35 protein-coding genes and 2 rRNA genes (1 of these 37 only partly in view) are annotated in these 53348 nt (G+C 71.6%); 17 read left to right on the top strand and 20 right to left on the bottom strand.

From position 1 onward, the window contains the following. Positions 1–2750: ribosomal RNA gene (locus S1361_RS16275) — 23S ribosomal RNA — on the top strand; it begins 371 nt to the left of the window's first position. 70 nt (positions 2751–2820) lie between these two features. After that, positions 2821–2937, top strand: a 5S ribosomal RNA gene (gene rrf, locus S1361_RS16270). A 91-nt stretch (positions 2938–3028) separates the two neighbouring features. Here the strand turns inward: rrf and S1361_RS16265 are convergent. From S1361_RS16265 to S1361_RS16245, 5 genes are read right to left on the bottom strand one after another with little or no spacing between them, the layout of a single operon-like run. Further along, a complete protein-coding gene (locus S1361_RS16265; RefSeq protein ID WP_208032563.1) occupies positions 3029–4339 on the bottom strand; it encodes a DUF58 domain-containing protein in 1311 nt (436 codons plus the stop codon). Further along, on the bottom strand, positions 4339–5328 hold the full coding sequence (locus tag S1361_RS16260; protein ID WP_208032562.1) for an AAA family ATPase: 990 nt from the start codon (positions 5326–5328) through the stop codon (positions 4339–4341). The genes S1361_RS16265 and S1361_RS16260 overlap by 1 nt, the downstream gene beginning before the upstream one ends. Next, a complete protein-coding gene (locus S1361_RS16255; RefSeq protein WP_208032561.1) occupies positions 5328–6524 on the bottom strand; it encodes a DUF4350 domain-containing protein in 1197 nt (398 codons plus the stop codon). The genes S1361_RS16260 and S1361_RS16255 overlap by 1 nt, the downstream gene beginning before the upstream one ends. Continuing rightward, positions 6521–7309: a DUF4129 domain-containing protein gene (locus S1361_RS16250; RefSeq protein ID WP_425086671.1), complete on the bottom strand. Its 789-nt coding sequence runs from the start codon at positions 7307–7309 to the stop codon at positions 6521–6523. Before S1361_RS16250 ends, S1361_RS16255 begins: the two co-directional genes overlap by 4 nt. 4 nt (positions 7310–7313) lie before the next feature. Then, a complete protein-coding gene (locus S1361_RS16245) occupies positions 7314–8729 on the bottom strand; it encodes a proline-rich domain-containing protein (RefSeq protein WP_208032560.1) in 1416 nt (471 codons plus the stop codon). 140 nt (positions 8730–8869) lie between these two features. Between S1361_RS16245 and mtnA the strand changes: the two genes are divergently transcribed. The 7 genes from mtnA (at position 8870) to S1361_RS16210 (ending at position 17698) form a co-directional block, all read left to right on the top strand. Then, positions 8870–10030 (top strand): S-methyl-5-thioribose-1-phosphate isomerase, encoded by a 1161-nt coding sequence (mtnA, locus tag S1361_RS16240; protein WP_208032559.1) that lies wholly within the window; start codon positions 8870–8872, stop codon positions 10028–10030. 108 nt (positions 10031–10138) lie between these two features. Then, positions 10139–10828, top strand: coding sequence for a two-component system response regulator MtrA (gene mtrA, locus S1361_RS16235; RefSeq protein ID WP_187279108.1), 690 nt, complete (start codon positions 10139–10141; stop codon positions 10826–10828). Between the two features lies 1 nt (position 10829). Next, positions 10830–12926 (top strand): MtrAB system histidine kinase MtrB, encoded by a 2097-nt coding sequence (gene mtrB, locus S1361_RS16230; RefSeq protein WP_208032558.1) that lies wholly within the window; start codon positions 10830–10832, stop codon positions 12924–12926. Positions 12927–13011: 85 nt separating this feature from the next. Then, on the top strand, positions 13012–14748 hold the full coding sequence (locus S1361_RS16225) for an LpqB family beta-propeller domain-containing protein (RefSeq protein ID WP_243769525.1): 1737 nt from the start codon (positions 13012–13014) through the stop codon (positions 14746–14748). Between the two features lie 124 nt (positions 14749–14872). Then, on the top strand, positions 14873–15742 hold the full coding sequence (locus S1361_RS16220) for a ComF family protein (RefSeq protein ID WP_208032557.1): 870 nt from the start codon (positions 14873–14875) through the stop codon (positions 15740–15742). A gap of 313 nt (positions 15743–16055) precedes the next feature. After that, positions 16056–16748, top strand: a complete 693-nt coding sequence (hpf, locus tag S1361_RS16215) for a ribosome hibernation-promoting factor, HPF/YfiA family (RefSeq protein WP_425088022.1) — start codon at positions 16056–16058, stop codon at positions 16746–16748. Positions 16749–16951: 203 nt separating this feature from the next. Next, positions 16952–17698 carry a response regulator gene (locus S1361_RS16210; RefSeq protein WP_059249857.1) on the top strand — a complete coding sequence of 249 codons (747 nt, stop codon included), beginning with the start codon at positions 16952–16954 and terminating at the stop codon, positions 17696–17698. Positions 17699–17735: 37 nt separating this feature from the next. Here S1361_RS16210 and S1361_RS16205 read toward each other — a convergent pair whose 3' ends face one another. After that, the gene (locus S1361_RS16205) at positions 17736–18911 is read right to left on the bottom strand and encodes a winged helix-turn-helix domain-containing protein (RefSeq protein WP_208032555.1); all 1176 of its coding nucleotides are present in this window, start codon (positions 18909–18911) and stop codon (positions 17736–17738) included. Positions 18912–18979: 68 nt separating this feature from the next. Further along, positions 18980–19549 carry a GNAT family N-acetyltransferase gene (locus tag S1361_RS16200; RefSeq protein ID WP_208032554.1) on the bottom strand — a complete coding sequence of 190 codons (570 nt, stop codon included), beginning with the start codon at positions 19547–19549 and terminating at the stop codon, positions 18980–18982. Between the two features lie 249 nt (positions 19550–19798). Between S1361_RS16200 and secA the strand changes: the two genes are divergently transcribed. Beyond that, on the top strand, positions 19799–22609 hold the full coding sequence (secA, locus tag S1361_RS16195) for a preprotein translocase subunit SecA (protein ID WP_208032553.1): 2811 nt from the start codon (positions 19799–19801) through the stop codon (positions 22607–22609). 209 nt (positions 22610–22818) lie between these two features. Here secA and S1361_RS16190 read toward each other — a convergent pair whose 3' ends face one another. After that, on the bottom strand, positions 22819–23298 hold the full coding sequence (locus tag S1361_RS16190) for an Rv3235 family protein (RefSeq protein WP_208032552.1): 480 nt from the start codon (positions 23296–23298) through the stop codon (positions 22819–22821). 334 nt (positions 23299–23632) lie between these two features. Between S1361_RS16190 and S1361_RS16185 the strand changes: the two genes are divergently transcribed. Both S1361_RS16185 and S1361_RS16180 read left to right on the top strand, forming a co-directional pair. Further along, complete coding sequence (locus tag S1361_RS16185; RefSeq protein WP_208032551.1) at positions 23633–24145, top strand: DUF6912 family protein; 513 nt, start codon at positions 23633–23635, stop codon at positions 24143–24145. Positions 24146–24204: 59 nt separating this feature from the next. Then, positions 24205–24873: an HAD family hydrolase gene (locus tag S1361_RS16180; RefSeq protein WP_208032550.1), complete on the top strand. Its 669-nt coding sequence runs from the start codon at positions 24205–24207 to the stop codon at positions 24871–24873. Positions 24874–24907: 34 nt separating this feature from the next. Here the strand turns inward: S1361_RS16180 and S1361_RS16175 are convergent, their stop codons facing one another. After that, the gene (locus S1361_RS16175) at positions 24908–25474 is read right to left on the bottom strand and encodes a DJ-1/PfpI family protein (RefSeq protein WP_208032549.1); all 567 of its coding nucleotides are present in this window, start codon (positions 25472–25474) and stop codon (positions 24908–24910) included. 651 nt (positions 25475–26125) lie between these two features. On the opposite strand from S1361_RS16175, the gene S1361_RS16170 reads away from it, so the two are divergent. Both S1361_RS16170 and S1361_RS16165 read left to right on the top strand, forming a co-directional pair. Further along, positions 26126–31069 carry an NAD-glutamate dehydrogenase gene (locus tag S1361_RS16170; protein WP_208032548.1) on the top strand — a complete coding sequence of 1648 codons (4944 nt, stop codon included), beginning with the start codon at positions 26126–26128 and terminating at the stop codon, positions 31067–31069. Positions 31070–31312: 243 nt separating this feature from the next. After that, positions 31313–32794 carry a hypothetical protein gene (locus S1361_RS16165; protein WP_425086666.1) on the top strand — a complete coding sequence of 494 codons (1482 nt, stop codon included), beginning with the start codon at positions 31313–31315 and terminating at the stop codon, positions 32792–32794. A 138-nt stretch (positions 32795–32932) separates the two neighbouring features. On the opposite strand, the gene S1361_RS16160 is transcribed toward S1361_RS16165, so the two are convergent. The 4 genes from S1361_RS16160 to S1361_RS16145 form a co-directional block, all read right to left on the bottom strand. Beyond that, the gene (locus tag S1361_RS16160) at positions 32933–34597 is read right to left on the bottom strand and encodes a glycosyltransferase family 2 protein (protein ID WP_208032547.1); all 1665 of its coding nucleotides are present in this window, start codon (positions 34595–34597) and stop codon (positions 32933–32935) included. Further along, positions 34594–36810 (bottom strand): CDP-glycerol glycerophosphotransferase family protein, encoded by a 2217-nt coding sequence (locus tag S1361_RS16155; RefSeq protein ID WP_208032546.1) that lies wholly within the window; start codon positions 36808–36810, stop codon positions 34594–34596. The genes S1361_RS16160 and S1361_RS16155 overlap by 4 nt, the downstream gene beginning before the upstream one ends. A gap of 102 nt (positions 36811–36912) precedes the next feature. Beyond that, on the bottom strand, positions 36913–37854 hold the full coding sequence (locus S1361_RS16150) for an ABC transporter ATP-binding protein (RefSeq protein ID WP_208032545.1): 942 nt from the start codon (positions 37852–37854) through the stop codon (positions 36913–36915). Next, positions 37847–38761, bottom strand: a complete 915-nt coding sequence (locus tag S1361_RS16145) for an ABC transporter permease (RefSeq protein WP_208032544.1) — start codon at positions 38759–38761, stop codon at positions 37847–37849. The genes S1361_RS16150 and S1361_RS16145 overlap by 8 nt, the downstream gene beginning before the upstream one ends. A 203-nt stretch (positions 38762–38964) precedes the next feature. On the opposite strand from S1361_RS16145, the gene S1361_RS16140 reads away from it, so the two are divergent. Next, complete coding sequence (locus S1361_RS16140; protein WP_208032543.1) at positions 38965–39603, top strand: TetR/AcrR family transcriptional regulator; 639 nt, start codon at positions 38965–38967, stop codon at positions 39601–39603. Positions 39604–39697: 94 nt separating this feature from the next. Here the strand turns inward: S1361_RS16140 and galE are convergent, their stop codons facing one another. From galE to S1361_RS16125, 3 genes are read right to left on the bottom strand one after another with little or no spacing between them, the layout of a single operon-like run. After that, positions 39698–40678, bottom strand: a complete 981-nt coding sequence (gene galE / locus S1361_RS16135) for a UDP-glucose 4-epimerase GalE (protein WP_208032542.1) — start codon at positions 40676–40678, stop codon at positions 39698–39700. A 39-nt stretch (positions 40679–40717) separates the two neighbouring features. Next, entirely contained in the window at positions 40718–42373 is a 1656-nt protein-coding gene (locus S1361_RS16130; RefSeq protein WP_208036621.1) for a glycosyltransferase family 2 protein, read from the bottom strand. Positions 42374–42417: 44 nt separating this feature from the next. After that, a complete protein-coding gene (locus S1361_RS16125; RefSeq protein WP_208032541.1) occupies positions 42418–43689 on the bottom strand; it encodes a glycosyltransferase 87 family protein in 1272 nt (423 codons plus the stop codon). Positions 43690–43880: 191 nt separating this feature from the next. Here S1361_RS16125 and S1361_RS16120 point away from each other — a divergent pair, with 191 nt between their 5' ends. Next, positions 43881–45491, top strand: a complete 1611-nt coding sequence (locus tag S1361_RS16120; RefSeq protein ID WP_243769186.1) for a glycosyltransferase family 39 protein — start codon at positions 43881–43883, stop codon at positions 45489–45491. Here the strand turns inward: S1361_RS16120 and S1361_RS16115 are convergent. Further along, positions 45439–45930: a MarR family winged helix-turn-helix transcriptional regulator gene (locus S1361_RS16115; protein ID WP_208032540.1), complete on the bottom strand. Its 492-nt coding sequence runs from the start codon at positions 45928–45930 to the stop codon at positions 45439–45441. The two genes, S1361_RS16120 and S1361_RS16115, sit on opposite strands and share 53 nt — an antisense overlap. 75 nt (positions 45931–46005) lie before the next feature. On the opposite strand from S1361_RS16115, the gene S1361_RS16110 reads away from it, so the two are divergent. Then, complete coding sequence (locus S1361_RS16110; RefSeq protein WP_208032539.1) at positions 46006–46419, top strand: organic hydroperoxide resistance protein; 414 nt, start codon at positions 46006–46008, stop codon at positions 46417–46419. A gap of 57 nt (positions 46420–46476) precedes the next feature. Here S1361_RS16110 and S1361_RS16105 read toward each other — a convergent pair whose 3' ends face one another. From S1361_RS16105 to S1361_RS16095, 3 genes are all read right to left on the bottom strand, one after another. Then, positions 46477–48681: a bifunctional glycosyltransferase/CDP-glycerol:glycerophosphate glycerophosphotransferase gene (locus S1361_RS16105; RefSeq protein ID WP_208032538.1), complete on the bottom strand. Its 2205-nt coding sequence runs from the start codon at positions 48679–48681 to the stop codon at positions 46477–46479. 7 nt (positions 48682–48688) lie between these two features. Next, positions 48689–50890, bottom strand: a complete 2202-nt coding sequence (locus tag S1361_RS16100; protein ID WP_208032537.1) for a bifunctional glycosyltransferase/CDP-glycerol:glycerophosphate glycerophosphotransferase — start codon at positions 50888–50890, stop codon at positions 48689–48691. A gap of 125 nt (positions 50891–51015) precedes the next feature. After that, on the bottom strand, positions 51016–53229 hold the full coding sequence (locus S1361_RS16095) for a bifunctional glycosyltransferase/CDP-glycerol:glycerophosphate glycerophosphotransferase (protein WP_208032536.1): 2214 nt from the start codon (positions 53227–53229) through the stop codon (positions 51016–51018). Between the last annotated feature and the right edge of the window lie 119 nt (positions 53230–53348).

Here is a 53348-nt window from a genome sequence, read left to right as displayed (position 1 = left end):
ATGTAGGCGAAGGACATGCGAAAGGTCCGGCGTAGAGGGTAAGACCCCCGTAGTCGAAACGTCAGCGGCTCGTTTGAGAGACACCCAAGTAGCACGGGGCCCGAGAAATCCCGTGTGAATCTGGCGGGACCACCCGCTAAGCCTAAATATTCCCTGGTGACCGATAGCGGATAGTACCGTGAGGGAATGGTGAAAAGTACCGCGGGAGCGGAGTGAAATAGTACCTGAAACCGTGTGCCTACAAGCCGTGGGAGCGTCGGACATCAGCTTGCTGGTGTCTCGTGACTGCGTGCCTTTTGAAGAATGAGCCTGCGAGTTTGCGGTGTGTTGCGAGGTTAACCCGGGTGGGGAAGCCGTAGCGAAAGCGAGTCCGAATAGGGCGATTTTAGTAGCACGCTCAAGACCCGAAGCGGAGTGATCTAGCCATGGGCAGGTTGAAGCGGAGGTAAGACTTCGTGGAGGACCGAACCCACCAGGGTTGAAAACCTGGGGGATGACCTGTGGTTAGGGGTGAAAGGCCAATCAAACTCCGTGATAGCTGGTTCTCCCCGAAATGCATTTAGGTGCAGCGTCGTGTGTTTCTTGCCGGAGGTAGAGCACTGGATAGGCGATGGGCCCTACCGGGTTACTGACCTTAGCCAAACTCCGAATGCCGGTAAGTGAGAGCGCGGCAGTGAGACTGTGGGGGATAAGCTCCATGGTCGAGAGGGAAACAGCCCAGAGCATCGACTAAGGCCCCTAAGCGTACGCTAAGTGGGAAAGGATGTGGAGTCGCACAGACAACCAGGAGGTTGGCTTAGAAGCAGCCACCCTTGAAAGAGTGCGTAATAGCTCACTGGTCTAGTGATTCCGCGCCGACAATGTAGCGGGGCTCAAGCGTACCGCCGAAGTCGTGTCATTGCAGCATAAGCCCCAACGGGTGTTGTGATGGGTAGGGGAGCGTCGTCTGCCGGGTGAAGCGGCACTGGAAGGTAGTCGTGGACGGTTGACGAGTGAGAATGCAGGCATGAGTAGCGATACAAACGTGAGAAACGTTTGCGCCGATTGACTAAGGGTTCCTGGGTCAAGCTGATCTGCCCAGGGTAAGTCGGGACCTAAGGCGAGGCCGACAGGCGTAGTCGATGGATAACCGGTTGATATTCCGGTACCCGCTGTGAAGCGTCAAACATCGAGCATCGTGATGCTAAGGCCGTGAAGCCGTTCCGGACCCTTCGGGGAAAGGAAAGTGGTGGAGCCGCCGAACCAAGCGGTTAGTAGGTGAGTGATGGGGTGACGCAGGAAGGTAGTCCATCCCGGGCGGTGGTTGTCCCGGGGTAAGGGTGTAGGACGTCAGGTAGGTAAATCCGCCTGGCAATAGTCTGAGACCTGATGCCGAGCCGATTGTGGTGAAGTGGATGATCCTATGCTGTCGAGAAAAGCCTCTAGCGAGTTTCATGGCGGCCCGTACCCTAAACCGACTCAGGTGGTCAGGTAGAGAATACCGAGGCGTTCGGGTGAACTATGGTTAAGGAACTCGGCAAAATGCCCCCGTAACTTCGGGAGAAGGGGGGCCACGCCTGGTGATCGGATTTACTCCGTGAGCTGGGGGTGGCCGCAGAGACCAGCGAGAAGCGACTGTTTACTAAAAACACAGGTCCGTGCGAAGCCGTAAGGCGATGTATACGGACTGACGCCTGCCCGGTGCTGGAACGTTAAGGGGACCGGTTAGCTCACTTTCGGGTGGGCGAAGCTGAGAACTTAAGCGCCAGTAAACGGCGGTGGTAACTATAACCATCCTAAGGTAGCGAAATTCCTTGTCGGGTAAGTTCCGACCTGCACGAATGGCGTAACGACTTCTCGACTGTCTCAACCATAGGCCCGGTGAAATTGCACTACGAGTAAAGATGCTCGTTTCGCGCAGCAGGACGGAAAGACCCCGGGACCTTTACTACAGTTTGATATTGGTGTTCGGTTCGGCTTGTGTAGGATAGCTGGGAGACTGTGAAGCAGGCACGCCAGTGTTTGTGGAGTCGTCGTTGAAATACCAGTCTGGTCGTGCTGGATGTCTAACCTGGGTCCGTGATCCGGATCAGGGACAGTGTCTGATGGGTAGTTTAACTGGGGCGGTTGCCTCCTAAAGGGTAACGGAGGCGCCCAAAGGTTCCCTCAGCCTGGTTGGCAATCAGGTGTTGAGTGTAAGTGCACAAGGGAGCTTGACTGTGAGACCGACGGGTCGAGCAGGGACGAAAGTCGGGACTAGTGATCCGGCGGTGGCTTGTGGAAGCGCCGTCGCTCAACGGATAAAAGGTACCCCGGGGATAACAGGCTGATCTTCCCCAAGAGTCCATATCGACGGGATGGTTTGGCACCTCGATGTCGGCTCGTCGCATCCTGGGGCTGGAGTCGGTCCCAAGGGTTGGGCTGTTCGCCCATTAAAGCGGTACGCGAGCTGGGTTTAGAACGTCGTGAGACAGTTCGGTCCCTATCCGCTGTGCGCGTAGGAGTCTTGAGAAGGGCTGTCCCTAGTACGAGAGGACCGGGACGGACGAACCTCTGGTGTGCCAGTTGTTCTGCCAAGGGCATGGCTGGTTGGCTACGTTCGGGAGGGATAACCGCTGAAAGCATCTAAGCGGGAAGCCTGCTTCGAGATGAGGACTCCCACCCACTTGATGGGGTAAGGCTCCCAGTAGACGACTGGGTTGATAGGCCGGATCTGGAAGCACGGTAACGTGTGGAGGTGACCGGTACTAATAGGCCGAGGGCTTGTCCTCAGTTGCTCGCGTCCACTGTGTTGGTTCTGAAACCACGAACAGCCAACGGTTGTTGATTGTTTCATAGTGTTTCGGTGGTCATAGCGTGAGGGAAACGCCCGGTTACATACCGAACCCGGAAGCTAAGCCTCACAGCGCCGATGGTACTGCAGGGGGGACCCTGTGGGAGAGTAGGACGCCGCCGAACAATTTTTGAGAAAACCCCCGCACTTCGGTGCGGGGGTTTTCTGCGTTCTGGAGGCTTTGGCGTCCCCGAAGGGACGCGGCAGGAAAGCCGTTCAGAGCCGACCCGCCGCCTTCAGAGCCAGATAGGCGTCCGCCAGCGCAGGCGCCAGATCCTCCGGAGTCGCGTCCACCACCGTCACTCCATGACGACGGAGCTGTTCCGCCGTACGCCGACGCTCGCTCTGCGCCTGAGCCGCTGCCGCCGCCTCGTACACGGCCTCCGTGTTGCCCCTGCCCTGAGCCATGCGGGCAATGTGGGGGTCTGCTACCGACGCGACCAGAACGGTGTGGCGTTGAGTGAGCTGCGGGAGCACAGGCAGCAGACCCTGTTCCACCGGTGCCGCGTCCAGCGTCGTGAGGAGCACGATCAGGGAACGCCGGGGGGCGGTGCGCAGCGCGCTGGCGGTGAGGCCACGGGCGTCGGTCTCGACGAGTTCCGGTTCGAGCGTTGCCATCGCATTGACCAGGGAAGGAAGCACGTCGCCTGCCGAGCGGCCCTGGACCAGGGCGCGCACCCGGCGGTCGTAGGCGAGCAGGGCGACGCGGTCGCCGGCCCGGGAGGCGAGGGCCGCGAGCAGCAGGGCCGCGTCCATGGAGGCGTCCAGGCGTGGGGCGTCGCCCACGCGGCCGGCCGACGTACGGCCGGTGTCCAGGACCAGGAGGATGTGTCGGTCGCGTTCGGGTCGCCAGGTGCGGACGGCGACGGCGGACTGGCGGGCCGTGGCTCGCCAGTCGATCGAGCGGGTGTCGTCTCCGGGAACGTACTCGCGCAGGCTGTCGAACTCCGTGCCCTCTCCACGGGTCAGCAGGCTGGTGCGGCCGTCGAGTTCGCGCAGGCGGGCGAGTTTCGAGGGCAGGTGCCTGCGGCTGGTGAACGGGGGCAGGACTCGTACTGTCCAGGGCACCTTGTGGGCGCTCTGGCGGGAGAACAGACCGAGGGGGCCGTAGGAGCGGATCGTGACGCGGTCGGCCCGGCGGTCGCCGCGGCGGGTGGGGCGCAGCCGGGTCGTCATGCGCCGGCGTTCGCCCGGCGGCACGGTGAGCCGGTGCCGGGAGGCTTCGGCCTCCGTGCCCGACAGCCAGCTGCTCGGCGGCCAGGCGTCCCGCACCTGGGCCCGCAGCGGGCGGCGGGACGGATTGGTGATCGTGAGTGTGACGTCTGCGGTGTCCCCGAGACGGGTGGAGGTGTCGCCGGAGCGGTCCAGCAGGAGACGCCGTACCGGTGCGGCCAGCGCGTAGTCGCAGGCACAGGCCAGGGCCAGGGGGCCGTTGACCGCGAGGATGCCCGTCCAGCCCGGTTCCAGGATGCCGACGGGGATCGAGCCGAGGGCCGCGAGGAGGGCGGCGCGTCCGGTGAGTGCCATCAGCGGGGGACCGGGACGTGGGCGAGGATGGCGTTGATGACCGAGTCGGCGGTCACGCCCTCCATCTCTGCCTCGGGGCGCAGCTGGACGCGGTGGCGCAGGGTGGGCAGCGCGAGGGCCTTCACGTCGTCGGGGATGACGTAGTCGCGGCCGGTCAGCCAGGCCCAGGCGCGTGAGGTGGCGAGCAGGGCGGTGGCGCCGCGCGGGGAGACGCCCAGGGCGAGCGAGGGCGACTCGCGGGTGGCGCGGCAGATGTCCACGACGTACGCGGTGATCTCCGGGGACACGGTCGTCTTGGCGACGGCGGCGCGGGCCGCTTCCAGGTCGGCGGGGCCGGCGACCGGGCGTACCCCGGCGGCGCGCAGGTCGCGCGGGTTGAAGCCGGAGGCGTGCCGGGTGAGCACGTCGATCTCGTCCTGGCGGGACGGCAGAGGGATCGTCAGTTTGAGCAGAAACCGGTCGAGTTGGGCTTCGGGGAGGGGATAGGTGCCCTCGTACTCGACCGGGTTCTGGGTGGCGGCGACGAGGAACGGCTCGGGAAGCGGGCGCGGGGTGCCGTCGACGGTGACCTGGCGTTCCTCCATGGCCTCCAGGAGAGAGGACTGGGTCTTGGGCGGGGTGCGGTTGATCTCGTCCGCCAGGAGGAGGTTGGTGAAGACCGGGCCCGGCTGGAAGGAGAACTCGGCGGTGCGGGTGTCGTAGACGAGGGAGCCGGTGATGTCGCTCGGCATCAGGTCCGGGGTGAACTGGACGCGCTTGGTGTCGAGTTCGAGAGCGGATGCGAGAGCGCGGACGAGCAACGTTTTGGCGACCCCGGGGACTCCTTCCAGTAGGACGTGTCCGCGGCAGAGGAGGGCGACGACGAGGCCGGTCACGGCGGGGTCCTGGCCGACCACGGCTTTGGCGATCTCGGCGCGCAGGGATTCCAGGGAGGCGCGTGCGGTGCCCGCGTCTCCGCTCTGCCCGGCGTTGTCAGTGGTCGGGTCCATCATGAACGGCGTACCTCTCTTTCGAGGGCGTCGAGTTGGTCGGTGAGTGCGATGAGGGCCGCGTCGTCGCCGGGCGGCGGTCCGAAGAGGAGGGAGTGCAGGGTCTGTCCGTCGCCGGAGAGGTGGGCGGACAGGGCGGGGAGCAGGGCCTCGGGCGCGTGCGCCTGTGCGGCGGGGACGCCCACGAGGGGGGCGAGGCGGGTGCGGGTGGCGGCGCGCAGAGCGGCGGCCGCGCGGTCGCGGGCGTTGGCCTTGCGGTAGAGGCGGGCGCGGCCTTCGGCGGTCTCCGAGGCGCGGATCGCGACGGGGAGTTTCTCGGGCACGAGCGGGCCGAAGCGGCGGGCCCGCCAGAAGGCGGCGAGGGCCGCGGCGATGAAGAGCTGCAGGGTGGCCCAGAGCCATCCCGAGGGGAGCAGGTCGAGGAGGTTCTTCCGCTCACCGCTGTCGGTGGTGGCGGTGTCGGACAGCGCGGGGAGGTACCAGACCAGATGGGGGCGGGAGCCGAGGAGTTGAAGGGCGAGCGAGGCGTTGCCCTGCTCGTCGAGACGGTCGTTGTAGAGGATGTCGGGCGCGCCGAGTACGACGGTGTCGCCCCCTCCGGAGGCCGCGGGGACGCGCAGCAGGGTGGCGAGGCGTTCGCCGGGGTAGCAGGAGTCGGCGTCGAGGTGGGTGGTGGTGTAGCGGATGCCGCCGGTGTCGGCGGTGCCCGCGCGCCTGGCTTCGGGCAGGGCGCAGTCCGGGGCGAGCGTGTCCTCACCGCTGGTGGCGGGGTCCGCGGTGACTCCGGGGGCGAGCCGTTCGACGGACCAGCTGCCGGCCGCGACCAGGATGGTCCGCCCGCCGGAGGGTGCCGTCGCCGCGTGGAGCTCGCTCTGTTGGCGGTGGGTCAACCGGTCGGGTACGGCGACCAGCAGGGTGGTGTCCGGGCCGGCGGCGGCACGGGCCGCACCGAGCGAGGTGACCACGCGGGTGGAGACGCCTCGCTCGGCGAGGAGTTGTGCGACGGCGCGGCTGCCGTAGGGGTCGGCGGAGCGCGGGTCGAGTTCCCCGTGCCGTGCGGTGGAGCGTACGGCGGCCATGGCGACGGCGGCGACCAGGATCACGACGACGGCGAGCGCGATGCCGCGTGCCCGGGTCCACACCTGACGGCCGGTCGGTGCGATGGAGGTGTTCGCCGGGGTTGCCTCGGTGGTCACTCGGCTGCCCCCTGCCGGGCATTCTGCGCCGGACCGGTGGCGCCGGCGGGGCTGTCGGCGAGGGTCGGCCTGGCGCGTTCCAGGTCGCGGTCGAGTTCGGCGAGTCGGTGGTACGACTGCTCTCCGGCCCTGCGTCCGCCGTATGTGACGTCGTCGAACTCGTGGGCGGCGGCGCGCAGTCGGTCCGTGTGTGCGGGGAGGACACGGCCGGCCTCGGCGGCTGCTTCGTCGGCGGTGCGGCCGGGGCGTACGTCGAGCAGGGCCCGTTCCTCCAGGGAGCGGACGATGGCCCGCATACGCTCCTGGACGGCCTGGTTCCAGTGGCCCTGGGCCGCGTGTGCCTCGCTGGCCGCGCGGTGTTCGGCGGCGCTGCGGGCGCGCTCGTCGAACAGTACGGCGGTGGAGACGGGCTGGCGGCGGGGGATGCCCAGGCGCCACCACAGGGCGGCCAGGACGGCGACGACGAACAGGATCACGACGAGCAGGCCGACCGTGCCGCCAGGGGTCGCCGAGGCGGCTGCGCCGAACAGCCGGTCGACCCAGTCCCAGAACGCGTTCAGGGCGCGCTGGAGCAGGCTGGGATCGTTCTCGTGGTACATCCGCTTGGACAGCTCACGCCGGGCTGCCTCGCGGGCGGGATCACGTGGGATGGTCACCGGGGGCTCGTCTCCCGAGCCGCCGGCCGCGAGCACGGCCCGGTCCGGCACGCCCAGCAGCCGCCGTACGACCGAGGCGGCGGCGCCCGATGGGGTCGCCGCCGTGAGAACTGCCCCCGTGACGCTCACCGCATCAGCTCCCGGGGACGGGGCCGGGGGCGCCGGGGCCGTACCCGTGGACACCGGCGGCGCGGGCCAGTTCGAGGTCGAGGGCCTCGCGGCGGATGCGCAGGTCGATGTAGAGGAGCACGGTGACGCCGGCGCTGATCGGAAGGGTGAGCGTGGTGCCGATCACGGAGCCGATCCCCCTGATGATCAGGAACGCCCAGCCGACGTGTTCGCCGCTGGTGCCGAGGAAGTTCGCCATGCCGTCGCCGCTCACGGCGGCTCCGATGAGGGCGAACGGGATGGTGACGATCGCGGAGACGATGTTGGCGATGAGCCAGGCCAGCAGCTGGATGCCGAGGACGCGCCACCAGGAGCCGCGTACGAGCTTGGCGGAGCGGCTCATGGACTTGGTGATGCTCTGGCGTTCCAGCATCAGGGCGGGGGCGGCCAGGTAGTAGCGGATGGCCAGCCACACCGCGACCACGGCGCCGCCGAGGATGCCGAGGGCGAACAGTGCGGCTCCGCCGGCGCCGCTGCCGCCGGCGACCAGGACCAGGAAGCCGGGCAGGGAGCCGGCGACGATCACACCGACGGTGATCAGGCCGAGCAGGATGAGCAGCCCGGCCAGCTTCGGGATCTGCGGGCGGGCCTCACGCCAGGCCTCGCCGGTGCTGACCGGTCTGCCGAGCACGGCGCGGCTGGTGATGGTCGTGAGCAGGGCGGTCGCGACGATGACGGCGGCCGCGGAGATCACCGTGACGATACCGGCGCCGATCATGGACGCGCGCAGGGCGCGGAGCACGTCGTCGGGGGTGGCGGTCCGGCTGTCGAGCTGTGTGCCGGCGAGGGCGTCGTTGAGGAAGAAGCCCTGCACGAGGATGAGGCAGGTGTCCGTGACCGCGGCGACGGCCAGCGCGATGCCGAGGACCGTGCGCCAGTAGGTGCGCATGGTGGACACCGCGCCGTCGAGGATCTCGCCGACGCCGAGCGGGCGCAGCGGGATGACACCGGGCTTGGCCGCGGGCGGGGGGCCGCCCCAGCCGCCGCCCCAGGCGGGGTAGCCGCCGGGGGTGCCGTAACCGCCGTGGCCGGGTGGCGGGCCTCCGTAGCCGGCGGGAGGGCCGCCGTAGCCACCGCCGTGGCCGCCGTAGCCGCCGGGGCCCGGGCTGCCGGGCTGCCGGCCGCCCCAGCCCGGGCCGGGCGGTGGGGGCGGCGGCGCGTGGCCGGGGCTGGGGGCACCGGTGGGGGCCGGCCACTGGCCGGGTGGCGGCTGCTCCTTGGACCATTTCCCGCCTGGGCCCTGCGCGTCCGTGCCCGGCTGGGGCGCGGGTCCGGTGGCGCCGGGGCGGTCGGCGGGCTCGGCGGGGCCGGACGCACCGGGTTCCCGACCCTCGGACGACGGGGCGGATCCGGGCGAGGCCCAGCCCGGAGTGTCTGTCATCGAAGCTCCTTCTCGGTGCCCGTCCGCGGTCGCGGCGGCAGGTTGGCAGCCATCGTGCCATGGGCTGGTCACCGGGGGATCGGCCGCGGTGGGGGCTGGACTCCTTCAATTGTCCGCCGTATCCGGGGCAGACTGACGGCATGGCTGATCAGCAGGAGCGAACCAGCGGGGACAGGCGGCCGACCGAGATACCTGCGATCCGATGGGAGGAACCACCAGAAGGTCCCGTACTGGTCCTTCTCGATCAGACGAGGCTCCCGGCCGAAGAGGTCGAGCTGGTGTGCACGGACGCGGCGGCGCTGGTGGAGGCGATCCGTTCGCTCGCCGTGCGCGGGGCGCCGCTGCTCGGGATCGCGGGGGCGTACGGCGTCGCGCTCGCCGCCGCGCGCGGCTTCGACGTGGCCGAGGCGGCCCGGGCGCTGGAGGGAGCCAGGCCCACCGCGGTGAACCTGTCCGTCGGGGTGCGCCGGGCCGAGGCCGCGCACCGGGCGGAGCTGGCCCGGACCGGCGACCCCACCGCCGCCGCGGTGGCGGCGCTGGCCGCGGCGCGGGCGCTGCACCAGGAGGACGCCGAGGCCAGCGCCCGGATGGCTGCCCATGGGCTGGCGCTGCTGGACGAGCTGCTGCCCGGCGGCGGGCACCGGATCCTGACCCACTGCAACAGCGGTTCCCTGGTGTCGGGCGGGGAGGGCACGGCCTTCGCGGTGGCCCTGGCGGCGCACCGGGAGGGGCGGCTGCGGCGGCTGTGGGTGGACGAGACGCGTCCGCTGCTGCAGGGCGCTCGTCTGACGGCGTACGAGGCGGCCCGCAGCGGCATGGCGTACACACTGCTCACCGACAACGCGGCGGGTTCCCTGTTCGCGGCGGGCGAGGTGGACGCGGTGCTGATCGGGGCGGACCGGATCGCGGCCGACGGTTCGGTGGCGAACAAGGTGGGGAGCTATCCGCTCGCGGTGCTCGCCCGGTACCACCATGTGCCGTTCATCGTGGTGGCGCCGGTGACGACGGTCGACCTGGACACGCCCGACGGGGCGTCCATCGAGGTCGAGCAGCGCCCCGGCTTCGAGGTGACCGAGGTCGCGGCGCCGCAGGTACCGGTGACGGGGGCCGGGGGCGGGGTTCCGGTGGCCCCTCTGGGGACCCAGGCCTACAACCCGGCGTTCGATGTGACGCCGCCCGAGCTGGTCACGGCGGTCGTGACCGAGGAGGGCGCGGTCTCGCCGGTGACGGCCGAGGCCCTGGCGGAGATGTGTGCCAGGTCTTCGGCGGGAGCGCCGCCGACGGCGCGTCGAGAGCCGTAGCGCCATCGTCGTCGATGGACAGGGGCAGACAGTGACGGCCCCGTACGACTATCGTCACCGGCCAGTGACCTCGCTCACCAGCGCCTCTGTCACTGTTACGAGAATGGGATGATGTCGTTTATGAAGGGACGAGTCCTTGTCGTCGACGACGACACAGCACTGGCCGAGATGCTCGGGATCGTGCTGCGTGGTGAAGGTTTTGAGCCGTCTTTCGTAGCCGACGGCGACAAGGCGCTGGCCGCTTTCCGTGAGAGCAAGCCCGACTTGGTGCTGCTCGACCTGATGCTGCCCGGACGGGACGGCATCGAGGTCTGCCGGCTGATCCGGGCGGAGTCCGGGGTGCCGATCGTGATGCTCACGGCCAAGAGCGACACCGTCGACGTCGTCGTGGGCCTGGAGTCGGGTGCCGACGACTACATCGTCAAGCCGTTCAAGCCCAAGGAGCTGGTGGCCCGGATCCGGGCGCGGCTGCGCAGGTCGGAGGAGCCGGCGCCGGAGCAGCTCACCATCGGTGACCTGGTCATCGATGTCGCCGGGCACTCGGTGAAGCGGGACGGACAGTCGATAGCGCTGACCCCGCTGGAGTTCGACCTGCTGGTCGCGCTCGCGCGCAAGCCGTGGCAGGTGTTCACCCGCGAGGTGCTGCTCGAGCAGGTGTGGGGCTACCGGCACGCGGCCGACACGCGGCTCGTCAACGTGCACGTCCAGCGGCTGCGCTCCAAGGTCGAGAAGGACCCGGAGCGGCCGGAGATCGTGGTGACCGTCCGTGGTGTCGGTTACAAGGCCGGGCCGAGCTGACATGTCCGGGGACAGTGCCGCTTCGGCCCCCGGCGGTTCCGGGGCCCGGCCGGGGCGGCCTGTCGGCCGGCCGGCGGCGGGTGCGCGCTTCCGGGGCCTGTTCCCCGGCGGGCTGCTGAACGGCGGGGTCCAGGGCAGCCCGGTGCTGCGGCTGTTCCTGCGCTGGGTGCGCCGTCCGCTGCTGCCGGTGATGCGGCTGTGGCGGCGCAACATCCAGCTCAGGGTCGTCGCCACCACCCTGCTGATGTCGCTGGGTGTCGTTCTGCTGCTGGGCTTCGTCGTGATCGGGCAGGTGCGCAACGGCCTGCTGGACGCGAAGGTGAAGGCGTCGCAGAGCCAGGCCACGGGCGGGTTCGCGGTGGCCAAGCAGAAGGCCGACGAGGCGGCCAGTGGCGCCGGTGCCGGTACCGACGACCGGACGCCGACCGCGGACGGGCGGCAGTCGCAGAACGTCATCCCGTGGATGAGCGACCTCGTGGAGTCGCTGTCCAGCGGTGGCGCGGGCGCCTTCGAGGTGGTGACGCTGCCCGTGGGCGACGACAGCGGCGGCGGGCGCAGCCCGCGCGGTTCCGCGAACGTCAACCCGACCTCCAGCGTGCCCGAGGCCCTGCGCGAGCGGGTCAACAGCGGTACGACGGCTGTCCAGAGCAACACGCGGATCGTCTACGACGGCGGCAAGGAATCGCAGCCGGGCCTCGCCATCGGCAAGCAGCTCAACGACCCCAACGGCCGCCCGTACGAGCTGTACTACCTCTTTCCGCTCACGCAGGAGGAGAAGTCCCTGAGCCTGGTCAAGGGCACCCTCGCCACGGCCGGGCTGTTCGTCGTCGTCCTGCTCGGCGCCATCGCCTGGCTGGTGGTGCGGCAGGTCGTCACGCCGGTGCGGATGGCGGCCGGTATCGCGGAGCGGCTGTCCGCCGGGCGGCTGCAGGAACGGATGAAGGTCACCGGCGAGGACGACATCGCCCGTCTGGGCGAGGCCTTCAACAAGATGGCGCAGAACCTGCAGGTCAAGATCCAGCAGCTGGAGGACCTGTCGCGGATGCAGCGGCGGTTCGTCTCCGACGTCTCGCACGAGCTGCGCACTCCGCTGACCACCGTGCGGATGGCCGCCGACGTCATCCACGAGGCGCGGGAGGACTTCGACCCGGTGACCGCGCGCTCGGCCGAGCTGCTCGCCGACCAGCTGGACCGGTTCGAGTCGCTGCTCGCGGACCTGCTGGAGATCAGCCGTTTCGACGCGGGCGCGGCGGCGCTGGAGGCCGAGCCGATCGACCTCAGGGAGGTCGTCCGGCGGGTGGTGAGCGGTGCCGAACCGCTCGCCGAGCGCAAGGGCACGCACATACGGGTGGTCGGCGACCAGCAGCCCGTCGTCGCCGAGGCGGATGCCCGGCGCGTGGAGCGCGTCCTGCGCAACCTGGTCGTCAACGCCGTCGAGCACGGCGAGGGCAAGGACGTCGTGGTCAAGCTCGCCGCGGCGGGCGGGGCCGTGGCCGTCGCGGTGCGGGACTACGGCGTCGGACTGAAGCCGGGTGAGGCGACCCGGGTCTTCAGCCGCTTCTGGCGGGCCGACCCGGCACGCGCGCGTACCACCGGCGGCACCGGCCTCGGGCTGTCGATCGCCCTGGAGGACGCGCGGCTGCACGGCGGCTGGCTGCAGGCCTGGGGCGAGCCGGGCGGCGGCTCCCAGTTCCGGCTGACGCTGCCCAGGACCGCGGACGAGCCGCTGCGGGGTTCGCCGATACCGCTGGAGCCCAAGGACTCGCGCCGCAACCGCGGCTTGGCCGAAGCCGGCGGGCACCGCGAGGGCGAGGAGAAGCGGGCGACCGTCCCGGTGCAGCAGGCCGGCGCCCAGGCGCCCGCGCTGCCGCCCAGGACGCCGATCGCGCCGCGGCTGACCGCCGCGACGCCCGCCGCCGACCCGACCGCCCTGCCCGGCAACGGCAACGGCGCGCGCGTGGTGCCCCGGCCCACCGGCGGCGCCCGGCGCCCGGGTGACGGGCCCGCCGCGCGTCCGGCGCCCGGGGCGAGCGCGGACCGGCCGGAGACCGCTCCGCCGAAGGACTCGACCGAGCCAGGGGAGGCATTTCGTGGCTGACCGCACGGGGGGCGCACGGCGGCGGCCGGTGCGCGCGGTGGCGTACGCCGCCCTGGGTGTCGTACTGCTGGCCGGATGTGCCTCGATGCCCGACAGCGGGGACCTGCGGGACGTGGAGTCCACGCCGCGGCAGGACACCGGCGTCCGGGTGTTCGCCATGCCGCCGGCCGACGGCGCCGGTCCGGGCGAGATCATGCAGGGCTTCCTGGAGGCCCTGACCAGCGACGACCCGGGGTACGACACGGCGCGCAAGTACCTGACGGCCGATGCGGCGGGCAAGTGGCGGCCGGAGCGGTCGACCACGGTCCTCGCGAACGGGCCGACCATCGAGACCGACTGCCGCCCGGGCGGCCGGGAGGAGACCAACAGCGTCACCTGTGTGCTGGCCGGTACCCGGGTCGCCACGGTCGACGCGCAGCAGGCCTACCAGCCCGCCGACGGCCCCTACCGCAAGAAACTGCACCTCACGAAGAACCCCAAGAGCGGGCAGTGGCGCATCGACGGGCTGCCCGACGGCGTCGTCATGGGCAAGTCGGACTTCCAGCGGAACTACACGTCCGTCGACAAGTTCTACTTCGCCTCCCACACGGCGGTCGGGGTGAGCGGACAGCCGGTGGCGGTCGCCGATCCGGTGTTCGTGCGCAGCAAGGTCGACCCGATGACCCAGATGGTCCGCTCGCTGCTGAACGGGCCCACCGCCTGGCTGGAGCCGGTGGTGAGGTCCAGCTTCCCGACCGGTACGGCGCTGCAGAAGGACGCGTCCGGGCTGGCACCGGACGACCAGAACAAGCTGACGGTGCCGCTGAACCTCAAGCCGTCGCAGGTCACCGCGGGCAAGTGCACCGAGATGGCGACGCAGGTGCTGTTCACCCTGCGGAACCTGGCGCCGACGCTGGATTCCGTCGAGCTGCGGGGGGCCGGCGACGACCGGCTGTGCGAACTGACCGAGGAGCGCGCCGAGTCGGCCGCCTGGCACGGTTCGTCCAAGCGGCCCGAATACCTGTACTTCCTCGACGGCAAGCACCGCGCCGTACGGATGCAGGCCGGCAGCACCGGCACCGGGTCGGTTCCGGTACCTGGTCCGCTCGGCGAGGGCGGCAAGAGGCTGCAGTCCGTCGCGGTGTCGCGGGACGAGCACACCGCGGCCGGGGTCGGCGACGAGGGCAGGTCGCTGTACGTGACGTCGCTGGCGTCGGACGGTTCGCTCGGTGAGCCACCGGTGACCAGTGCCGGTCCGACCCCCGCCGAGCGGCTGACCACCCCAAGTTGGGACGCCCGCGGGGATCTGTGGGTGGCCGACCGGGATCCGCACCGGCCGGGGCTGTTCGTACTGGAACAGGGCGTCGCCAAGTCGGAGCAGGTGGCCGTGCCGGACCTGCCCGGTCGGATCGAGGACGTCCGGGTGGCCGCGGACGGGGCGCGGATCGCGCTGGTCGTGGCGAAGGACGGCAAGCAGTCCCTGTTCATCGGCCGGATCCAGCGCGACGACGGCACCGGGCAGGGCATCTCGGTCGACGGACTGCGGTCGGCGGCGCCGGACCTGGAGCAGGTCAGCGCCATCTCCTGGGCCGGGGACAGCAGGCTGCTCGTCGTCGGGCAGGAACAGGGCGGCGTGCAGCAGCTGCGGTACGTGCAGGTCGACGGCTCCACGCTCGACGGTCCGGCGCCGGGCGCCCTCACCAGTGTCAAGGCGATCGCCGCGGCCGAGGACGAGCGGGTGCCGCTGGTGGCCTACTCGGAGGACGGGATCGTACGGCTGCCGTCCGGGGCGCAGTGGCAGAAGGTCGACAAGGACGGGACCGCGCCGGTCTATCCGGGCTGACCGTCGAAGCCGTCCTGGGTGACCGCCGTGCCGCCGCCGTGCCCGGTGGTGGTGCTCCGGGTTTTCCACAGGGCGTTGTCCACAGGGGTGGCCGGTCGGCGGCGGCGTTGGCACAGTGGTGGTCATGCGGGGGTGGTGGCAGGACCTCACCGACCTGGTGCTGCCGGCGGACTGCGCGGGTTGCGGTGCACCTCGTACGGTGCTCTGCGCGCGGTGCCGGGCCAAGCTCGACGCGGGCGTGTCCCGGCGGGTGCGGCCGGTGCCGGAGCCGGCCGGGCTGCCGGTGGTGCACGCGGTGGCTCCCTACGCGGCGGAGGTGCGCGCGCTGCTGCTCGCGCACAAGGAGCGCGGCGCGCTGGTCCTCGCGGGAGTGCTGGGCAGGGCACTGGCGAGGGCCGTTCGGGCAGGCCTCGGCGAGCACGGCGCCGGCGGCGGGGCGGCCGGTTCGCCGGAGTGCGGGTCCGTGCTGCTGGTTCCCGTGCCCTCCGCGCGGTGGGCCGTGCGGGCGCGCGGGCACGATCCGGTGCGGCGGATGGCGCTCGCGGCGGCCGGGGAGCTGCGGCGCACCGGGACACCCGCCCGGGTGGCGGCCGTGCTGCGTCAGCGGCGGGCCGTGGCGGACCAGGCGGGGCTGGACGCCCGGCAGCGCCTGGCGAACCTCGCCGGGGCGCTGGAGGTGAGCCCGGGCGGCGGCCGGCTGCTCGGCGCGGGCCGCGTGGTGCTCGTCGACGACCTGATGACGACGGGCGCCAGTCTCGCGGAGGCGGCGCGGGCCCTGCGGGAGGCGGATGTGTCCCGGCCTGCTCGCGGCACGGTCGTGTATGCGGCGATAACTCGGGAAGGTAGGGAGGAACGACGGACCGGTGCACGACAGGAGAGGAGCGAGTGGGTGCACAGTGCACAGGAAAAGACCGTCCCGAACGCTCTTGGCCGGAAGCTCCGTGCCGCAGTGATCGCCGCCCCTCGCGATTCATTCGAAATAAGCAGGAACTGAACGTCAACTTGCATCGTTGCAGGTGGTGACAGGCGCAATTCACCTGAACGGAGGTACGCCGCAGTAGAGGGTGACGACATCCGTCCGGGCGAGATATGTTCGGGTGTGAGGAAAGGTGCAGGCCAGGCCTCGCATATCCGAATGCCGTGCTGCGGGTTTTTCGGCAATCACCCGCACCGGTGGGGTGCAGATCTCGCCCATGGGGGAGGAGGAGGTGGAAGTCACCGAGTCCGAGGTCCGGTGATCACCGGACCTGGTGCGAAAGGGAGATGCTCCGCCGATGCAGCGGAGCGATCCGGGAACGGAGTTCTGCGTGGACATCGTCGTCAAAGGCCGCAAGACCGAGGTGCCCGAGCGGTTCCGCAAGCACGTGGCCGAGAAGCTGAAGCTGGAGAAGATCCAGAGGCTCGATGCCAAGGTGATCAGCCTCGACGTCGAGGTGTCCAAGGAGCCGAACCCCCGACAGGCCGACCGCTGTGACCGAGTGGAGATCACGCTCCGCTCCCGCGGTCCGGTGATCCGGGCGGAGGCAGCGGCCAGCGATCCGTACGCGGCACTCGACCTGGCGGCGGAGAAGCTGGATGCCCGGCTGCGCAAGCAGCACGACAAGCGGTTCTCGCGCCGGGGCTCTCGCCGGATCTCGGCGGCGGAGGTCCCCGACCACGTCCCGGACGCGGCGACACTGAACGGCAACGGCCTCCCCGTCCACGAGGAGGAGACGGACGGAGTGCCGACCAAGAAGATCGGCTCGCTGGAGGTCAAGGGAGAAGGCCCCCTCATCGTCCGCGAGAAGACCCACGTCGCCGCCCCGATGAGCCTCGACCAGGCCCTCTACGAGATGGAACTGGTCGGCCACGACTTCTACTTGTTCGTCGACTCCGAGACGAAGGAACCGAGCGTCGTCTACCGGCGGCACGCCTACGACTACGGCGTGATCCACCTCAGCACGGACCCGATGGTCACCGAGGCGCATGCCCCCGAGGCGGGTGGCACGCTGGGCGGCTGACCCACCCGGCGGAAGCTGAGCCGGTGCCCCTGGAGCGTGTGTGCGCCCCCAGGGGCACCGGTGTGCGTCCACTTCGCGCCCCGCACGTCACCTCGGTGTCGTCCGGGCATGAAATCATGGCCGCACCGGCCCAACCGGTGGGCCGCTGCCTTGGGTTGGCGATGGCACAGGACCACAGGCCACAGCCTTCAGGGGGAGGAACGATGGCGGACACCTTCGGACCGATGCGGGACGGGGATGCCGACGACGATGTCATCGGCATGGGCCCGGACGCGGGCCCGTCGCGCAAGGAGCCGATCAGGGTCCTGGTCGTGGACGACCACGCCCTCTTCCGGCGCGGCCTGGAGATCGTGCTCGCGGCCGAGGAGGACATCCAGGTCGTCGGCGAGGCGGGCGACGGCGCCGAGGCCGTCGACAAGGCCGCCGACCTGCTGCCCGACATCGTTCTGATGGACGTCCGCATGCCCAAGCGCGGGGGGATCGAGGCCTGCACCTCCATCAAGGAGGTCGCCCCCAGCGCCAAGATCATCATGCTGACGATCAGCGACGAGGAGGCCGACCTCTACGACGCGATCAAGGCGGGTGCGACCGGATACCTCCTCAAGGAGATCTCGACCGACGAGGTGGCCACCGCCATTCGCGCGGTGGCCGACGGACAGTCGCAGATCAGCCCCTCGATGGCGTCGAAACTCCTCACCGAGTTCAAGTCGATGATCCAGCGCACCGACGAGCGCCGGCTGGTGCCCGCACCCCGGTTGACCGACCGGGAGCTGGAGGTGCTCAAACTCGTCGCCACCGGCATGAACAACCGGGACATCGCCAAGGAGTTGTTCATCTCCGAGAACACCGTGAAGAACCACGTCCGCAACATCCTGGAGAAGCTGCAGCTGCACTCCCGGATGGAGGCCGTGGTCTACGCGATGCGGGAGAAGATCCTCGAGATCCGCTAGCGCGAGATCCGCCGGCGCCCGACCGGTCCGGCGGCTCCTATCCGAGGAGACCGGCGAGTTCCCGGGCGAGGGGCTCGCGCAGCTCGGGTGCGTCCACGCGCTCGACACGGACGTCCGTGCAGTTCACCCAGGTCGCCGCCTCGACCAGGGCCTGGGCGACCGCCCGGACCGTCTTCGGGCCGTCCAGGGTGACCTGCTTGGCCACCAGAGTGCGGCCCTCCCGGGCCGGGTCGACACGCCCGACCAGCCGGCCGCCGGCGAGCACGGGCATCGCGAAGTAGCCGTGGACCCGCTTGGGCTTGGGAACGTACGCCTCCAGCCGGTGGGTGAAGCCGAAGATCCGCTCCGTGCGCGCCCGCTCCCAGACCAGCGAGTCGAACGGTGACAGCAGCGTGGTGCGGTGCCGGCCGCGCGGCGGCGTCGCCAGGGCCGCCGGGTCAGCCCAGGCCGGCCTGCCCCAGCCCTCGACCTCGACCGGTACCAGGCCCGAGTCCGCGATCACCGCGTCGACCTGCTCGCCCTTGAGACGGTGGTAGTCGGCGATGTCCGCGCGCGTGCCGACGCCCAGCGACTCGCCCGCCAGCCGGACCAGGCGGCGCAGGCACTCGGTGTCGTCCAGCTCGTCGTGCAGCAGCGCGTCCGGGACCGCGCGTTCGGCGAGGTCGTACACCCGCTTCCAGCCGCGCCGCTCCACACACACCACCTCGCCGTACATCAGCGCACGCTCCACGGCGACCTTCGTGCCCGACCAGTCCCACCAGTCGTTCGTCTTCTTGGCGCCGCCCAGCTCCGTGGCGGTCAGCGGGCCTTCCGCGCGGAGCTGCTTGATGACCTGGTCGTAGGCGCCGTCGGGGAGTTCGTGGTGCCAGTGGGGGCGGTCGCGGTAGGCGCGGCGGCGGAAGGCGAAGTGCGGCCACTCCTCGATGGGCAGGAGGCAGGCGGCGTGCGACCAGTACTCGAAGGCGTGGGCGTCCGACCAGTACGCGGCCTCCACGGCCTTGCGGCCGACCGCGCCCAGCCGGGCGTACGGCACGAGCTCGTGGGAGCGGGCCAGCACGGAGATCGTGTCGAGCTGGACCGCGCCGAGGTGGCGCAGCACCCCGCGGACGCCCGCGCGGCGGTCCGGCGCGCCGAGCAGGCCCTGGGCCCGCAGGGCGATCCGGCGGGCGTCGTCCGCGGTGAGGGTGGTGGTGGGGCGCGGAAGGGTCGTCATGCGTCGGACGATAGAGGGTGCCACTGACAGCCCGCGGCGAGCTGGGCATTCACCGAAGCGGGCCGGCCTCAGGCACGCGCGGGCAGGTACGGGGCCGTGGAGGGCAGGCCCAGGTCCGAGGGGAGCAGGGAGCCGATCCAGCAGTCCCGGCGCACCCCCTTGTTGTTGATGCCGGAGCGCAGGGTGCCCTCGATGGTGAAGCCCACGCGTTCCGCCACCGCGCGGGAGGCGTGGTTGCCGACCTCGGCCCGCCATTCGACACGGTCGACACCGACCTTGGTGAAGATCCACCGGCAGGCGGCGAGCGTGGCCTCCACGACGTACCCGTGGCCGCGGTGCTCCTCGGCAGCCCAGAAGCCGACCTCGGCCGTGCCCAGCGAGCGCATGGTCAGGGCGAGCATGCCGGCCAGCTCCCCGCCGGCGAGGAAGACGCCGAAGGTGAAGACCGACCCCTGGGTCCAGCCGTCGGGGACGATCTGCTCCGTGAAGCCGATGGCGTGTTCCGGGAGGTAGGGCGAGGGGATCGTCGTCCAGCGCTGGATCTCGGGGTCCTGCGCGGCCTTGTACACGGCGTCGGTGTCGGCGGGGCCGACCGCGCGCAGCAGGAGGCGGTCCGTGGTGAGCGTGACGGGTTCCATCGCCCGATTCTGCTAGGGAGACCCTTCCCGGGCCACGGATTTTCGCGAAGGGTGACCACGTGATCACAAATCGCGTAATTCCTTGCGTCGATGCGGCACTATCCGGATGGCCCGTCCGTTGTCCCGGGTGAAGCAGCCGTCGGGCCGCCAGGCCTCCCGGCGCAGCCGGGTCCTCGCATACGATGGCCGTTGCTCAGTACGTCAGAAAACCGACCGTCCCAGGCCCGACCGGCAAGGAGACCAGCCCCCGTGTCCGTCCTCTCGAAGATCATGCGTGCAGGCGAAGGCAAGATCCTGCGCAAGCTGCACCGCATCGCGGACCAGGTCAACTCCATCGAAGAGGACTTCGTCGACCTCTCCGACGCCGAGCTGCGGGCCCTCACCGAGGAGTACAGGCAGCGCTACGCCGATGGTGAGAGCCTGGACGACCTGCTCCCCGAGGCGTTCGCCACCGTGCGCGAGGCCGCCAAGCGCGTCCTCGGCCAGCGGCACTACGACGTGCAGCTGATGGGTGGTGCCGCCCTCCACCTCGGCTATGTGGCCGAGATGAAGACCGGTGAGGGCAAGACCCTCGTCGGCACGTTGCCCGCGTATCTGAACGCCCTGTCCGGGGACGGCGTCCACCTCATCACGGTCAACGACTACCTGGCCGAGCGCGACTCCGAGATGATGGGCCGCGTCCACAAGTTCCTCGGCCTGAGCGTCGGCTGCATCCTCGCCAACATGACGCCGGCCCAGCGCCGCGAGCAGTACGCGTGCGACATCACGTACGGCACGAACAACGAGTTCGGCTTCGACTACCTGCGCGACAACATGGCGTGGTCGAAGGACGAACTGGTGCAGCGCGGCCACAACTTCGCCATCGTGGACGAGGTCGACTCGATCCTCATCGACGAGGCCCGTACGCCGCTGATCATCTCCGGTCCGGCCGACCAGGCCACCAAGTGGTACGGCGACTTCGCCAAGCTGGTCACCCGCCTCAAGCGCGGCGAGGCCGGCAACCCGCTCAAGGGCATCGAGGAGACCGGCGACTACGACGTCGACGAGAAGAAGCGCACCGTCGCCATCCACGAGTCCGGCGTGAGCAAGGTCGAGGACTGGCTGGGCATCGACAACCTCTACGAGTCGGTGAACACCCCCCTCGTCGGTTACCTGAACAACGCCATCAAGGCCAAGGAACTGTTCAAGCGCGACAAGGACTACGTCGTCATCGACGGCGAGGTCATGATCGTCGACGAGCACACCGGCCGTATCCTCGCCGGCCGCCGCTACAACGAGGGCATGCACCAGGCGATCGAGGCGAAGGAAGGGGTGGACATCAAGGACGAGAACCAGACACTCGCCACGATCACCCTGCAGAACTTCTTCCGCCTCTACGACAAGCTCTCCGGCATGACCGGTACGGCGATGACCGAGGCCGCCGAGTTCCACCAGATCTACAAGCTCGGCGTGGTCCCGATCCCGACCAACAAGCCGATGATCCGCAAGGACCAGTCGGACCTCATCTACCGCACCGAGGTGGCCAAGTTCGAGGCGGTCGTCGACGACATCGCCGAGAAGCACGAGAAGGGCCAGCCGATCCTCGTCGGCACCACCTCCGTCGAGAAGTCGGAGTACCTCTCGCAGCAGCTCAGCAAGCGCGGCATCCAGCACGAGGTGCTGAACGCCAAGCACCACGAGCGCGAGGCGCAGATCGTCGCCCAGGCCGGCCGCAAGGGCGCCGTGACGGTGGCCACCAACATGGCCGGCCGTGGTACGGACATCAAGCTCGGCGGCAACCCCGAGGACCTCGCCGAGGCGGAGCTGCGCCAGCGCGGCCTCGACCCCGAGGAGCACATCGAGGAGTGGGCCGCGGCCCTGCCCGCCGCCCTGGAGAAGGCCCAGCAGGCCGTCAAGGCGGAGAAGGAGGAAGTGGAGCAGCTCGGCGGGCTCTACGTCCTCGGTACCGAGCGGCACGAGTCGCGGCGGATCGACAACCAGCTGCGCGGTCGTTCCGGCCGTCAGGGCGACCCGGGCGAGTCCCGCTTCTACCTCTCCCTCGGCGACGACCTGATGCGCCTCTTCAAGGCCCAGATGGTCGAGCGCGTGATGTCGATGGCCAACGTGCCCGACGACGTGCCGATCGAGAACAAGATGGTCACGCGCGCGATCGCGTCCGCGCAGGCCCAGGTCGAGACGCAGAACTTCGAGACCCGCAAGAACGTCCTGAAGTACGACGAGGTGCTCAACCGGCAGCGCGAGGTCATCTACGGCGAGCGCCGGCGCGTGCTGGAGGGTGAGGACCTGCACGAGCAGATCCGGCACTTCATGGACGACACGATCGAGGCGTACGTCCGCGCCGAGACCTCCGAGGGCTTCCCCGAGGACTGGGACCTGGACCGGCTGTGGGGCGCCTTCCGGCAGCTGTACCCGGTGAAGGTCACCATCGAGGAGCTGGAGGAGGCGGCCGGCGACCGGGCCGGTCTGACCGCCGAGTTCATCGAGGAGTCCATCAAGGAGGACATCCACGAGCAGTACGAGGCCCGCGAGGCGCAGCTCGGCTCCGAGATCATGCGTGAGCTGGAGCGCCGGGTCGTGCTGTCGGTCCTGGACCGCAAGTGGCGCGAGCACCTCTACGAGATGGACTACCTCCAGGAGGGCATCGGCCTGCGCGCGATGGCGCAGAAGGACCCGCTGGTCGAGTACCAGCGCGAGGGCTTCGACATGTTCACCGCGATGATGGACGGCATCAAGGAGGAGTCCGTCGGCTACCTGTTCAACCTGGAGGTCCAGGTCGAGCAGCAGGTCGAGGAGGTCCCGGTCGAGGAAGCCCAGCCGGTGGGCGAGAGCCTGCAGGACACGGTGCCGGCCCAGTCGGGTGCGCGTCCCGAGATCCGCGCGAAGGGCCTGGACGTTCCGCAGCGGCGGGACCTGCACTTCTCCGCGCCGACGGTGGACGGCGAGGGCGGCATCGTCGAGCGTGACCTGGAGGACGAGGAGCCGGTGCGGTCCGAGTCCGACGGGCTGACTCGCGCGGAGCGGCGTCGACAGGCCAAGGGCGGGCGTCGCCGTAAGAAGTAACGTCGGCGGCGCTCAGTGGCGGCGCCGCTTGGGAAGGGCCGGGTTTCCTTGGGAGCCCGGCCCTTCCGCGTAGCCGCGCGGGTACTCCTCGGCCGACGGCCGGAGCAGTCCCCCGGCGCGCGGGAAACTCCACGACCAGCCACGACGCGCCCCCACCCGTACGGCGTCCGCAGTGCGGGTTCGCGCCCGCACCCGTACGGCGGCCCCCGCTACGACGGGCCCGTTTCCACCGCTGTGCAGCGCCAGCGGAGGTCCTTGCCGCGTTCCAGGCGGAAGGCCATGGCGCGGAGTCGGTCGCCGGCGGCGATGCGGGCGAAGACCTCCAGGGCGCCTTCGCTGGGGACGTAGTAGCCGATGTCCTGGACGACGGGGCGGGGGCCGAGCGTGCTCAGGGGGCTGCGTTCGGCGAGGCGGGCCAGGTCGTCGTAGGCGCGGCCCGCTGTGTGGCGGAGCATCCAGTGCACGGGGCGCTGGCCGCTCAGGACGGCCAGCAGACGCTCGGCGAAGAGGTCGGTGGGCCGGGGCTGCCGTGCGGCCGCTCCGGGCGGCGTGCGGGCCGCCTCCGGCCGGGCGGCCGTCGGCCGGCTGGGCATGCGGGGCGGGGCGCCGCCGGGGCGGCGGGAGTCGCGGCGGGTCGGCGGGCGGTGCCGCGGGCGGGGCTTTGCGGTACGGCTCATGACCTTGTTCATGGGGGTCCCCGTTCGGCGGGCCCGGGGGATACCGGGCGGTAACTCGCTGGTGGGGATCTTGTACGGGGTGCGGGAGGCGTCGGCAAGGAAGGCGCGGCCGGCGGGAGGAGCCCGGAATGTTCACCTATCCGAGGGGTGCGAGGCGTCCGGAACCCCACGGGCAAGGGGTGGGAGAGGGTGAATTCCGGGCCCGGAGTCGACGCTTCCGCGGGTGTGGGCAGGGGCTCGAAGGGGGACGGCCGCACGTATCCTGAAGGCCCTTCGGGAGACGCGCCAGCCGCCCTCCCCGGGGCCCAGCGGAGCCTTCGACCAGGAACAGGAAAGAGCGGCCAGCATGCGCGTCTACGTCCCCCTGACCCTTCCCGCTCTCGCCGAGGCGTACAGGACGGGAGAGCTGGGGAGCGGCCCCCTCGTCGCGTACGCCGTCACGCCCGCGCTCCGCGAGTGGTACCTCTCCGAGGACGTCGAGGAGCTGGAGTACGCGGCGCTCAGCCGGGCCGCGCTGGCCTCGCTGCGGCTGCTGGCGGCGGACCCGGACGCGGTACGGCGCCGGGTCGTGGTCGCCGTGGACGTGCCCGACCGCGCCGCCGGCGTCGACCCGGACCGCGGGCTCGAACCGTCCGCCCTCGGCGAGGTCACCGTGACGGCGGCGGTGCCGCTCGCGAAGGCGGCCGCCGTGCACGTCGACGCCGAGGACGCGGAGCCGGACGTGGCCGCGGCGGCGGACGCGCTGGAGGCGGCGGACGGCGGGGACGACGACGCGCAGTTCGTCGTGGACGGCGCGGACGACCACGAGCTGCTGTGGTACGCCACGCAGGAGATCCCCAACCTGGTCGGGCTGGGCTGACCCGGGCGCCGGTCCGGGCGGCGCCTTGACTGTCAGTGGGGGCGGGTACCGTCTTTGACATGGGGATGCACGAAAGCGCGCACATCGTCTGGGACTGGAACGGGACGCTGTTCCACGACAATGACGCGATCATCGGGGCGACGAACGCGGCCTTCGCGGAGCTGGGCCTGGCGCCGATCACGCTGGAGCAGTACCGGACGCTGTACTGCGTGCCGGTGCCGAAGTTCTACGAGCGGCTGCTCGGCCGGCTGCCGACCGACTCCGAGTGGGAGCTGATGGACGGCGTCTTCCACCGGTACTACGCCGAGCACCGGGTGCGGTGCGGGCTGACCGAGGGGGCGGAGGAGCTGCTCCTGGGGTGGCGGTCGGCGGGGCACAGCCAGTCGCTGCTCAGCATGTACGGGCACGAGGAGCTGGTGCCGCTGGTGCGGGGGTTCGGGATCGAGGCGCACTTCATACGGGTCGACGGGCGTACGGGGCCGTCCGGGGGCAGCAAGGCCGAGCACATGGTGCGGCACCTGGAGGCGCTGGCGGGGACGGTGGCGCCGGAGCGGACCGTGGTGATCGGGGACGCGGCGGACGACGCGGTCGCCGCGCGGTACGTGGGGGCGCGGGCCGTGCTGTACAGCGGGGGGTCGCACAGCCGGGAGAGTCTGGAGGGAGTGGGGGCGCCCGTGGTGGACACGTTGGCGGACGCGGTGGCCGAGGCGGGGAGGATGGCGGCGTAACCCGGGGCCCTAACCCGGGGCCCTGCGGGATACCTCAGCTCGCCGGTGCCTTGGAGCGCAGCACCTTCAGGAACTCCCGCATCCAGGCAGGGTGGTCCGGCCAGGCGCGGGAGGAGACGAGGGTGCCGTCGACGACCGCCTCGGTGTCCTGGAAGCCCGCTCCGGCCGACTGCATGTCCGGCTCCAGCGCGGGGTAGGCCGTGACCCGGCGGCCCCGCAGGGAGTCGATCGCGGCGGTGAGCAGCGGGCCGTGGCAGATCTGGGCGACCGGCTTGTCCGCGTCGAAGAACGCCTTGAGGATCTTGCGGAGTTCGGCGTCGTTGCGCAGGTACTCGGGGGCCCGGCCGCCGGGGATGACGAGGGCCGCGTAGTCCCCCGGGTCGACCTCGGAGAAGGCCAGGTCGGCGGGCCAGGTGTAGCCGGGCTTCTCGGTGTAGGTGTCGTAGCCGGGTTCGAAGTCGTGGACGACGAAGCGGAGGGTCTTGCGGGTGGGGGCCGCGATGTGGACCTCGTAGCCCTCCTCCAGCAGCCGCTGGTAGGGGTAGAGGACCTCCAGGGACTCCGCTGCGTCGCCGGTGACGATGAGGATCTTGGTGGGCATGTCGGTTCCTCCGGTCGTACTCCGGGCGGCGGTGGGACTCCGGGCACCGTGCCCCCGCCGGGCGCGCTTGCCAAGAGGGCCCGGTTGTTTTTCAGAGTGCCGCCGCGGGCGCGGGGACGCGACCGGATGACCGAGGACCTGCCCCACCGACGAGCCCGACGGCACCGCACCTGACACCGGCACCCGGCCCCCGCTCGGATACGTCACCCACCCCCCACCCCGCCCCTGTGCAGAACGTCAAACTTCACCCCTCGGTTTTGTACACATACGGCTCATGACGGGCCCCCGGTAAGTGGCGATAGCCTTGTGGCGTGATCAGCGCGATAGCTCGCGGGGGCGATCCTGCTCCTGCCCTGCGCCCGGGTTGCACGGAACACCTCCGTGACCGGGCGGCGGTCGCTGGTCCTCGCGGGCGGGACGGGAGCACGGACGCTCCCAGGACGCCGAGGACGCTCCGGGACACGGCGGTGCCGAGAGCAGCGTCACAGTCGACGGGCGTGCCGAGAATGGCCGAATACCCCCCGCTCATCTCACCTCTCGGCATAGCGTCGGATCGGACCGGACACCCCGGGCCGTGGCGTCGGGCCGGAGGGGAAGAGACCGTACTTCCTTCTACGTCACGCAACGGCGCGCGACAGGAGCCAGAGGACAATGCAGACCAAGCTGGACGAAGCCAAGGCCGAGCTGCTCGAAAGGGCCGCCCGGGTAGCTGAGAACAGCCCGGTCGGGGGGCACCTACCGACCGGGACGACGAGCGAGGGCACCCCCGGCACCCCGGACAGCGAATCCATGCTCGCGTTCCTCCAGCGCTACTACCTGCACACCGCCCCGGAAGACCTCGCCGACCGCGACCCGGTCGACATCTTCGGCGCCGCGGTCTCGCACCACCGGCTCGCCGAGACCCGCCCGCAGGGCACCGCCAACGTCCGGGTGCACACCCCGACCGTGGAGGAGAACGGGTGGACCTGCAGTCACACCGTGGTGGAGGTCGTCACCGACGACATGCCCTTCCTCGTGGACTCGGTCACCAATGAGCTGACCCGGCAGGGGCGCGGCATCCACGTCGTCATCCACCCGCAGTTCGTGGTCCGGCGGGATCTGACCGGCAAGCTGATCGAGGTGCTGCCGACCCCGCCCGTCGGCGACCTCCCGCACGACGCGCACGTCGAGTCCTGGATCCACGTCGAGATCGACCGGGAGACCGACCGCGCCGACCTGAAGCAGATCTCCGTAGACCTGCTGCGCATCCTGTCCGACGTCCGCGAGGCCGTCGAGGACTGGGAGAAGATGCGGAGCACGGCGACCCGGCTCGCCGACGGCCTGGAGAGCGAGCCGGCCCCCGGCGACCTGCCCGGGGCCGAGGTCGAGGAGGCCCGCGAGCTGCTGCGCTGGCTGGCCGACGACCACTTCACCTTCCTCGGCTACCGCGAGTACCAGCTGCGCGAGGACGACACGCTCGCCGCGGTGCCCGGTACCGGGCTCGGCATACTGCGCTCGGACCCGCACCACGCCCGGGAGGACCAGCACCCGGTCAGCCCCTCCTTCGAGCGGCTCCCGGCCGACGCCCGCGCCAAGGCCCGCGAGCACAAGCTGCTGGTGCTGACCAAGGCCAACAGCCGGGCCACCGTGCACCGGCCGTCGTACCTGGACTACATCGGCGTCAAGAAGTTCGACGCGGACGGCAACGTCGTCGGCGAGCGCCGCTTCCTCGGACTGTTCTCCTCCGCCGCCTACACCGAGTCCGTGCGCCGGGTCCCGGTGATCCGCCGCAAGGTCGACGAGGTGCTGAGCCGCGCCGGCTTCTCGCCCCACAGCCACGACGGCCGGGACCTGCTCCAGATCATGGAGACCTACCCGCGCGACGAGCTGTTCCAGACCCCGGTCGCCGAGCTGCAGTCCATCGTCACCAGCGTGCTCTACCTGCAGGAGCGCCGCCGGCTGCGGCTGTACCTGCGCCAGGACGAGTACGGCCGCTACTACTCGGCGCTCGTCTACCTGCCGCGCGACCGCTACACCACCGGCGTGCGCCTGCGGATCATCGACATCCTGAAGGAGGAGCTGGGCGGCACCAGCGTCGACTTCACCGCCTGGAACACCGAGTCGATCCTGTCCCGGCTGCACTTCGTCGTCCGGGTCCCGCAGGGCACCGAGCTGCCCGAGCTGTCGGACGCGGACAAGGAGCGCATCGAGGCCCGCCTGGTCGAGGCGGCCCGTTCCTGGGCCGACGCGTTCGCCGAGGCGCTGACCGCCGAGTGCGGCGAGGAGCGCGCGGCCGAGGTGCTGCGCCGCTACAACCACGCCTTCCCCGAGGGCTACAAGGCCGACCACAGCCCGCGTGCCGCGGTCGCCGACCTGGTCCACCTGGAGCAGCTGAGCGAGGACAAGGCCTTCTCGCTCAGCCTGTACGAGCCGGTGGGCGCCGCGCCCGACGAGCGCCGCTTCAAGATCTACCAGAAGGGCGGCACGGTCTCCCTCTCCAAGGTGCTCCCGGTGCTGAGCCGGCTCGGCGTCGAGGTGACGGACGAGCGGCCGTACGAGCTGCGCTGCGCCGACCGCACCACCGCCTGGATCTACGACTTCGGTCTGCGCATGCCGAGGACGCTCGGCGGCGGCAACGGCGACTACCTGGGCGACGACGCCCGCGAGCGGTTCCAGGACGCGTTCGCCGCGACCTGGACGGGCAAGGCCGAGAACGACGGCTTCAACGCCCTCGTGCTGAGCGCCGGGCTGACCTGGCGGCAGGCGATGGTGCTGCGCGCCTACGCCAAGTACCTGCGGCAGGCCGGCTCGACGTTCTCGCAGGACTACATGGAGGACACCCTCCGCAACAACGTCCACACCACCCGGCTCCTCGTCTCCCTGTTCGAGGCGCGGATGTCCCCGGAGCGGCAGAAGGCCGGGCTGGAGATCACCGACGCCCTGCTGGAGGAGCTGGACGCGGCCCTGGAGCAGGTGGCCAGCCTGGACGAGGACCGCATCCTGCGCTCCTTCCTGACCGTCATCAAGGCGACCCTGCGCACGAACTTCTTCCAGGAGGCGCTCGGCGGCAAGCCGCACGACTACGTCTCCATGAAGTTCGACCCGCAGGCCATCCCGGACCTGCCCGCGCCGCGCCCGGCGTACGAGATCTGGGTGTACTCGCCGCGGGTGGAGGGCGTGCACCTGCGCTTCGGCAAGGTCGCGCGCGGCGGTCTGCGCTGGTCCGACCGGCGTGAGGACTTCCGTACCGAGATCCTCGGCCTGGTCAAGGCGCAGATGGTGAAGAACACCGTCATCGTGCCGGTCGGCGCCAAGGGCGGCTTCGTCGCCAAGCAGCTGCCCGACCCGAGCGTGGACCGCGACGCCTGGCTGGCCGAGGGCATCGCCAGCTACAGGACGTTCATCTCGGCGCTGCTGGACATCACCGACAACATGGTGGCCGGCGAGGTCGTGCCGCCGCAGGACGTGGTCCGGCACGACGGGGACGACACCTACCTGGTGGTGGCCGCCGACAAGGGCACCGCGACCTTCTCGGACATCGCCAACGAGGTCGCGAACACCTACAACTTCTGGCTCGGCGACGCCTTCGCCTCCGGCGGCTCGGCCGGCTACGACCACAAGGGCATGGGCATCACCGCGCGCGGCGCCTGGGAGTCCGTGAAGCGGCACTTCCGTGAGCTGGGCGTGGACACGCAGACCGAGGACTTCACGGTCGTCGGCATCGGTGACATGTCCGGTGACGTGTTCGGCAACGGCATGCTGCTGTCCGAGCACATCCGCCTGGTCGCCGCCTTCGACCACCGGCACATCTTCATCGACCCGAACCCGGACGCGGCCACCTCCTACGCCGAGCGCCGCCGCCTGTTCGAGCTGCCCCGCTCCAGCTGGGCCGACTACGACACCGAGCTGCTGTCCGCGGGCGGCGGGATCTTCCCGCGCACCGCCAAGGCGATCCCGCTCAACAGCCACATCCGCGAGGCCCTCGGCATCGAGGACAAGGTCGCCAAGATGACCCCGGCGGACCTGATGAAGGCGATCCTCAAGGCGCCGGTGGACCTGCTGTGGAACGGCGGCATCGGCACGTACGTGAAGTCGTCGGTGGAGTCGAACGCCGACGTCGGCGACAAGGCCAACGACGCGATCCGCGTCGACGGCAGGGACCTGCGGGTGAAGGTCGTCGGCGAGGGCGGCAACCTCGGCCTGACCCAGCTCGGCCGGATCGAGTTCGCCATGCTCGGCGGCAAGATCAACACGGACGCGATCGACAACAGCGCCGGCGTGGACACCTCCGACCACGAGGTGAACATCAAGATCCTGCTGAACGGCCTGGTCGCGGACGGCGACATGACCGTCAAGCAGCGCAACAAGCTGCTCGCCGAGATGACCGACGAGGTCGGCGCCCTGGTCCTGCGCAACAACTACGCGCAGAACACCGCCCTGGCCAACGCCCTGTTCCAGGCCAAGGACATGCTCCACGCCCAGCAGCGGTTCATCCGCCACCTGGTGCGCGAGGGCCACCTGGACCGGGCGCTGGAGTTCCTGCCCACCGACCGGCAGATCCGCGAGCGCCTCGCCGGCGGCCAGGGGCTGACCGGCCCGGAGACGGCCGTCGTGCTGGCGTACACGAAGATCACGGTGGCCGAGGAGCTGCTGCACACCTCGCTGCCGGACGACCCGTACCTGCGCGGTCTGCTGCACGCCTACTTCCCGACGGCGCTGCGCGAGCGGTTCGCCGAGGCGATCGACAACCACCCGCTGCGCCGCGAGATCACCACGACCGTGCTGGTCAACGACACGGTCAACACGGGTGGTACGACCTATCTGCACCGGCTGCGCGAGGAGACCGGGGCCTCCCTGGAGGAGATCGTCCGCGCCCAGACCGCGGCCCGCGCGATCTTCTGCTCCGCGCCGGTGTGGGACGCGGTGGAGGCGCTGGACAACAAGGTCGACGCGGTCGTCCAGACGCGGATCCGGCTGCACTCGCGCCGCCTGGTCGAGCGCGGCACCCGCTGGCTGCTCAACAACCGGCCGCAGCCGCTGCAGCTCGCCGAGACGGTCGAGTTCTTCGCCGACCGGGTGGAGCGGGTCTGGCAGGAGCTGCCGAAGCTGCTGCGCGGCGCGGACCTGGAGTGGTACCAGCACGTGTACGACGAGCTGTCCGCGGCCGGCGTCCCGGACGAACTCGCCACCCGCGTGGCCGGGTTCTCCTCCGCCTTCCCGGCGCTCGACATCGTGTCGGTGGCCGACCGCACGGGCAAGGAGCCGCTGGACGTCGCCGAGATCTACTACGACCTCGCCGACCGGCTGAACATCACCCAGCTGATGGACCGCATCATCGAGCTGCCCCGTGCCGACCGCTGGCAGTCCATGGCCCGCGCCTCCATCCGCGAGGACCTGTACGCGGCCCACGCGGCGCTCACCGCGGACGTCCTGGCCGTCGGGAACGGCACCTCGACGCCCGAGCAGCGCTTCAAGGCCTGGGAGCAGAAGAACGCCGCGATCCTGAGCCGGGCCCGCACCACGCTGGACGAGATCCGCAGCTCCGACTCCTTCGACCTCGCCAACCTGTCGGTGGCGATGCGGACGATGCGGACGCTGCTGCGCACGCACTCGTAGGCGTACGACACGACGGGCGCCCCCGGCAGTGTGCCGGGGGCGCCCGTCGTTCCGACGGGTTCGCCGACCGGTTCGCCGACCGGTTCTGCGGCCGGTCTTCTGTCCGGTTCTCCGTCCGGCCTTCTGGCCGGTTTCTTGCCGACATCCCGCCGGAAACCCGCGGTGAATTTACCCTTTCCTGCTATTCGCGGGGCTTCGGATAGGGTCGGCGGTGTGCACACCGCGCCGTCAGACACCGAACCGGTGAGCCCCACGGCATCGCCGAGCGGCTCCGCCTCGCGCGCCGGCCGGACGCTGCCGCAGCTCGCCGCCGCGCTGGTCCTGGTCCTGCTGCTCCTGGTCGTCGTCCGCCTGCCGTGGGCGGGCGACCTGGGCATGCACGCGGCCACCGTCCAGCGCCTGCGGCACAGCCTGCTGCACCCCGGCAACCCGCTGGTCGACGCCGACACGTCGAGCCCGTACTACTCGCCGTGGATGCTGCTGCTCGGAGTCGTCGCCAAGCTGACGGGCCTCTCCGTCTTCGTGGTGCTGCGGCTGGCCGCGCTCGCCGGGCTGGCGGTGCTGGTGACCGGGGTCTTCCGGTACGTGCGCACGTTCAGCGCCCATCGCGCCGCTCCCGCCCTGGCCCTGCTGAGCCTGCTGCTGCTCTGGGGGCCGGTGCTGTTCAACTGGAGCGGCTTCCTGGGGCTGAACTCCCTTGCGCTGACGATGGCGTACCCCAGCGCGTTCGCGCTCGGGCTCAGCTTCCACTTCTGGGCCTGGCTGACCCGGGCGCTGCGCTCGGAGGCCGGGTGGGGGATGTGGCCGGGGCTGGGGGTGCTGTGGGCGCTGATCCTGCTGTGCCATCAGTTCACCGGGGTCGTGGCGTCCTTGGGCGGACTGGCCACGGTGCTCGCGGCGAAGCCGGCGCGCGGGGTGCTGCTCCGGCTCGGTGCCGGGCTGGCTCCGGGCCTGCTGGTGCTGTGGCTCTGGCCGTACTACGACTTCTTCGCCCTGTTCTCCGTCGGTGCGGACCTGGAGGCCATCCACCAGCCGCTCTACCAGGACCTGGCCGGGCGGTTCGGGCTCGTGCTGCTCGGGGTGGTGGCGCTGGGCCTGCGCTGGCGGCGGGACCACCGGGACCCGCTGGTCCTGTTCTTCCTCCTCGGCGCGCTGATGTTCGCGGCGGGGGGCCTGACCGGGCACTACTCCTGGGGCCGCGCCCTGCCGGCCGCCCTCGTCCCGGCGCAGCTCGCGGCCGCGCTGGAGGCGGTGTCGGCGGGGCGGCGGGCGGTGCGCCGCGGGTGGGCCTGTGTGCTGCTCGCCGCGCTGGCGGTGGGGGCGTGGACGCAGGCCGGGACGCTCGGGTACGTGGTGGACCAGGAGGCGCTGCCCCGGGCGGTCGCCGAGAAGTACCGGACGCCGTGGGTGGGTTACCAGTGGATCATGCGGGCCGGAGTGAAGTACGGGGACGTGGTGATGGCCCGTACGTTCCCGGCCCGGCAGATCCCCGCGTACGGGCCGTACACCGTGGCGCCGGGGTACCCGGACGTGTTCCTCCCGGACGCGGGGCGGCGGGAGACGGCGGTCGAGCGGTACTTCTCGGCGGGGACGGGGGTCGCGGAACGGCGGCGGATTCTGCGGGAGTACGGCGTGAAGTGGGTCGTCGGAGGCAGTCCGGCACCGTGGCTCCGGAAGGCGGCCGCGGGCCCGGGCGACCAGACCCTGTACCGAGTGCTCCCCTGAGCCGTACGGGGCGGGCCCGCTCACCGGCGCCGGCCGGTGCCGCCCGCACCCACCCGTGCCGCCCGCGCCCACTCGTTGTCGCCCAGGGCGGCAACGAGCAGGCGCAGGCCCCGGCGTGCCGAAGGGCGGCCCGGCTTCTTACTTCAGGACGCTCGCCGCCAGTCGGGCGGCGTTTCGGAGCCGGGGGTGGGCCAGGCGCCGGAGCAGGGGGCGGGTCACGTGTGCGGCGACGCCGACGGGGGTCCAGCGGAGCTGGAGGCGGCCGGGGTTGCGGGCTTCCGGTTCGATCGTGAGGTCGTGGGGAGCCGCGCCGGAGTGGTAGGGGATGCGGGCGGTGCGGGTCGGGAAGTCCAGCGGGGCTAGGAGAACGGCCGAGTTGGACAGACCCTGCTGGTCCAGGCGGACCAGGGGGTGCCGTACGCCGGCGAAGCCGTGCAGCGGGACCGGCGCGGCGGTCAGGTCCAGCCGGACCGTGCCCTCGAAGACGCCGGGGCTGACCGGGTCCAGGCGGAAGGGGAGCGTCATGCGACGTCGGCCGGGAGTCAGGAGCAGCGACGCGCGCTGGGGCCCGACGGGCAGCCGCAGGCCGGGGTCGTAGGTGCGGATCGCGAGGAGGAGGGACGCGCCGGGGCCGGGCGTCAGTTCCGTGATCTCGTGGCGGAACTGGGCGGTGGGGAACGGCCGGGTGTCCAGCTCCAGCTCGGACACGTCCAGCTCGCGGCGGGCGCGGTCCGTCGACGGGACGCTGTCGCCCCAGTAGGGAACGCCGTCGGGGCCGGTCGTCACCTGCCGCGGCGCCACCGCGTGCCCCAGCCCGCGCGCGGCGATCCGGACCTCGGCCAGGCGGCCTTCGCGCAGCAGCTCCAGCACCACCCGTTCGGCGCGCGGCAGCCGGGCGTACGCGTCGGGGGAGAGCGTGTCCAGGTAGGGGGTCATGAGGTCCGCGAAGGCCGCCAGCCACTCCTCGTCCCGGTACGGCAGGTCGCCCGCGTACATCCGGAAGTCGTGCTTGAGGAACTTGTAGTCCTTGTCCTCCCGCAGCCCCGCGTGCCCGCTGCTCACCAGGAAGTCGTCGATCAGCCGCTGGACGTGGACCCGGTCGCGGACGTTGGAGATCTTGTGCCGCTGGTTGGAGATGGAGGCGGAGGCCGCGGCGGCGAACGGCTCGATGTACCAGACGTACACCGGGTCCGGGATGATCGTGAACGCCTTCGCCAGGCAGTACGCCTGCGCGGAGAACAACTGGTCCTCGTAGTGGATGCCCTCGGGGAAGCGGAGCTGGTGGCGGTCGAGGAAGGCCCGGGCGTACATCTTGCTGGTCGACAGGTGCTCGAAGAGCAGCCGGGGGTCCTGCTCGATGCCCTCCACCGTGCGGCGCTCGGTGACCAGGTGCGGCATCCACGTCGTGCGGCGGCCGTTGTCCACCCGGACCCGGCGGACCGCGCCCATGGTGAAGTCCACCTCCCGTTCGCGGTGCGCGGCGAGCAGCAGCTCCACCGCGCGCGGCGGGAGTTCGTCGTCGCTGTCGAGGAACATCAGGTACGGCGCCCGGGCGATCTCGATGGCGCGGTTGCGCGGGGCACTGCACCCGCCGCTGTTCTCCGGCAGGCGGATGTAGCGGATCCGGTGGTCCTGGGCCGCCAGCTCCCGGGCCACCTCGGGCGTCTCGTCCGTCGAGTGGTCGTCGCTGATGACGATCTCGATGTTCGCGTGGGTCTGGGCGCGCAGCGAGGCGACCGCGCGCGGGAGACGGGCCGCGTCGTTGAAGACGATGACCGTGACCGTGACGTCGGGGATGGTCATGCCGTGGCCTCCTCGGGCGTCGGGGCGGGGGTGCGGTCCTCCAGGGGCAGCACCGGTGGCAGCGCGTCTTCCGGTTCGTCCAGGAACACCCGGCGTACGACCCGTTCGGCGGCGCGTCCGTCGTCGTACTCGCAGAACCGGCGCCGGAACGCGGCCCGGGCCTTGGCCGCGCTGTCGTCGCGCCAGGCACCGGAGACGAAGATCTCCGCGAGTTCCTCCTGGGTGCGGGCGACCTGGCCGGGGTGGTCGGTCATCAGGTCGAAGTAGACGCCCCGGGTGGTCCGGTACGTCTCCCAGTCGTCGGCATAGATCACGATCGGGCGGTCCAGGTTGGCGTAGTCGAACATGATCGAGGAGTAGTCCGTGACCAGCGCGTCGGCGGCCAGGCAGAGTTCCTCGACGGGGTCGTAGGAGGAGACGTCGATGATCCGGCCGGAGCGGCGCAGGCCGGTCAGCGGGGAGGCGGCGCCGCCGTAGAAGTAGTGGGCGCGCACCAGCAGGACGGTGTTCTCGCCGAGGCGGTCGGCGAGGGCGGCGAGGTCGAGGCGCGGGGTGAAGCCGGCCTCGTAGTCGCGGTGGGTGGGGGCGTAGAGGACGGCGGTCTTCCCGGGCGGGATGCCGAGGCGGTCGCGGGCGGCGCGGACGTCGGCCGCGGTGGCCGTGTAGAAGACGTCGTTGCGCGGATAGCCGTAGTCCAGGGACGTGTAGCGGGACGGGTAGGCGCGCTGCCACATGCGGGTGGAGTGGCTGTTGGCGCTGATGCTGTAGTCCCACTTGTCGATGCGGGCCAGCAGGGCGGCGAAGTCCAGGCCCTTGGCGGCGGCCGGGTGGTCCATCTGGTCCAGGCCCATGCGCTTGAGCGGGGTGCCGTGGTGGGTCTGGAGGTGGATCGCGTCCGGGCGTTTGACCACCGCGTTGGGGAAGTTGACGTTGTTCGTCAGGTACTTGGCGGTGGCCAGGGTCTCCCAGTAGCGGCGGGTGCCGGGGACCACGTGGTCGGTGCCGGGCGGCAGCAGGGCCGCGTTCTCCTTGTTCACCACCCACACCGGGTGGATGTGCGGGGCGAGTTCGGCGAGCTTCGCGGCGATCGCGGCCGGGTTGCAGGACACCCCGCGCTCCCAGTAGGCGGCGAAGACCGCGAGATGGGGGTCGACCGGGCGGCTCAGGGCGCGCTGGTACTGGTGGTCGCGGACCTTGGCGCCCATCCGCCGCTTGCGGGTCCGCACGGCCTTGCGGGCGGCGCGGCGGGTGCGGTTGGCCGCCTGGAACGCGCGGTACTTGGTGTAGGCGCCCTCCTCCAGCAGCCCGTGCCGTACGCCCTCCAGGCCCGCCGGGCGCCGGTGGCCCTCGGGGCGCCAGCGGACCGCGGCCAGGGAGGCGCGGCGGAAGAACTCGCGGGCCACCGGGTCGGGCAGGTCCTCGCGGGCGAAGGTGCGCACCAGGTCGCGCACCATCAGGTCGTACAGCACCGTGCGGGGGGCGCGGCGGTCCTTGGTGAGCGCGAGCAGGGACTCGTAGTGGTCGATGAGCCGCAGCCGGTCCTCGGGGGCGCGCGGCGGCTGGCTCTCGGGGCGCAGCACCCGGTGCTCGTACGCCGGCTGGTTCAGGCAGGCGACGCGGCCGGCGAGCAGCAGGGCCGTGTGGGCGGCGCGGGGCTCGTCGTCGGTGTTCAGCTGCTCCTCGTGGGCCTGCCAGAACGTGGCGCGCAGGGCGCGGTTGCCGAGCAGCGGGGTGAGCCGCACCAGGTCGGCGGCCTCGTCCAGGGGCAGGGCCGCGCGGCCGACGGCGGCGAGGTGGCGGCCGTCGCGGGAGGGCCTGGCGGCGGTCTGCCAGGTGGTGGTGACGTGGTCGAAGAGGAGGACGTCCACGGGGGTGTCCGCAGCCGTGGACGCGGCGTCCAGTTCGGTGGTCCGCTCGGCGATCAGGCGGGGCGCGCCGGCCGGCAGGCCGTCCTCGGCGTGGACGAAGTGCAGCCAGCGGCCGGAGGCGCGGGCGGCGCCGGCCGCGCGGGCCTCCGCGTCACCGGTGCCGTCCGGCAGCGGGACGACGATCGTCTCGGGGGCGTGGGCCTCGGCCGTCTCCCGCGCCCACGCGCCGACCGCGGCGACGATCACCTCGGCGTCGGTGAGGGGGTGGGATTCCAGGGAGTCCAGCAGCTCGGTCAGATGCCCCTGTGCGTTCGACCCGTAGACGATCACACTCAACTGGGGCATCGCAGTGGACTCCTTCGGCTTGATGTCTCCGGGCGTACCCCTTCATAACATACTGTCACTAAGAGGATGAAAGGGATGACGGCACCCGGCGTAAGAGAGGGCTCAGGAAGGAAGAGGCACTTTCGGTGCGTCGGGTTGCGATGCGTCCGCTTTCGCTCCGTCCGCCTTCGTGTTCTTCACTTCCCCTTTCGGGTCGTTGGCCTTCGGCTCCGGTTTCTTCTGCTCCGGAGTCCTGGCCGCGGGCTTGCGGGGGGCCGGCTTCTTGTCGCCGGTGAAGGCCTCGTACTCCTTCATGACCTCTTCGGTCGGCCCGTCCATGCGCAGCTCGCCGCGCTCCAGCCACAGCACCCGCTCGCAGGTGTCGCGGATCGACTTGTTGTTGTGGCTGACCAGGAAGACCGTGCCCGCGTGCTGCCGCAGCTCGCGGATCCGGGCCTCGGAGCGCTTCTGGAAGGAGCGGTCGCCGGTGGCCAGCGCCTCGTCGATCAGCAGGACGTCGTGGTCCTTGGCGGCGGCGATGGAGAAGCGCAGCCTGGCGGCCATGCCGGAGGAGTACGTGCGCATCGGCAGGGTGATGAAGTCGCCCTTCTCGTTGATCCCGGAGAAGTCGACGATCTCCTGGTAGCGCTCCCTGATCTGCTCCCGGGACATGCCCATGGCGAGACCGCCGAGGTGGATGTTCCGCTCGCCCGTGAGGTCGTTCATCAGGGCCGCGTTGACGCCCAGCAGGGAGGGCTGGCCGTCGGTGAAGATGTGCCCGCTCTCCACCGGGAGGAGGCCGGCGACCGCCTTGAGCAGCGTGGACTTGCCGGAGCCGTTGGTGCCGATGAGCCCGATCGCCTCACCCCGGTAGGCGACGAACGACACCTTCTTCACCGCGTGGACCCGGCGCACGCCGGCCGCCTTCTCGGTCTGCTTGCGGCGCAGGATGCGGTTGAGGGCGGCGGTGGCGGAGCCGCGTCCGGCGCCGGTGCCGTTGACCCGGTAGACGATGTCGACGTCGTCCGCGATGACGGTGGGGATCTTCTCGCTGTGCTCAGCCACGACCGTACGTCTCCTCGGCCTTCCAGAAGTAGATGAAGCCGCCGATGCCGGCGAGCAGGGCCCAGCCGGTGGCCGCCGCCCACACGTGCGGGGGCAGGGAGCCGGCGTGGAAGCTGTCGATCAGCGCGAACCGCATGAGGTCGATGTAGACCGCGGCCGGGTTGAGCTCCAGCAGGACGGTGACGACGTGCGGCAGGTCGTCCTTCCTGGCCAGCTTGTCGATGCTCCACATCACGCCGGACACGTACATCCACGTGCGCAGCACGAACGGCATCAGCTGCGCGATGTCCGGGGTCTTGGCGCCCATCCGGGCCACGATCATCGATACGCCGGCGTTGAAGGTGAACTGCAGCACGAGCACCGGGAGCGCCAGCACCCACGAGGCGGCGACGGGCACGCCGAAGCAGAGCAGGATGACGACCAGGGCGGCCATCGAGAACAGCAGCTGCTGGAGCTGCTGGAGCGCGAAGGAGATCGGCAGGGCGGCGCGCGGGAAGTGCAGGGCGCGGACCAGGCCGAGGTTGCCGGAGATCGCGCGGGTGCCCGCCATGATCGAGCTCTGCGTGAACGTCCAGATGAACACGCCCGTGACCAGGAACGGGACGTAGTCCGGGACGTTGTGCTTGGTGCCGAGCAGCACGCCGAAGATGAAGTAGTACACCGCCGCGTTCAGCAGCGGGGTCATGACCTGCCAGACCTGGCCGAGCTTCGCCTGGCTGTACTGGGCGGTCAGCTTGGCGGTGGCGAAGGCGCTGATGAAGTGGCGGCGGGCCCACAGCTGGCGGACGTACTCCGGCAGCGAGGGGCGGGCGCCGCTCACCGACAGGCCGTGCCGGGCGGCCAGGGCCGCGAGGTCGTCGTCGGCCGGGGTCTGGGTCGGGGGCGGTGTGTGGAGGACCTGGCTCACATCCGCTGCTTTCGCTCGGGGGAGGGGGTGCTGCGTCCGACTTTCGCCGGGATCGCCGCGTTCGTTCCCGTCGTTCGGCGTTTCCTTACGCTTCTCTTCACGTTCTCTTACGTCGGGACGGGACCGTATCGTCGCAACGCGAGCGTAGGGCGATCGACGTCGGAACGCAACCGTTTCGTCGTGACGCCCCTATGCTGTGCGCTATGACGACGAACGCCGCCGGGCCCGCCGACGAGCCGCCGGCGCGTGCGCGCCGCCGGGCGCCCGCCGGGGCGGCCGTGCTCCGCGAGGACGTGACCGAGGCCATCCGGGCGGCCGTCTTCGAGGAGCTGGCGGCCGTCGGCTACGCCCGCATGTCCATCGAGGGGATCGCCCGGCGGGCCGGTGTCGGCAAGACGGCGGTGTACCGGCGGTGGCGTTCGAAGCTGCACCTGGTGCTCGACGTGGTGTCGGCGCTGGCGGTGACCGGGTTCCCGGTGCCGGACACCGGGTCCCTGGAGGGTGACCTGCGGCTTCTGTACGAGGTCACGTCCCGCGCGCTGCGGCATCCGGTGGCGTCGCAGATCATCCCCGACCTCCAGGCCGAGGCGGCCCGCAATCCCGACCTCGCGGATGCCTTCCAGAAGGCGCTGCGGGACGGCCAGGAGGGGGTGGCCAGCCGGATCGTGGCGGCGGCCGAGACGCGGGGGGAACTGCCCGCGGGGCTCGATCCGGAGCTGGCCCTGGACCTGATCTCCGGGCCGCTGTACTGGCGCGCGGTGGTGATCCGCTCGCCCAAGCTGCCGAAGGGCTACCTGGACAAGCTGGCCCGGGCCACCGCGGGGGCGCTCAAGGCGTTGTGAGGCGCCCGGCTCCCCGAAGGGGCGCGGGGAACTGCGCGGCCAGCCGGTGTGTGGCCGCGGGCAGGTGACGGCCCGCAAGGCAACGGCGGGTGGTCTACGACCGCGCCGCGTCCGGATGGACCCGTACCCAGCCCTCCCACGCCGACGTGATCATGTCCTGGACGTCGTACTTGGCGTGCCAGCCGAGTTCCGTGGCGATCCGGGTGGCCGAGGCGACCACGCGGGCGGGGTCGCCGGGGCGGCGCGGGGTGACCGTCGGGGGACGGTTGTAGCCGGTGACCGCGTTGATGCGGTCGATCATCTCGCGCACCGACACGCCCTCACCCCGGCCGATGTTCAGGGTCAGGTCGGTGCCGGGCGCGGAGCGCAGCGCGCGGGCGACGGTCACATGGGCCTCGGCCAGGTCGACCACGTGGATGTAGTCGCGGACACACGTGCCGTCGGGCGTCGGGTAGTCGTCGCCGAAGATGCGCGGCGCCGTGCCCTCCGTGAGCCGCTCGAAGACCATCGGGATCAGGTTGGACACACCGGTGTCGGCCAGTTCGGGACCGGCCGCGCCCGCCACGTTGAAGTAGCGGAGCGCCGCCGTGGCCATGCCGGTCGCCCGGCCCGCGGCACGGACGAGCCACTCGCCGGCCAGTTTCGTCTCGCCGTACGGCGACAGCGGCCGGCAGGGGGTCTCCTCGGTCACCAGGTCGACGTCGGGCATGCCGTAGACGGCCGCGGAGGAGGAGAACAGGAAGGACGGGATCTGCGCCGCCGTCACCGCTTCGAGCAGCACCCGCAGGCCCTCGACGTTCTGCCGGTAGTAGTGCAGCGGGCGCTCCACCGACTCGCCCACCTGCTTCTTCGCCGCCAGATGGACGACCCCGGTGATCTCGTGCTCGGCGAGCGCGCGGGCCAGCCGGTCCGCGTCCAGGACCGAGCCGCGCACCAGCGGGACCTCGGCCGGTACGCGCTCGGCGACCCCCGTGGACAGGTCGTCGTAGACGACCGCGCGCTCGCCCGCCTCGGTCATCGCCCGTACGACGTGCGCCCCGATGTATCCGGCGCCGCCGGTGATCAGCCAGGTCATTGCGGCCATCCCCTCGTCAGTTCGTCGGTCGGCCCGTGTTCAGTGAAGCAGGCGGCGGAGCCGGCCGCGGACCACGCGCAGCACTCCACCCGGACCGGTCGCCACCCGCAGGGCCAGTGCGCCGGAGTGCGTGGCGTACGGCTGGGCCAGGAGCACGCCGTGCACGGCGCTCGGGACGGCGCGTCGGCGCAGCCGACCGGCGCCCGTGAGGGCGTGCGCCGTCATCTCCCGCTGCGTGCCGTCCGCGAAGCGCAGGGTCAGGCGCAGGTCCCAGGTGCCCGAGCCGAGCCGCGCCAGATCGACGGGCGCCTCGGCCGACCAGGTGTCCGCACCGGAGGGCGTGAGCGCCACCGTCGTGTGCCCGCGCGTGCGGTCGTCCTCGCGCGCCTGCCACTCCAGCTCCACCTCGCGCGGGTCCGCCTCGGCCACCCTGCCGTACAGGTCGTGCAGCCGCAGGCGCAGCAGTGAGACGCGCGCGCGGGGGCGCAGTTCCGCGTCCACCGCGAGCGGCAGCCCGGCGACGGGCCGGGTCAGGAAGGGGGCCAGGGAGACCTGGGGCAGGTCGGCGGACCAGACCGGGGTCCCGTCGGCGGCGCGGGCGTACGGCGGCAGCAGGCGCGCCGGGCGCGCGGCGAGCTCCCGCAGCCGGGGCAGGTCGCGCGGCTCGGGCGACTCCAGCAGGACCCGGGCGACCGTTCGGCCGGGGGAGGCGGGGTTCAGCTCCCAGTCCGCCGCGTCGTAGTGCGCGAGGTACTCCCGGGTGAGCTCCCACCACGCACGCCGGTAGTGCGGGTCGCGCAGGCCCAGCTCGCGCACGTACATGCGCACCTCGTGGTCGAGGAACTTGGCGCGCGCCGCCCGCGCCAGGTCCTTCTGCCCGGCGCTCAGCAGGATGTCGTACGCCAGCGTGGACGCCTCCAGGCGCGCGGTCCAGTTCTCGATGCGCCCCCGGTCCAGCGAGAGCGACAGCCGCTCGGCCGACCGGCGCACCTGCCACACGTACACCCGGTCCGGTACGAGCGCGATGCGCGGGCTCGCGGCCAGCACCCGCGCGACGAAGACGAAGTCCTCGTAGAGGAAGCGGCCCTCGGGGAAGCGGATGCCGTGGTGGCGCAGGAAGTCGGTGCGGTACAGCTTGTTCACGCACAGCGTGTCGTGGACCAGGAGGGGGCGCTGGGCGGGGCGCGCGACGACGGCGGGCGCCGCGTAGAGGGGCGCCTGCCAGGGCTGATCGCGCCCCGAGGGCAGCTCCCGGCGCACGCACAGTCCGCTCGCCACCTCCGCGCGCGCCTCCGTGGCCGCCGCCAGCAGTGCGTCCACCGCGCCGGGCGGCAGCACGTCGTCGCTGTCCAGGAACATCACGTACGGCGCGGTCGCCGCGTCGACCCCGGCGTTGCGCGGGCTGCCGCAGCCGCCGCTGTTCACCGGCCGGCGCACCACCCGCAGCCGCGGTTCGCCGGCCGCCAGCCGGGCGAGCAGCTCGTCGCTGCCGTCGGTGGAGCAGTCGTCCACGGCGATCACCTCGGCGACCGCGGGCCCCTGGGCGAGCGCCGAGCGCACGGCATCACCCACGTGGGCGCGGTCGTTGTAGCCGATCACGACGACGGCGACCTGGGGCGTCGCCGGCGTCGATGATGATGCCGGTTCCGGCGCCGGGGCCGGCGCCGGGTGCGGGTGTCGCGGTTCTGGATGCATGGGGTCCACGGGCCGGAAGCGTAAGAATATTCGGTAATACCCCGTTAAGAGAGGCTTAGTGCTCGCTCCGGAAGACGGTTGAAACCGGATCGGGGTTGCGTCGGCGGCCCGGTCTTTCCGGCCGGCGGCCGCGCGGCCCGCCACAGCCGCACGAAAGACAGCACGGCGGCGGTCGTCAGCACCCCGTTGCGGGCCAGCATCAGCAGGCACCCGGCCCAGGTGCCGGTGACCACCTCACGGTAGAACATCGGGAACGCCAGGGTGCTGAGTGCGGAGGCGGCCAGGACCAGCACCGCCACCGGCCGCTGGCTGGTGTGCCGGGAGGTCAGGCACACGGCGGCCAGCCCGATCAGCCAGATCATGTACTGCGGACTGACGACCCGGCTGGTGACCGTGAACAGCAGCACCGCGCTCAGCGCGGCGTCGAACGGCGTGGCCTCGGTCCAGTGCCGCGCCCGCACCCGCCACAGCACCAGCAGCCCGAAGGAGACCGCCGTCAGCGCGAGGGAGGCGGTGGCGACGGCGTGCACGTGCGGGCCGACGACCTCGATCGCCCCGTACTGGTAGCGGGCCCGGCCCGGCCAGCCGGCGTGCCGGGCCAGGTTGAGCGCCGTACCGCCGAGCGACTCGATCTGCACGCCCCGGCCGCCCTGCTCCCGCAGGAACGACAGCGGATGCGTGAAGCGGGCCGCGAGCAGGGCGAGGCCCGCGACACCGGCCCACCCCGCCCACGCCCACGCCGTGCGCGTCGGACGGCCCCGGGGCATGCCCAGCAGCACCAGCGCCGGCCACACCTTCACCAGCGCGCCCAGCGCCCCGAACACACCGCCCGCGCGCGGGGAACGCGCCGAGGCCAGCAGGGAGAGCACGGCCAGGGCGGTGACCTGGACGTCGTACCGGGCGAGCGGCAGGTGCAGCAGCAACGGCAGGCCGCCGGTCCACAGGGCCGCGCCGAGCAGGCTGCGGCCGGGCCGGGTGCCCGCGCGGAGCAGCGCCGCCAGGGTCAGGGCGTCCACGGCCAGCGTGACGACCACGAACGCCTCGAAGTACGTCAGGCCCGGCAGCAGGCCCGGCGCCAGCAGGACCGCGCCGGCGCCCGGCGGGTACTGCCACAGCGTGTCGTGCACCGGGAAGGAGCCGTGTCCGAGGACGCCGTACCAGTGGAAGTAGAGCCGCCACACCTCGCGGCTCACCGAACCACCGCCCAGCAGCCGGGCGCCGCCCTGGACGAGCAGCCACAGCATCAGGGCACGGGTGGTGAGCCAGATGGCGGTGAGGGCGAGGACCGGGCCGGGGGTGACGCGGAGACGGTTCATCAGATGCGAGCCTAAGCGGTGCGAAGGGTGTATTCATGTTGATACGCCGTCAAGAATCGCAAATTTGGCTAATCGTAAGAGATCGGGCCATGGTGAACGTCGGGCTTCCTGCGAAACCGCAGTCGTGTCGGGCGGCTGTGACCACTGGCGTACCGACCGGTGCGACGAGCCGCTCACCGTACCCGCTGCCGGTGTCCCGGACACGGCTGCACCGGGCCGCCGCCGTGGGCCTGCCCGCGCTGGTGATGCTCGCGCTCGGGCTCTGGGGGCTCGACCGGGGCGGCATGTGGCGCGACGAGGCGGTCAGTTACCAGGTCGGGCGGCGTACGGTGCCGCAGATCTGGCGGCTGCTGCACGACGTGGACGCGGTGCACGGCCTGTACTACCTGCTGCTGCACGCCGTCCTCGCCGTCCACCCCGGCGAGGTCGTCCTGCGGCTGCCGTCGCTGTGCGCGGCGGCCGGCACGGCGGGCCTGGTGGCCGCCCTCGGCATGCGGCTGGTCCGGCCGCGGGTCGGGCTGTGGGCCGGACTGCTGTACGCCGTCACGCCGATGGCCGGCCACTACGCCCAGGAGGGCCGCTCCTACGCGATCGTCGCGGCCGGCGCCACGGGGGCGACGCTGCTGTTCGTCCGGGCCGTGCAGGGCGGCTCCTGGTGGCCCTACGGCGTCGTCCTCGGACTCACCTGCTGGCTGCACGAGTTCGCGGTGTTGCTGCTCCTCGCCCACGCGGTGTCGCTGGCGCTGGCCCGGTCCCCGGGGCGGGTGTGGCGCGGGTGGGGGTGTGCGGCGGTGGCGGTGGTGCTCGCGCTGCTGCCGATGGTGGTGGTGTCGCGGGCGCAGGCCGCGCAGTTGGCGTGGCTGCGGGCGCCCACGACGGAGACGGCCCGAAGGCTGCTGAGCATGTTTCTGGGGCCGACGGACGAGGTGTTCTGGGTGTGTCTCGGACTGGGAGTCCTGGGACTTGCGGGACTGGTGGGGCGGCGGGGGGAGGTCACGTGTGCCGGGGTGGCGTTTCCGGTGGTGGTCCTGCCGCCGGTGGCATTGATGCTGGCGTCGCAGATGTCGCCGCTGTATGTCGATCGGTACGTGCTGTACGCGCTGTCGGGGGCGCCGTTGCTGGTGGCCTGCGGGGCCGAGCGGGCGGCGCGGGTGGCGCGGGTGGTCGGGCGCCTGCGCGCCGGGTCCCGCTCGCGCAGGGGCGCCCCCGCCGCCCTGAGCGACGGCCGCCCGCACGACGACGGCCGCCCGCGAACACCCCCTCTGCTGCCGCTGCCCTACGGCACCCTCACCGGTGTTCTCGCCCTCGCCCTCTCCCTGCTCCACCAGTTCCCCCTGCTCCAGAAGGACCGGGAACCCGGCCACCGGCCGGACGATCTCGGCGCGGTCTCCCGGCTGGCCGCGCGCAACCTGCCCCCCGGCGCGTCCGTGCTGTTCTTCCCCGGGTCGATGCGGAACGCGGCGCTCACGTATCCGGGGGCCTTCCGCGGGATCCGGGACGTGGCGCTGGTGACGGGGGCCGCCGAGTCCGGGACGCTGTACGGGCGGGAGGCCGGGCCGGTGGAGGTGCGCCGGAGGCTGGCGCGGCTGGACCGGGTGTGGGTGGTCGCGGACGGGAAGCTGCTCGCCGGCCGGGGTGCGCCGCGCGACCCCGTCGAACGGGCCAAGGCGACCGTGCTCGGGCAGCAGTTCGTGTCCCGCCGGGAAGCCGTGCGGGGCGGGGTGACCGTACGGCTCTACGTCCGCCCGCTCAGCGGGCTGCCCGGGCCTCCGCCTCCGCCGCCGCGTCCAGAGCGGTGGTGAGCTGGTCCAGCCGCGCGCGCAGCTCGACGATCTCGGCCAGCTCGAAGCCGGTCGCCGACATGATCCGGCGGGGCACCTCCAGGGCCCGCTCGCGCAGTGCCGTGCCCTCCTCGGTGAGCTGGACCAGGACCGAGCGCTCGTCCTCGGCGCTGCGCTCGCGCCGCACCAGACCGGCCACCTCCAGCCGCTTGACCAGCGGGGACAGCGTGCCCGAGTCGAGCCGCAGCTGTTCGCCGAGCTTCTTCACCGGCAGCTCGCCCTGTTCCCACAGCACCAGCATCACCAGGTACTGCGGGTAGGTCAGCCCGAGGTCCTTCAGGATCACGCGGTAGACGCCGTTGAAGGCACGGGACGCGGCGTGCAGGGAGAAGCAGATCTGGCGGTCCAGGCGCAGCCAGTCCATGTCGTTCATGACTCCAGGGTAGCTCTTGGGAGCCATTTAGTTGTGCACAACTAAATTGTGTGCTCTACTTGTGGTCGCAACGAACCGCCACACCCCAGAGGGATGGTCTTCATGGACGCGCTCTACACCGCCGTCGCCACCGCCACCCACGGCCGCGAGGGCCGTGCCGTCTCCTCCGACGGCAGGATCGACCTGGCCCTGGCCATGCCGGTGGAGCTGGGCGGCAACGGCCAGGGCACCAACCCGGAGCAGCTCTTCGCCGCCGGGTACGCCGCCTGCTTCGGCAGCGCCCTCGGCCTGGTCGGCCGCCAGGCCAAGGTCGACGTCAGCGACGCGGCCGTGACCGCCGAGGTCGGCATAGGCAAGCAGGGCGAGGGCTTCGGGCTGAAGGTCACCCTGCGCATCGAGCTGCCCGGCACCGTGGACGAGGAGACCGGCCGCAAGCTGGTCGAGACCGCCCACCAGGTCTGCCCGTACTCCAACGCCACCCGCGGCAACATCGACGTCGACCTCGTCATCGAGTAACGCGGAGCACGTCCGAGGGGGCCGGTCCCGGTCGGGGCCGGCCCCCTCGTGCACGGGTCACGCCGAGGTCAGTGCGTCCGGGGCCGCCGCCTGGCCCGGGATCCGCACCGGCCGCGGCCCGGGCGCCGGCTCGCTCAGCAGCAGCGTCCGGACCACCCGTTCGGCGGCCCGCCCGTCGTCGTACGTGCAGAACCGGGCCCGGAAGTCCGCGCGCAGCCGCGCCGACTCCCCGTCCCGCCAGGCACCCGAGGCGAACAGCCCGGCCAGCTCGCGGTACGAGCAGGACACATGGCCCGGCGGCTCGGCGGTGATGTCGAGATAGGTGCCCCGGCTCGCCCGGTACGCGGGCCAGTCGTCGGCGTGCACCACGATCGGCCGGTCCAGGACGGCGTAGTCGAACATGACGGACGAGTAGTCGGTGACCAGCGCGTCCGCCGCGCGCAGCACGTCCGCCGTCCGGGGTTCGTCGGTCGCGTCGACCACGATCCGGCGGCGGGCCAGCTCCGCGAGGCCCATGCCCCGCGCGGGACCGGTCGCCAGCGACGGGTGCAGCCGGACCACGAGTGTGTGCCCCTCGCCGAGGTCGGCCGCGAACCGGGCCAGGTCGATCCGGTCCACGTGCCCGCCCCGGCGGTAGTCCCGGCGGGTCGGCGCGTACAGCACGACCGTGTGGTCCGCCGGGATGCCGTGCCGCTCCCGGAAGTCACCGGGCCCGCCGTTCACCAGCACGTCGTTGCGCGGGCTGCCGGTGCGCACCGACGTGAAGTGGCAGGGGTAGGCCCGCTCCCACACCAGCTCGGAGTGGTGGTTGGCGACCAGGCTGTAGTCCCAGCGGTCGGCCCGGCGCAGCATCTGCGGCACGTCGAAGCCGAGCCGGGCGCCCGGCTTGTCGAGCAGGTCGGCGCCCACGTACTTCAGCGGGGTGCCCTGGTGGGTGTGGATGTGCACGCTGCCGGGGCGTTTGACCAGGGAGCCGGGCCAGTTGACGTCGTTGACGAAGAACTTCGCCCGCGCGGTCACCTCCAGATAGCGCCGGGAGCCGAGGATCACGTGCTCCACGTCGGGCGGCAGCTGCGCGGCCGTCTCCGCGTCCCGCACCACCCACACCCCGCGCAGCTGCGGGGCGATCTCGCGGGCCGCGGCGTGGACGGCCGCCGGGTCGCCGAGCAGGCCGCGGTGCGAGGACGCCGAGTAGACCACGAGGTTCTCGTCCAGCGGACGGCGCGCGTGCACGGCCGCCCAGCCGGCGCGGGCCCGGCCTGCGGCCACCTGGCGCACCCGGTCCGCCCGCCGGGCCGCCTCCCTCCCGGCCCGCGCCGCCTGCCGCTTGAGCCGGTACCCGGTCCAGGACCCCTCCAGCACGGCGACCTCGCCGTCCACCGGGGCGCCCGCCGGCCGGTACCGGCGGAACATCTCCGCCGTGCGCCGGAAGAACTCGGCCCTGTCGGCGGGCGGCAGCCGGTCCGGCTTGGCGAGGATGTCCAGGCAGTGCTCGCCCATCTTGCGGTGCAGGTAAGGCCGCCACTGCGCCAGCTCCGGCCGCTCGGCCACGAAGGCGAAGACCCGCTCGTACTGGTCGTGGATGTCGAAGTGCTTGCGGCTGGTGGTGGACAGGATGTTGCCCTGGCGGCGCTGCCGGTAGTTCAGGCAGATCCGGTCCAGGGCGGCGATCCGGCGGGCGCTCAGCATGACCGGGAACGTCCAGGGCGTGTCCTCGTAGTAGCCCGGCGGGAACTCGAAGCCGTTCTCCGTGACGAACGCGCGCCGGTACACCTTGTTCCAGACCACCATCAGCAGGTCCAGGATCTGCGGGTACTCCGAGACGGCGAAGACGGCGGGGGCCTCGGCCAGGACGGGCGCGAGGACGTTGCGCCGGGTGCCGCCCCACCAGTAGGTGCGCGCGTAGTCGAAGACGAGCACGTCCGGGTCGTCGGCCTCGGCGAGCCGGTCGGCGACGGCCCGCAGCGCGCCCGGGGTGAGCGTGTCGTCGCTGTCCAGGAAGAACAGGTAGTCGCCGGTGGCGTGCGGGAGGCCGGCGTTGCGGGCCCGGCCGAGGCCCACGTTCTCCGGCAGGTGCAGCACCTTCACGCGCGGGTCGCGCTCGGCGTACTCGTCCAGGATCGCGCAGCAGCCGTCCGGGGAGCGGTCGTCCACGGCGATCAGCTCGAAGTCACCGAAGGACTGCCCGAGCACCGAGTCCAGGCACTCGCGCAGAAAGCCCTGCACCTTGAAACAGGGCACGATCAGACTGAAGCGGGGCACGGCGGGGTCAGCTCCTCACGAGGGTCGCGGCGGCGGGGGCGGGGATGCGTTCCGCGAGCGGGACCACCGGCGGGACCGCCTCCGGCGGCTCCCCGAGCAGCACCCGCCGGACCACCCGCTCGGCGGCCCGCCCGTCGTCGAACTGACAGAACCGCTCCCGGAACACGGCCCTGAGCGCCCGGGCCTGCGGGCCGGCGTACGAGCCGTCGCGGAAGACGGCGGCCAGTTCCTCCGGGGTCCGGGCGACCGGTCCGGGCGGCTCGGCCATCAGGTCGAAGTAGACGCCCCGCGTCTCCCGGTACACGTCCCAGTCGTCGGCGTACACGACGATCGGCCGGTCCAGGTTGGCGTAGTCGAACATGATGGACGAGTAGTCGGTGACCAGCGCGTCCGCGGCCAGGCACACGTCCTCGGAGGAGCGGTGCCCGGTGACATCGATGATCCGGTCCGAGCCCCGGGAGCGCCCTCGGTCGTAGAAGTAGTGGGCGCGCAGCAGCACGACGACGTCCTCGCCGGCCGCCTCGCAGAACGCCTCCAGGTCCAAGCCGGGCTCGAAGCCGGTGTGGTGGTCGCGGTGGGTCGGCGCGTACAGCACGGCGGTGCTGCCCTCGGGGACGCCCAGTTCCCGCCGGATCCGGGCCACGTCGCTCGCGGTCGCGGTGTAGAAGACGTCGTTGCGCGGATAGCCGTACTCCAGATGCTCGTAGGAGCCGGGGAAGGCGCGCTCCCACATCTGGGTGGAGTGGCGGTTCGACGACAGGTTGAAGTCCCAGCGGTCGACCCGGCCCAGCAGCTTGGTGAAGCTGCCGGACTGCGCGGCCACCACCGGGTACGTCGACTGGTCCACGCCCATCGTCTTCAACGGGGTGCCGTGCTGGGTCTGCAGGTGCACAGTGCCCGGCCGTTTGACCACGCCCTCGGCGAAGTTCGCGTTGTTGACGAGGTACTTCGCGCGGGCCAGCACCTCCCAGTAGCGCCGGGAGCCGATCACCGCGTACTCGACGTCGTCCGGTACGGCGTGTTCCTGGCCGGCCTCGACCAGGAACACCGAGCGGATGTGCGGGGCGAGTTCGCGGGCCTTGGCGTGGATCGCGGCCGGGTTGCAGGCGTAACCGCGGCCCCAGTAGGCGCAGTACACCGCGAGGTTCGGGTCGAGCGGGCGGCGCAGGTCGCGGGCGTAGCGCAGCCGGGTGCGCAGCAGGTGCGGGCGGGGCAGCCGCCCGGTGGTGCCGCCGGCCGCCCGGTTGACGCCGCGCAGGGCGCGGAAGGCGGTGTACGCGCCCGCCGCCAGCAGCCGGTGCTGCACCCCCAGGCTGCCGCCCGGCACCCGGTGCCCGGCCGGCCGGTGCCGCCGGTAGAGGCGGGCCGCCCGGCGGAAGAACGCCCGGCGCCCGGTCAGCAGCCGCTCCGGCCGGGCCGCCGTCTTCAGCACCACGGAGAACAGCTGGTCGAACAGGGGCCCGGTCCGCTCGGCCGGCAGGCCGCTGTCGGCCGCCCGCGTCAGCACCCGTTCCACCTGGTCCAGCAGGGTGTGCTGGTGCGGTCCGGGCAGATTGAGCCGGCTGCCCTGCCGCCGCAGCCGGTGCCGTACGACGGCCTGGCGCAGCACCGCGATCCGTCCGGCGGCGACGGTCACCAGCCCGCCCCAGCCGATGTCGGTGAAGTGCCCCTCGGGGAAGACGAGTTCGCGCTCGACGAGGAAGGCGCGACGGTAGACGGCGCTCCACGCCGGCAGCTGCACACCGGTCAGCGCGGGCCGGTCGGCGGGGGCGAAGGCACCCTTCGGGGCGCCGGCGAGCAGCGGCGCGGCCGGGTTCGCCGGCTCGCCCTCCCACCAGGGGACGCGCTCGTGCTCGGCGTACAGCACGTCCACGCCGGCGGTCTCGGTGAGCCGGGCGTCCAGCGCGTCCAGTGCGCCCGGCAGCAGCAGGTCGTCGCCGTCCAGGAAGAGCAGATAGGTACCGGTCGCCGCCCGCATCCCGGTGTTGCGTGCCCCGCTCAGCCCGGCGGACGGCGGCGAGTGGACGGGGGTCACCCGGGAGTCCCGCTCGGCGTACCCGGCGGCGACCTCGGCGGCCGGGGCGTCGGGGGCGTCGCAGACCGGGATCAGCTGGAGGTCGCCGAAGGACTGGCCGAGGACCGAGTCCAGCGCCTGGGACAGCCGGCCGGCGACGCCGTGGGACGGGACGATAACGCTGAAGCGGGGCATTCTGTTCTTTCTGTCGTCTTGCGGACGCGGCCGGGCCGTCCCGCCGGGCGCCAGGTGGACGGCCGGCTCGGGGTGGGCCGCGTCGAGCCGAGGGGCATGGGAACTCCCGGGAGGACCAACGGTGTTCAGTGGCTGTCGGTGACGGGAAGGGGACCGGAAGGTTGCGGCACGGTGGCCAGCGGCGAACGCGCACGGGCCGCCGGCACCGGCTTCCGCTCCGCGAGCGGCACCACCGGCGGCAGCTCCGTCTCGCCCAGCACCACCCGGCGTACGACCCGCTCGGCGGCCCGCCCGTCGTCCCACGGGCAGAACCGCTCCCGGAACGCCGCCCGCAGCTGCGCCGAGCGCGAGCCGCACCAGTCGCCGGTGGCGAAGACGTCGATCAGCTCGTCCTCGCTGCGCGCCACCGCGCCCGGCGGGAAGGCCCGCAGGTCGATGTAGACACCGTGGACCGCCTCGTACGCCGCCCAGTCCTCGGTGTGCACCACGATCGGCCGGTCCAGGCCCGCGTAGTCGAACACGACCGGCGCGTGGTCGGTCAGCAGCGCGTCGGAGGCCAGACACAGCTCCGCCGGGTCCGGGTGACCGGAGACGTCGATGATCCGGGTGCCCTGCACGGGGACGTGGGTGCGGGCCAGGACCACGAAGCGCGGGCCCAGCCGGCGCAGGATCCGCTCCAGGTCGAGCAGCGGGTGCTGGGTGCGCCGGTGAGCGCGACGGGCGGGCGCGTACAGGATCGCGACCGCGCCCTCCGGGACGCCCAGCGAGGCGCGCAGCCGGGCCACGTCCGCCGCGGTCGCCCGCTGGAAGACGTCGTTGCGGGGCAGCCCGTACTCCAGCGTGGTGTAACCGCCCGGGTGGACGCGCTCCCAGGTCGAGGTGGCGTGCCGGTTGCCGGACAGGACGTAGTCCCACTGGTCGACGGCCCGCAGCAGCTCCGCGAGGTCCAGGTCCCGGGCCGCCGCCGGGCGCTCCAGCAGGTCGAGGCCCGCGTACCCGAGCGGGGTGCCCTGCTGGGTCTGCACGAAGACCTGCCCGGGCCGCTTGCGCAGCCGCCCCTCGAAGCCGGCGTCGCTGACCAGGTAGCGGGAGCGGGCCAGCGCCGTCCAGTAGGCGGCCGTGCCGGGTCGCAGCCGCCGCGGACCCGCCGGTACGGCCTGCTCCCGGCCGGGCCGGGCGATCCACGCCGTGCTCAGCCGCGGCGCGTGCGCCCGGAACGCCTCCTCCAGCGCGGCCGGGTCCCCGCGCCCCTCCCGGGCGGCGAACACCGCCCGGTCGGAGCGCAGCGGCAGCCGCAGCTGGACCCGGTAGTGCAGCTGGAGAACACCGGTGCGCACGGCGCGGACCAGCTTCACCGCGGACTTCAGCGCCCGCCGGCGGACGGCCGCGGCCAGCCGGAGCACCCGGAAGGTGCGGTGCAGCCCGAAGCGGACCAGGGCGTGCCGCAGCCGCAGGCGCGCCCCCGGCACCCGGTAGCGGCGGTAGTGGGCGCGGGCCCGGCGCAGGAAGGCGCCGTGGCTGCCGCGCGGCAGCCGGCCCGGCCTGGTGAACACCGTCGCGTAGTGGTCGACCATCCGCCGGAACAACTCCGGTCGCCAGCGCGCGAGTTCGGGGCGCTCCTCGACGTACGCGAACACCCGGTCGTACTGCTCGAACAGGTCGAAGTGCCTGTCGCTGGTGGTGCCGAGGATGCTGCCCTGCCGGCGCTGCCGGTAGTGCACGCACACCCGGTCCAGGGTGGCGAGCGACTCCGCGGTCAGCAGCACCGGGAAGGTCCAGGGGGTGTCCTCGTAGTAGCCCGGCGGGAACCGGAAGCCGTGCTGTTCGACGAAGTCCCGCCGGTAGGCCTTGTTCCAGGCCACCATGAGCACCCGCAGCAGCCCCGGCCGGTCCTCCAGCCGGAACGGCGCCGGGCCCTGCTCGGTGAGGTGGGCGGCGAGCTGGTTGCGCACCGTGCGGCCGTCCCAGTAGGTGCGCGCGTAGTCGAAGACGAGCACGTCCGGGTCGCCGGTCTCCTTGAGCCGGTCGGCGACGGCCCGCAGCGCGTCCGGGGTGAGCGTGTCGTCGCTGTCCAGGAAGACCAGGTAGTCACCGGTCGCCTCGGCGAGCCCCACGTTCCGGGCCCGGCCCAGCCCCTGGTTCTCGGCCAGGTGGACGGGCTTCACCCGGGCGTCCCGGGCCGCGTACTCGTCGATGACCGCGCCACAGGCGTCGGGCGAGCAGTCGTCCACGGCGATCAGTTCCAGATCGGGATACGACTGCGAGAGCACCGAGTCCAGGCACTCGGAGAGATACGCCTGGACCTTGTACGCGGGGACAATGACACTGAACCTGGGCAAGGGGCATCCATGGGTCGGTCGGCGCGGGCGTTCTGCCCGGGAACGGCCGATGGAGTGACTCGGTTACGGCCCCGTACTGCATTCGGGTGACATCAGGTGAACGCGAAGAGGCGGGCCGG

This window comes from Streptomyces cyanogenus (assembly GCF_017526105.1).
Classification (GTDB): domain Bacteria; phylum Actinomycetota; class Actinomycetes; order Streptomycetales; family Streptomycetaceae; genus Streptomyces; species Streptomyces cyanogenus.
The sequence above is the reverse complement of the archived record's forward strand: the minus strand, read 5'-3'. Positions and strand labels throughout refer to the sequence as shown.

Bases quoted from the DNA above. Each gene is read 5' to 3' on its own strand.
- S1361_RS16245 (WP_208032560.1), bottom strand. From the start codon at position 8,729: ATGACAGACACTCCGGGCTGGGCCTCGCCCGGATCCGCCCCGTCGTCC.
- S1361_RS16185 (WP_208032551.1), top strand. From the start codon at position 23,633: ATGCGCGTCTACGTCCCCCTGACCCTTCCCGCTCTCGCCGAGGCGTAC.
- mtrA (WP_187279108.1), top strand. From the start codon at position 10,139: ATGATGTCGTTTATGAAGGGACGAGTCCTTGTCGTCGACGACGACACA.
- S1361_RS16140 (WP_208032543.1), top strand. From the start codon at position 38,965: ATGACGACGAACGCCGCCGGGCCCGCCGACGAGCCGCCGGCGCGTGCG.
- S1361_RS16110 (WP_208032539.1), top strand. From the start codon at position 46,006: ATGGACGCGCTCTACACCGCCGTCGCCACCGCCACCCACGGCCGCGAG.
- S1361_RS16210 (WP_059249857.1), top strand. From the start codon at position 16,952: ATGGCGGACACCTTCGGACCGATGCGGGACGGGGATGCCGACGACGAT.
- S1361_RS16170 (WP_208032548.1), top strand. From the start codon at position 26,126: ATGCAGACCAAGCTGGACGAAGCCAAGGCCGAGCTGCTCGAAAGGGCC.
- galE (WP_208032542.1), bottom strand. From the start codon at position 40,678: ATGACCTGGCTGATCACCGGCGGCGCCGGATACATCGGGGCGCACGTC.
- S1361_RS16225 (WP_243769525.1), top strand. From the start codon at position 13,012: ATGCCCGACAGCGGGGACCTGCGGGACGTGGAGTCCACGCCGCGGCAG.
- S1361_RS16155 (WP_208032546.1), bottom strand. From the start codon at position 36,810: ATGCCCCAGTTGAGTGTGATCGTCTACGGGTCGAACGCACAGGGGCAT.
- S1361_RS16205 (WP_208032555.1), bottom strand. From the start codon at position 18,911: ATGACGACCCTTCCGCGCCCCACCACCACCCTCACCGCGGACGACGCC.
- mtrB (WP_208032558.1), top strand. From the start codon at position 10,830: ATGTCCGGGGACAGTGCCGCTTCGGCCCCCGGCGGTTCCGGGGCCCGG.
- mtnA (WP_208032559.1), top strand. From the start codon at position 8,870: ATGGCTGATCAGCAGGAGCGAACCAGCGGGGACAGGCGGCCGACCGAG.
- S1361_RS16260 (WP_208032562.1), bottom strand. From the start codon at position 5,328: ATGGACCCGACCACTGACAACGCCGGGCAGAGCGGAGACGCGGGCACC.
- S1361_RS16115 (WP_208032540.1), bottom strand. From the start codon at position 45,930: ATGGCTCCCAAGAGCTACCCTGGAGTCATGAACGACATGGACTGGCTG.
- S1361_RS16130 (WP_208036621.1), bottom strand. From the start codon at position 42,373: ATGCATCCAGAACCGCGACACCCGCACCCGGCGCCGGCCCCGGCGCCG.
- S1361_RS16190 (WP_208032552.1), bottom strand. From the start codon at position 23,298: ATGAACAAGGTCATGAGCCGTACCGCAAAGCCCCGCCCGCGGCACCGC.
- S1361_RS16100 (WP_208032537.1), bottom strand. From the start codon at position 50,890: ATGCCCCGCTTCAGCGTTATCGTCCCGTCCCACGGCGTCGCCGGCCGG.
- S1361_RS16180 (WP_208032550.1), top strand. From the start codon at position 24,205: ATGGGGATGCACGAAAGCGCGCACATCGTCTGGGACTGGAACGGGACG.
- S1361_RS16200 (WP_208032554.1), bottom strand. From the start codon at position 19,549: ATGGAACCCGTCACGCTCACCACGGACCGCCTCCTGCTGCGCGCGGTC.
- S1361_RS16220 (WP_208032557.1), top strand. From the start codon at position 14,873: ATGCGGGGGTGGTGGCAGGACCTCACCGACCTGGTGCTGCCGGCGGAC.
- S1361_RS16160 (WP_208032547.1), bottom strand. From the start codon at position 34,597: ATGACCATCCCCGACGTCACGGTCACGGTCATCGTCTTCAACGACGCG.
- S1361_RS16175 (WP_208032549.1), bottom strand. From the start codon at position 25,474: ATGCCCACCAAGATCCTCATCGTCACCGGCGACGCAGCGGAGTCCCTG.
- S1361_RS16265 (WP_208032563.1), bottom strand. From the start codon at position 4,339: ATGGCACTCACCGGACGCGCCGCCCTCCTCGCGGCCCTCGGCTCGATC.
- S1361_RS16125 (WP_208032541.1), bottom strand. From the start codon at position 43,689: ATGAACCGTCTCCGCGTCACCCCCGGCCCGGTCCTCGCCCTCACCGCC.